This is a genomic window from uncultured Alteromonas sp. (assembly GCF_963976965.1).
GTDB lineage: Bacteria > Pseudomonadota > Gammaproteobacteria > Enterobacterales > Alteromonadaceae > Alteromonas > Alteromonas naphthalenivorans.
This window is the reverse complement of record NZ_CAXBMP010000033.1, coordinates 1-44,497: the sequence shown is the minus strand read 5'-3', so window position 1 is coordinate 44,497 and position 44,497 is coordinate 1. Positions and strand designations below refer to the sequence as shown.

Below are 44,497 nucleotides of genomic sequence, written 5' to 3'. Positions count from 1 at the left end.
GCCTTAATCCTAATACTCGCATCCTAGGCTATACGGGCAGCCCGTACCGTGGCACCGATACGATTATCGGTAAATTCTGGACTAATTTAATTGGAAATATCTCAACAGACTGGCTGATTGATCAAGGCTGGTTGGTGCCGCCGTTATTTGGCTGGCCTGATGGCGATGATTTAGAGTTTGATTTTAAGGATATTCAGCCAAAGTATGGCTCATGGGAATTTGATCAAGAGCAATTAGACAATATTGTTTTCGGCGATCCTACCAAAACTCAACGAATTATGGCTGAGGTTGTCCATAGAACACAGGAGCGCCAAGGTGTGTTGATTTTCTGCACCAGCATTAAACACACAGAAGAAGTGGCCAAGGCTTTGCCCGCTGGAAGTTACTGTATCATTACTGGCTCGACTGGCTCAAAAGAACGCATGGATTTATTAGCCAAGGTAAAATCTGGTGAAATCAAATATTGCATTAATGTGTCAGTGCTCACTACTGGGATTAATATTCCCCGGTGGGACACGGTTGTATTTTTGCGCCCTATTGGTTCACTTGTTTTACTGACTCAAGCCATTGGCCGAGGTCTTAGGTTGTTTGAAGGAAAAACAGATTGTTTGGTATTGGATTTCGCGGGAGTAATGGAGCGTATAGGCCACCTGTATAATTCACCAATGCTTGATGAGGCGGAATATGAACGCGCCAAGAAAGAGGAAAAAGAACTAATCGAGTGTCCAAGCTGCGCCACCGAGAACAGTTCTCATGCCCGCCGATGCCGTGGTGAAGATGGTAGTAGTAGTGATGGCCGTTGTGAATTCTTCTGGACAAGCAAAGAGTGTATGAAGTGCCACACGTTAAATGATCCGACGGCACAGCAGTGTAGAAAATGCGGCAATGAAATGCGCGACCCAAACGAGAAGCTGCTTCACAAAGCGTATGATGAGCAAGAATGGGAGCCAGTCACTGGCTGGAATATCCGACCGTGCAAGAACGGCACATTAGAGGTTGAGTATCTCTTAGAATACGAAAGAGAGGGCGGTAACCCTAAATTGTACGTGAATCCAGGTAGTAAAAGCCATGGCGCTAAGCAGGCATTTAAACAGTGGTTAAGCGTTAATAAAGAAAATGGCGGACAAGGCTTCGGCCTGCATGTTTTATCTAAACAATCGCCAGAGGCAGCGGCTAAGTTCGTTATTAAATACTGGTTAGACCCGATGTCACAGCCCACACATATCAAGTTCAGAATAAATGAGAAGGGAAAGTTTGTGGTAGGTCGAGTAAAGCGCGAAAAAAGTAGTGACAAATAGAATAAAGTGCGTAAGATGTGAAACACAATTAACACTAGGAGAGTAGAAAATGGCTCATTCAGTATCAGGATTAATCCGCCGAGCACCACACATTGCAGAAGGTCAAAACAGTAATGGAAATTACACTATGTTTTGCTTTGAGCTATCGGAGCTAAACAAAGGCTTTAATGGAACTGAGGATTCTTACACTAATTACAGTGTGGCATTATTTGCTAAGACTCAAGCGGCTATCGATTTTCACAATATGGCAATTGCAGAAGGATCGTTTGTTGTTGCTGCGTGTGATAAATTAATGATTGATAAGCAAACCGCTGATGATGGCCGAGAGTTTATCAAGCTTAAGATGATGAACGCTCGATTAGATGGTTTTAATAATCCTAATCAGCAGCAAGGACAGCCACAGCAAAATATGCAGCAACCAGCGCAAGGCTACGCTCAGCAGCCACAACAGCGAGCGCAACAACCTAATCAAGGTTATGCTCAGCAATCAGGTGGTGCGCCTCAGCAAATGCAGCAGCCTAATCAGCCGCAACAAATGGCGCAACAGCCGCAAAATCAGTTTGCACAAGAAGGCGATATTCCTTTTTAGCAATTAACTAATCAGTAAGCCGCGCCGCTTCCATAGGGCGCACTAAAGGAACCCCAATGAACGCAAGATTCTACAAAACAAAACGCAATCACCACGAGCACCAATTGCAAATTGCTCGAAAGGCTTTAGATTTAGCCAGCACAGAAGATAAGCCAGAATATCAAAAACAGGTCGATCATCATGAGCGAGAATACGCCAATTACGCAAAAGCCTACCAAGGCTGCATACTGGGACAAAAAACATAAAATACGCGGGCTGCATGAGTCAGTCCGTGTTTACCGCAATACCGAAAACCGCAAATATAAAGAAGATATTGAGCAAATAAATTTCATTAGCTGGCTTCGCCTTAATCATCCCGAACTTACTGATAGATGCTTTCATGTACCTAATGAGACTCAATCAGCTATCCAGTACCAGTCAAAACTAACAAAGATGGGCCGCAACAAGGGAATACCTGATTTAATGTTCTACGGCCTCCCTATCGCTATTGAAATGAAGAAAACGATTAACGCAAGCGTCAAGCCTGAGCAGAAGGCGCACCTAAATCGAATGGCTGAGGATGGCTTATTTGCCTGTGTTTGTTTTGGTGATAATGCCGCAAAATTAGCTATTGCAGACTTTTTAAATCAGTGATACTGTGCAGATTCAATAACAGGAGAGAGAAAAATGAGTGCTGAAGATAAGTTTAATAATATTGTTGAGCAGTTCAAAAAAGAAGTTGCCCAAGCTTCAAAAAACGCCATTGAGGATATTCATTCTGAGATGTTGCCGTATGTTAATGATGATACTGAATTCAATGCTATACAACGGGCTAATGACATCGTATCAAAACTACTGACAAGCAACTTTACACTAGAGGATGATAGAATTATTTGTGATGGATGGAGTACTAAGCTAACCACCCACGACCACGACCGTCTTGTCAATAAGCTTGCAGATAGGTGTTCTGACATGGCTGCAAAAAAGAAGATTGAGCGACTAGAGCGACAGCTTAAAGAGTCGTTTAATCGACAGTATTAAGGAGAGAGAAATGAACCTACTACCAGCCCAGCAAAACGCTGTAAATATCGTAATGCAGCAAGAGCACAGCTTTAATGCCGTTGCGGTCAGTGACGAGCTAAACTTTGCACGAGAGGCCCAGTTTGCTTGTCAGGCATTATCAAATAACAGCTATTTAGCAACAATGGCAATGAATAATCAGCAGTCGCTAGTCGATGCTGTAACTAACATTGCAGCCATTGGCATTACGCTAAACCCAGCCGCTAAACACGCCTATCTAGTGCCTCGTGATAAAAAAGTATGTCTTGATATTAGCTATATGGGCTTATTACATATCGCAACCGATTCTGGCTCTATTTTGTGGGGTCAGTGCAAGATTGTTTACGCTAATGACGATTACAAAAATACAGGCATTAATACAAAGCCTACTCACGAATATAGCGCATTCGGTAATCGTGGCGAATACGTTGGCGCATATTGCACAGTAAAAACAGTTGACGGCGATTTCTTAACACACGAAATGAGCAAAGCCGACATTGAATCCATCGCCAAGCGCAGCCCGTCATTTAAGAAAGGCTCAGGCCCGTGGAAAACTGATTACTTTGAAATGGCTAAAAAGACAGTGGTTAAACAGGCGTACAAGTATTGGCCTAAGTCCGACCGCATCAATACTGCCATTGATTATCAAAACAATAGCGGAGAGGGCGTTGAATTAAGCCATGACACGTCAAAAGAAATAAACCTGAGCACTGAGCAGATGGTAAAGATTAACGACCTTACAGCGCAAATAGGGCGCACCGCTGAGCAGTTAATATTATTCTTACCGAACTTAATTGGCAGAGATTGCCAGTCATTTGACGAGCTGACCAAGCAAGAAGCAGAACAAGTTATTTCATTCTTACAACAAAAAGCAGGTAGTCAATCATGAGTATTTTTGATGATTTACAAGCACTCCTAGCAAGAGCTCAATCGTTTCTAGGATTCAATCCGTGTGACGTTGAGCAGCAAAGTGAAGATTGGTTTAAAATGCGCCTCGGCTTGATCACAGCCTCTAAAGCTAATGTTATTCTAGGCAAAGGCCAAACACGATTAACATACATGAATGAGCTAATCGGTGAAATCTGCACAGGCATAAAATCTGAGCCAGTTAGCGCAAAAACACTTGACTGGGGAAATTCCAACGAGCCAGCCGCTCGCATGGCGTATGAGTTTCTAACCGACCAGCCTGTTATGTCGCTTGGCTTTGCGTATGGTGCTAACAATCGCGCAGGTTGTAGCCCTGATGGAATTGTGCCAAGCACCAACAAAGGCTTAGAAATTAAATGCCCATTCACCACAAAGATGCACATCGACTATCTAATCAATGGTGCGGTAAAAAAGGATTACATCGCGCAGATGCAGTTCTCAATGTGGGTAACTGGCCTAGACCTTTGGGACTTCTGCTCGTTTGATCCGCGAATGAAGCGCAACCAGATTCGCCCGATGTCGTTCGAACGAAATGATACATGGATGAAACAATTTGATGATGCCGTGCCGCAATTTTGCTTAGAAATGGATAGGGCTTTAGATTCACTAGGCTTCAAGTTTGGTGAGCAATGGATTATCGATGAGGCTGAAAAAATGGATGATAAGCCTGAAATTATTGCAGACTCAGCTTTCAATTAACCAAAAAGGCGGGTATAGTGCTCGCCTAACCTTTTCTGGAGAGAGATTAAATGAATATTGAAACTATTTATGATGACGAAACAGCACTCATGCTTAAAAAAGCAAATGACCATCTTGATGATTACTCAAATAGACTATTATCTAAAATTGAGAATAAAATAATATCGGGGGAGATTGACGAGCATGACGCTAAAATGCTTTTTATGTACGATGAAGTAAGGGTTAAAATAATAAGAAATATAACCGATATTTACCTAATGTCATTTCCTATAAAAATTATAGTAAAAGGAGTTTAACATGTGGACACAAGAAACAACAAAAAGCGGGCACGTTGCCAGCTTTCAAAGCGACTCAGGTATTGCATACGTCTGGGCTAATCAGTTTGATTTTGATGCGGGCATCGATACTGCACAATTCACAATCACGCCAGTAAATTACCATTATTCACAGATTGATATTTTCTTTACTGGCGGGGATGATAGTTTCGAATGCACTAAGCAGTACGCGCAGAGCTTGATAGACCCAGAAAGCGATATTGCTGACTGGGCTGAAATGGCGTTTCATTTTTAATCAAGAGTGGCGCTAGCCGTGAGACTAGCGTTATGGGTGCTTAGATAGAGAAATCACTAGAAATTATTGCTCTTCTTTGCAGCAATAATTTCAATACAAATATCTAACCCCGTATTTAGGTTTGACTGTGTAATTCGGCTTGATGGAAGCATAAAAGAAAACTGACCATTTATTAATGTGCCTGATGAATCATACATTCTAACCTGCGTTGCAGTGTTTGAAGTTGTTTTCGCTGAAATCAATCTAGGGTTGCTTTCATAAACGCAAGCGTTAGCAACACCTCTGATCTCGGGATGTGATATATTTACCACCCCTGTTGCAGCATTTGTTATAGTAATCGCATCATCTAATAACGAATCCTGTAACCCAGTAGTAACTGCACCCGTTGCCATATCAGTGCAAACTGCGTTAATATCACAGCTAATCCCTAACGTAGCAACACTACGGCCATTTACAACATTGGTATGAATGTCATCATCAATTTTTAAAACAAGGCTTTCACCCGCGTTATTCTGAGACATAACTGTTGCGGTTGCGCTTAAAATATAATCAACCTCACTGCATAGTGTAATTTCTAGCTCGTCACTTCCATTGATTGCAACTGAAAACAACCCGCTTGCTGCTCTGTGTGAGTTTGCAGTAATTTGCCAGTCATCAACAGCCGCTTTAAATATTCTCCCCCCGAACAACTCCCAGTCCTGTGAGCCGTCTAAGTTTAGCTTTCCAAACCTATCTATATAAGCTGACGATTCCTGGCTATTGTTTGATAGTAGCGTTTCAACATAATTACGCGCTGCTAGTGTCCCTATAGTGTTGTACCCCTGCTGATTCAAGTGAACAGTGTCAACCTTCATCCCCACACTACCCAGCGCCTGCGCTCTATCGTAGATTATTTTTACATCATCTAGGTCTCTTGCCATCAGTCGCTGCGCGTTTTGAATCGGTATGGACTGCCTGACCGTAGTAAGTGAATAAGAGCCGACTGTAATAATATTAAAATCTGACGCACCCGTATCTAATTTTAGATCGGCCCATAATGTCTCTAGAGTCGTTTTGTATGTCGCTGGGTTTGTCTCTAACTGAGCGTCCTGCTCACCCTGCCAATAAATTACAGATATATTACCTACTGATAATCCTAATGTAGCTATATATGTTTTTATGTCCGATACCCAGTCGACTAGCCCGCTGTAGTTTGTATTGGCCGCGCCTTTGCTCAGATCCGCTACAGATTGAGAACCTTTTGCACAATTAGCCAGTAATGCCCTACGATCTGTTTGTTTTGCATACTCATTACAGAAGGACGGCCACATTGAACCGGTAGATACCCCATCATTTTGTGTGGGAGTGTAGCTTGTGAGAGGCTCAACAGTCGTGCCATTCCAAACCACTACATTTTCAGTATTGTACTCTGGAACCCCTGTAGTGCTTCCCGCATACCCTCGCGCATTAGACTGCCCATACACTACCAATATATCTATCTCGTGCGGGGTGCCGTCTGAAAAACCTGTATTGAACTCATTGCTTTCTTGTTTTATCCAGCAACCCAACCCTGTCGGGTCCGTCTCACCAATACCGTCAAGATAATCGCTAGTAGTTGCGCTATACGGTACAGTAGGGCTAAACACCGTACCACCATTGTGCTCTGATTTAGGCCTTGCAGCGTCCCAATACAGTACACCACCACCCACTCCGCTGTCTGCATACCAACCCTTCAAGTTGATTTGTTGATCATCCTGAGTTCCGACTAATCCAGCCAATCCTTGCACCGAATCAACAGGATAAACAATATCAGCATTAAGCGGGACTTGGTCAAAGCCTGTGCCTGCGTCCTTTGTTGCAGCGCTTCCAAAATTACCGTTTAGCACAGCAATATTAGGGCCAGCAATATCAGCCGCAGCACTTGCGCCAGAAGTGTAAGCACTCAAGACCACATACCAAACGCCGCCATCTTCCCATATATCATTGACGGCGTAAGCGGTTGCAGTTACCCATGCGCCACGGTTATTCCACGCGGCGTGACTCTGTGTTATTTGCTCCCAGCTAGCCAATGGAGTGCCGAGGCGATTGGTAACAGGGCCGCTAGCATTTAATAATTTATCAGCATCTTCAGCATTCCGCTTAAACACGTCCGTTGCGCTCGATGGTACTGCATCATTTAAAGCCATTTTTAGTCCTCACTAAACATTAATTCGTTATACTCGATCATTTCAATCTGCACAGTCCCGTCAGTATTTGGTGTTTTACTGGTCACTGTGAAGTCATAATAATCAAGGTTTTCAGTAGTTCCAATAATAACACGACTACCGAGTTGTGCTGGCATATTATTTGCTACAAACAAATGCGATTCAATATCGGTGGGCTTGGTCACACGAACATCGAATTCGTTTTGTGGATCTAATGTCGCAACGTAAGGGCCGTGAACGTCGCCATTGATATCCGTAACGTGCATATATTTTGTGACGTTATCAGGTAATCTTGGTTTTTCAGATAATGTTAAACTGACAGTGAAGTCATCAGACGTAAAACCCAGTACTTCGGCATCAACAATGTCGTTATCATAAATGCAAGCCCAGCGCACACGGTCGCCAATATCAACCAGTAGGCCATCACTTAACACGCGCTCAGACACGGTACGACGCTGATAGACCAAACGCCTAACTTCAAGCTCGGCTCGATTCACGGCTTGTGTAGTGTTGCGACAGCCAGCCAAATCAATCTCTAATGGACGCTCACCAATACCAGTCTCAAACGTGCCTAATCCAACATTAATCTTGCGCTCAATATGGCGCTCTTTGTTGTCGTCAGGGTCAATATAACTAAGGCGCACTGAGTCATGATCATTTGGCTTTTGAAACCTGAATGACATTTGAGATTCTGCATTACCTGCGATATTGCGGCGGTCAAAGTGGAAAGTCACCGGCTTTGATTCCTCACGATAGAAGCGCCACACTTGGCCATCACGATACGCGCCAACTCTTGCAGTATTGCAGGCCGTTGCTATGCGCTGACCAAGGCTAATATCTGCATCGTCGTATGAGTAGTGAAATTGTTTTAGCGTGCTAGGTACGCTATCTAATGCAGTATAAAGTGACTCGTAATCTAGCAGTTTTGCTGCTTTCACATTACCAAATATATTAATGAAATCTGAAAGTATCGCGTCAGAAAACCAGTTGTATGACGTGCTTTCAAACTCAAACCAAAAACCGTTAGGTGCCTTTTCTGCTCGCCATTGCTTTCTTGCGGCTAGGCAATTAATCTCACGACTAGAGGTTGAGCTGTTTGTAAAGTCGGACTTAGTGCCAACTTCCAGCAGCGTCAAGCCGCTACCAATATCGCTAGGCGAATACGCATGCATTGAAAAAACAGTTTCCAGTTTCGAGCTGCTTGGTACTCCAACCTGAGAATTTGTTATTCTCTTAATGCGAATCTTAAAGTCTTCACTTGCTGGATTTACGACAATAAACTTATTTGAAAACGATAATGCAGACCTTGTGTTTCCACGTAAATTAAATGTAATCTTTGCCGCAGCGGTTACTGGGTCTGCGCCGTCAACGTAAGAGTTTAGTGGCGACGAGTCAGATACTTTAATTGCTTCAAACTCTACCGATACTGTTTTTGCGTCGCCATTCGTATCACTTAACCCAGATGGGAATACAGTATTAATAATAATCATCGGGTCTATGCCGCCAGCCCCAATAAAACGAACAGGAACCCACGGTTCTTCCGTTTCGCCGCTGTCTGTTATTGATGCTACGCCGTTTTGGGTGCCGGGAGGCGCACCTCCTCCAGGGAAGTTAGGGCCAAGAAATTGATCGTAATTACTGCCTGACAATGGAAAGAAATCCGTGGAAACAATAACAGGAACAAAGGAATCGATAATATCCTTAGACCTGTCAATTAAATACTTGCCGTTTCTGGCAGTACTCCCTTGCGTTCTATGCATGTTTTCAGTATTAAAAACACTAACGTAATCCTCAGATGCTAAGTTCAGCAGGTAGATGGCTTCAGCGCCAGAGTCATCCTCAACGCCTATTCTAATGTAGTTTGTAAAATAGCTAGTTCCTGCAAGCTTAGCATTCGAGAATTCGAAAAAATAAACATCATCAAGAACCTGCTGATTCGGTGCAAGCAGCAAGCTATCCTGAATTGACGCGACATTAAGCGGGAATTTGTCATCGTTTGACATAACCCCATCTCGAACCAAGGAAGATGTGTTTTTAATGTCTGAGATCAGCGTGTCATTATCACGAATACCTGTTACTGAAAACTCACCAACACCCACGCAAAATCGCTCACTAACAACTCTTGCGCTGCCTGAGTATTCATAGTGAGCGCTCTGAATCAAATCAGGATAAGCACGAATAGTTCCCTTAATGTCAGGGATGCCCTCGCCAGTACGCGCAATGTTTGTCTGACCGCTAACCTGATTATTTGGCGATGTGCTCTTAGTGCCTTGAGTATTTGGCTTTTCAGGCTTTGGAAGTGTCGCAATTGTTATTATCGCAACAATTAATGCCACAGCAATATAAGTCTCAACACCAGCAGGTCGATGGATAGCGTTAATCATATCGCCATCCTGCAACACATAATCACGCTCGACTTTTACAGTATGCCCATTAATGTAAATATCATATTCTGAGTCGTCAGAAAGAAACTCATCAACAGAATCGCCAGCCTTTGAAAGATAGCCGACTTTGTCAGCACCGGTACGGCTGCAAACGTAAACTTTAGGGTCTAATAACATTACACTCTCTCGATATAATCAAAATATTTAACATTTCCGCGATAAATGCGGTTAAATTGTGACAGCGTATGATTAAATACTTGGCCATCACGCTTTACGCCACCGAACGCATGAATCACACGACTACCAATACGAACACCAACATGGTTAGCATTATCGCCATCAAAGCAGACAGCAACATAGCCAAGCTCAGACGGCTGCCAGCCCTCGCCACGCTCTTTAAAGCCTTGATTGATTCCAGTCTCGCCGTTTACATATCCAGCGATATTTTCAATCTCAAAGCCCTTTACTCGACGATAGAAATCAACAACTAAGCCCCAACAATCATAAGTATCAGGGCCAACCGCTCTATCTTCCCAACTCTTGCCGCTGACTTCTTCAATCCAGTCTTTCTCATTCATACCGTTTCTAGTCCAGGGAATTGCCCAATCGTGTAAACTTTAGACACTCGATAATTAATCGGATTATCATCACTAGCTATAATATTAACAGATTGGGTAGATATTCTCACGTCAGAAATTGAGAATTCAAACTCTTTAACTTCGCCAGTCGGGTAGATTTCACGATAGATCAATTCGCCTTGCTGCATCCATCCGAAAGCGGTTATTTTCTTAATCTCTGCTAAGAATTCAGAACCAAGTCTGCCAAGTTTAACAGTAATTGAGCTTTGTTCTTGCTCACGCTGGCTAGGTCTTGGCACTTCAAAATTAAGCGGCTCGAATGTCATTTGGCCGCCGTCAATAGTAAAGGTTTTGGCCGTCACTTGATCACGAACAAATCTGCGCGTGGTTATATCAGGATGGTTAATTTCGATTGTTATATATCGAATTTCATTGCGTTTTGTTGCGTGAAATTGTCGGATGTCATTATTAACTTCTGCCATTATGCCTCCGGCCAGCCTTCGTTAATTGCTTGATCGATTAGCGACATATCAAGCTCAGTGTATCCAGCGATAGCTAAGTCAGAAAGAACTTCAACATCTTCAGGGCGAACAATTGCAGCGGCCTGCACTGAGCATGAATAGCGCCAAGTGTCGCCAACTTCGCGAGGTTGCGGAATATCAATAAAACGCACTTCATGAATAACGATACCCTGCTCAGTTTTAATCGGCATATTTACAGCCTCATTGCCTGAGTCGGTATCATTAAGAAGCCAGTCGCTAAAATCAGCAGCGTCAGCAGAATTAAAAATAAGATTAAAGTCCCAAATTACAGGGGCTTGATCTGTTAGTCGCTGAGAATACATCAAGCCATCTAATGGGCTGGTATTCATAAATGTTTTTGATATTGTTCGCTTCTTGCCTTGCTGTATTGCAAGCCTTAAGTGCGCTGGATAATCGACCGCCATGTTAATTCCTAAATAGATGAGGCTTGAACGGCACAGGAATAGCGCCATGTTTCGCCTTCTTCTCGTGCTTGTGGAATCTCAAAGAATCTTACCGTGTGAGTAACTAGGCCGCTTTCTGTTTTAATCGGCATATTAACTTCTTCATTGCCCTCATCAGCAGTGACTTTAAACCACGCATCAAATAGCTTGGCCTGAAACCTTGGAAAAATTAAATCAAAATCCCAAATGACGGGCGATTCATCAGTAAAACGCTCGGTATACATTTTACCCACTAACGGCTCGACATTTTTAAACTGCTTTGCCACCTCGCGCTTTTTGCCTTGTTGAATAGCCAGTCTAAACTGGCTAGGGTAATCGACTGCCATTATGTTGTTTTCCTTTTTGTGCTATAGCTATTTGACATGGCGCGTGATACTGGGCCGCCTTCTGCGAAATCAGCAACTAGCATTTGAATGGTTACATTGTTTCCGTCTTGCTCTTGAGAGACGCTGACATTTGAAGCTGTGTTGTTCACCACGTTGACATTAACTTGAGGCGCTGACATTCCGCCGCCCAATTGATTGTTTGGCGTTACATTGCCTTTCTCGCCACCGATTAGGAATTGACGACCGCCGCTAGTGAATAATTCAGGGCCAGATTCACCAACTCTATACGGCGTTCCAGCTTCTGTAGGCCCGCCCGTTTGACGACCTGAGAATGTTTGACCAACTGCAATGCCTGCTGTTACCGCTGCTGTTGCATAACCAGCCGATGTAATAGCCGCGCCAACTGGGCCAGCAACACCGCCGGGGGCCGCTGCCGCGTTTGCGTTAGTGCTAACGATAATATTAGCCACTGCAAGCGCTTGGTTTGCTAGAAATAACGCTTTGCCAATAGCTGTGTTTTCAGCACCAGCCGCAGCCACCGCATCAGCTAAAGCTCCGCCCAGTTGAGTATAGGCAGCCAGTTGCATGCGCTGAACCTGTATGCGCTTCATCGCCTCAGATTTTTCGTTAGCTGTCTGTTTTGCGTCAATATCTGCAAGTTTTTGAACGTGCAAAGCCTTGGCTTCTTCTATTGCCTGATTCTTTTCAGCAATAGAAATCTGAGCGTCATCAATGGCAGTAAGGCGCATTTCTAACTGCTCATCAGCTAGTGTTTGCTCGTCTTGAAATTGTTTTCTTGTTTGCTCGATTATTCTGGCTGCGGCTTTTTGGCGGTCTTCTATTTCTAGCTTTAACGCCTCTTTTACTTTTGACTCAGTCTCTTGTTCAGGAGTCTTTTCACCTTCAATTTTCGAGCGTTGTCTTTTTAAATCTATCAGAGCCTCTTCATTAACTATAAGCTCTTTGTTTAATTTTTTTTGCTCTTTAGCAAGTCTAAATTGATTAGCCTGCTGTATCGCTGTATCGTCGCCAAAAATTCCATTGTTTTTTGATGCTACTATAGGTTCTGATAGGGATTTTTTTAACTCTTCATTTCTATTGGTAGCCTTTTCTATTTGTCTATCTAGCTCTTCAATAGCACCCTGAACGGCCTCAAGTCGTACTGATTTTAGACCTGCGATAGTGTCTTGAATTGTTTTGTTGTATTCTTTAGTTCTCTCATCAACTCCGACAATTGCATTATAAAGTGGAATTGCAAGCGAGCCAGCCAACGCACCCGCAATAATACCAATAGTGCCAAAACCTAACGCTAGATCGGGAAGCTGAATAGCTAACGCTTGCAGGTAATTACCCGTGACCGATCCTTGCTGCGCTACTTGCGAGAGCTGCATGGATGCTTGGCGAATACTGTTAGACATTTTATTAGTCTTAACAGTAGTGGTATCTAATCCTTTTTGTAGCGGGGTTGTAGATTTTGCAGTAACGCCAAGTTTTCCAGTCAGCGCATCAATAGTTTTTCTATACTGCTCACCACTGATTCGGCCCTCGTTGAATTCAGTGGTGATAACGGAAATTTCTTTTTCCATTTTCACAAGAGAAGCGAACGCGGGGTCAGTAGCAGCTTTAACGCGCTTGAACTCTGCGCTCATGCCCTTAGTTGAGGTTTCAACAAGCCCCAAGGAATTCGCTATTTTCTTTGTAATATTACCAGCGTCTTGCTGAGCCTTTAACAGCCCGTCAGTCTTCGCGTCTACCTCGTAATAAATACTACCGACATTTTCACTCATGCTTTACCCGTTCTTTTTAGTAGCGCTTCAACTTTTGCATCTTCTTCATCGTAATCAACAAACGAATCAGGATGATGATTTTTCATACCGCTCATGAATTCGTGCATAGTCAATGACCACGCCTCATCCAGTGACAAATTCAAATTCTTTTGAGCAGACCAGACGTAATCCATAACATTAAACAGCTCAATCTCTGCGCCGTGGTTTTCTTCTGACTTTTTAGCAGCTTTTACCGATGCTTTGCCTTGAATGGCGTTCTTCAATAATGAAAATGCAATGATAGTTTGATCAGCCTGTGGCATCGTGCCATCTTGCCAGATTAGTTCTATCTCGCCCTCATCATCTTCTAGTTGAGTGTATGCGCCCATAAGTGGCGTTAATTCGTCAACGTGCCGATCAATCAGAAAGTATTCAAAGATTGTCTGTGCACAGAATAATTGACGCTCTTTGTTTTCGTGTTGTAAATCATTCCACAACTCGAAAACATTATGGTCATTGTGTAATAAATCCAGCGAACGAAACGAGGGGCGAAACGTAAAACGCTTGCCCTCGTCAATAATCGCTATCTCTCCACTAGCGAGTCTGGCCATTATTAAACGATAACCGTATCTGTGATTACTACAGCAGAGGTGGTGTTGCCATCAATAGTGATGGTTACAGCGCCATCAGACGGCATGTCAATATTCCAGCTAGACGGCAAAACGTCCATAACATACTCGCGATTAGTTGGCACAGCGGCGGATACTGGGCGAGTAAGTCGAACAGTCAGTGTACGGTCTGCTTTTGTTTGTGTGCTTGGGTCATTCAAGAACAACTCAAGCGCATCAATATTAGCAGCGCGCGCAACATCTTTACCTGTATATACAGCAAAGTTGATTGTTTGACCAATAAACGTCTCTAGGAATTCGCGCATATTGTTTGGGGAGTCATCAGCAGTAACGTCGATGCTATCCATAGTTGTATTCAGTGCTTTAGACGTACAGCGCCCAGCGACTAAAAAAGTACTAGCGGCAGCGCCATAGCCAAACTCTAATACCGTGTCTTTACCAGCGAAAGTATCACTCATTTTAAACTACCTCATTTCTATCAGTTTCGGCGATGGCATTGAGTATGCACATAGGTCGCCCGTCTTTAGTTTGTGTCGTCATTATACCGCCCATCAAATCGAAATGATATATTGGCACGTTAATTGCTGTATTTTTCGGGTAGGCGATTAGCAGAGACTTTAGCTCTTGAATTAGCCCCATTGGTTTAGCCACGTTATCAGTGCTATTACCGATTGCCATTATCTCAACTGGCTGTCCTTCAACGTAGATGGAGTTGCTACCTCCGCCTGTGCCTCGAATAAATAACACGCGGCTAGAGCCATCGTCTTTCCATAAATCCAATTGATATTTCCAGCCAGTCGTATCAATACTAGAGTCATCAATAATCATCCGAACCTGTCTAGATACTGCGATTTGTGTCATATTTTGTACCCGTCAATAATTATTTGTCTTAGTTCTGGCATGTTTTCTTCGAAGCCTTTGTATAAGAATTGATCTTCTGCGCCTATTTTCTGCCAGTTTTTAGGGCCACCATCGTGTACGAACTTTGCATAGTTTGCGGTATAGCCAGCTTGACCAGTAAATCCATACCCTACATTTTTTATTTGCAGAAAGCGGCTATTAATCAGGTTTGATGTATCAACAGGAGTTAGTATTACAGCGTGATTTTGACCAGTCATTAAAACTTCGGTTATCACCTTTCGAGTCACTACGCTGTCAATATTTTCAAGTGTAGACTTAATACGCCTATTAACCTGATCAATCCCTTTAACTGGCATTACACAAGCACCGTAATATCATCACCACCTAGTCGGCCAATGTTTTGCTGTGCACGAACGGCTCGAATTCGTTTAGCGCTGGCAGTTGGTGTTAAGTCAGTAAAAGAACCCAGCACACAAAACCAATCTCGCTCAATTTGCCCAAGCGTGGCCGTCACATAATAGGTGAATTCAGGTACAAACTCATTACCACTATCGTCCTTCATTACTTTAGGCTTCTGGTCATACTCACAACCGACAGTGAAGGGTGCGCCATAGGTAGTCTCAGAATAGCCGTCAGACTCAGCAGTAACAGGCCAGACCGTCAGCGTATTTGTTTGAAATCGACTCGATACGCGACTCATTATTGACCACCTGCGCCGAAGTAAATATCAGGCTCATTTGATTTAATAACAGAAGTTAGGCAGCCGTAAGTATCGATAGCTTTTAATTGTGACAGCAACCCTTGTGAGCCGTCTTTATAGCTCACACTAGAGCCGTTGGCGGATGTTTCGCTTGATACAGTGCCATAGGTCGACTCTATAATGACGCCAACACCTAGCAGCTTGAGAGCGGTTTGTACGGCATCAGAAACGCCATTAGCATCAAGGCAAGAATCGGCGGTGTCAACAGTTGCAATAAATGCGGTAAGCATCACATCGCTTGCTTGCGTATTGGGATATTCAGCGCGAACGTCTGAGAGGGTGATTGTAACAGCCATTATTTAAGTCCTAGATAAATTAGTGTTCCAGCCAGAGCAACACCGCCAGCAACTTTTAAAGCAATAGACCAGATACTGTCGATTTTCAGCGAGTTGGTATTCTGGTTTAGCTCGATTGAGTGAATTTGTTTGTCATGCTGATCAAGGCGCTTATCTTGTCGCGCATCGATTTTTTCTTGGTTTGTATGTCGTTCTTGAGCAAGAATCATGTGCTGAATTAATGAGTCGATCTTCTCACCGAGACCAGTGAAAACACTTATTGCCGATTTCATTTCTGTCATGTCTTCCTCAAGCTTTCTGATAGGGTCTGTCACGAATACTCCATGTGGCACGATTATTGCTGTAAATTAAATCTATTCTAAATGCTTTGGTGGGTATTGACAATGTAAAAGAATCGCGTATTGTGGTTTGAAATTGATTAGGAGATGAAATAATGAGTAATTGGATTAGTGTTGAGGGTGAGCTTCCAGAAGAAGGAAGGTATATATTTAATACGAAAAGAGATGGGGTGATTATTAGCTTTCTTTCTGGTTATTGTTCAAAGTATAAAAAACCAGAAGTTTCACTAAATGGAAAGGGTTGTCAAATAACCCACTGGATGCCACTACCTGAGCCGCCAAAAGATAAGGACAGTAAATGAACCACTTCTCAGAAGAAATGCCCTATGCGATTTATTCAGAAGCCGAACTTAAGCAAAAACGCGAAGTAGCGGAATCTTTGCCTGATAAAATGGCTGAGTATCTTGCGAAAGGTGGCGGCATCTATACAGCTGTACACGGTGAAACCCACGACAAGTATGTGATGAGTCACTGCGCAACACCAAACAATAAAAAATCAGATAAGAAGGTTCGCGTTGAAATATCAATTAATGCTGAATCATCAGAACGATTTGCACGACTAAGGGAGATGAAGAAATGACATACAAAGACCAATTCACACCGCAAACAGAGGATTTTCTAGGGCCGATATTTTTAGAAGGTATTTGCGACAATCCGCAGTGCATTGAGGATATAGAGGCCATTGGCAATACTGCCGCACTGTATGACCTCTATTTTGCAAAGGATGGCGTTATTTGCGGTGCTCCGAAGAATTCGCCCAGTTAAAAGAACCCGTCACAACTCCAACGGCCACAGATAGGGCGCTAAATACTGTAGCGTCCAAGTCTAAGCCGCAAGCGGTGCCTGAGGCATACATCAAACCAATGCCCATCAAGCAGCTCAACGACTGCTTAAGCGCCTTTACTTTTCTATCCCCAATCATTCAACTTCCCATTCGTATTTTAAAATGCCTTTCGGCGGATTATTGCCACCCGGTATCTGATCAATAACAACATAAGCCACAGTTGGCGGGAATCCCCGAACGCTGGAAACTTCACCTGACACTGTAGAAGACTGATTACTTGAGCCAATCGTTTTTAGATAAATAATATCGGTCAGTGTAGCACCAGTTAAATCAAGCGTACCGCCAGCCGATACAGTCATGCCACTATCAATGCCAGTCGGTATGCCGATTTTATTATTAACTCTAGACTGAGCAATAGGCGTAAAAGTGCCGCCCTCAGTGCCGCCAATGAATACACGATAGCGCAACCAGCCCTCGTATACTGTTTGGCTAGCCATGGTTAAGTCAAGGTTTTTAGTTATTGCAAATTTCAACACAACTGGAAGCGTAGACACAGAGAAATCGTAAAATACACGAAAGCGCCGCCCATCATTGTACGCTGTCGAGTCGCCCTTGAATGGCCTGTGTGCTAGCGGGAAAGTTGCCATATTAATCCTTAATTCATTATATAAAGGAAAGTTCCTTTGTATTCATCTTGTGCTACTGGGCGCTTAAATAGGCTGTCGTAGACCATTTTATTCTTTACTAGCGCAGCGTGGGCGGTTCCATCATGCAATAAAACATACCAGACATCGCCGCCTATTTGCTTCTGCAGACTTAGGCTGAAATCTTCACAATCGCCAGAAAACGGTTGGTCAATTCGGTCGTACACCTTCCACTCGTCAGCTATGTCTGCCTGATAACTAAAATTCCATAAAGCCAATCGGTGCGCCTCCTCATCAAGCGACAAAGAGACGCACCCAGTAAGGCTAAATATCAGTATCAGCAGGCGCATTAGCTGCCAAGCACTCTCTGACTTCATCTAGCGATAGACTCAGCAGGTTATGCTCACACGCTGTTATGTAGCGTATTAGATAGCCTGTAACGCCTTTATACGTCACTGGCATTCCAATGTGATGCGGTCTTAGTTCGCACGCTTCTGATACGATTGAATGTGTTTTTATCATGCTGTCACCAATATTTGATCAACTGAATCCCAAGGCGGAACCGACAATCCATTGCCTTTCCAGTCCCCATTAGCCTGCTTATCAAACAATCCCCAGTCTGAAGCGTTGCCGTTTATTATTGTGCCGTTTTGACCATTAGCTTTGTCGCGGATTGTGTCCGAATTATCATCAAGCGGATAGTCTCGAACCAGTGTGCCGTTGTCGTAGATTTTTAGGTTTGCTAGGATGCCTGAAAACTCTCTACCTAGAGACGCTCTTTTTTGTAGGGTGTTAACCTTTGCCCCGTTATATGTAGTCCATTGTGACCCTGTTGTTACAGCGCCATCAATAGATATGGAGGGGATTCCGCCGACAAGAGATATTAATACTTTATGCAACTTCCCATCATTCCATCCCGCAGAAGACACGAGTGTGGGCTGTAAGTCACCTGTTGCATTAAAGTTAAATACCCTTATAGAGCCGTTAGATTGAATGTCACAACCTAGCTCATTTGGCTGGGAAGAGTTACTGAATACTGTCTGAAAGTCCACTGTCGAACTTGTTAGGATATCAAACTCAATAACAAAATCCCCAGTAAGTGTAACCTCTGGAATAGTCGCGTAATCAGTCGTGCCTTCGTTTCGGCGGAAGTAGCGCTTAGTAGGCCATAAAATAGGAGGCCCGCTTTTTAAGGGCGGGTATCTCCTGAATTTCATCTGCTCAATAGTGGGTAATTTAGCCATAATTAAAAGCTCGTGATTTTAACGATTGCAGTAGTAGCGCCAACAACGCTGTCTAGTGTCACTTTAAACGCTCGAAGAGGGCCGCCAACGGTGGGGCGAACTCTTGAAGAATCATTCACATCAGCAGCATTAAAAAAGCCGTCTTGAACTTCGTCATAATATGGGTCGCGGAATTGTGACGCTTGAAAACGAACAGTACCAGCAGTTGGCTGCACGTCATCACCTGAGCCATCTTTAAATCGAATAGCAATGTGATGCTCTTTAACTTCCCCAGACATATTCAACAGTTCGGCAGTATCAACGCCACCAGTAATTGTGATGAACTTATTGTCACCTTCGAATACAAATCTTTCTATAGACATTTTAAAACCTCGTTAATTTCCTACATTATAGCCATAAAAAAAGGCGCTATAAAGCACCTTTTAATAAGTTGGCACGATTAATGCTATGCCTTTTTCGAAGGGGTTGAGCCTTCTAGTTTCTTTTCGCTTAACTCAGGCTCTTTCTTTTCAGAATCATCTGATTCTTCAGATTTAGGTTCTGGCTTTGTTTTAGGTTCTGGCTTATTAGCAACCTTCAGAATCTCAACAAGATTTACATACTTTGCCGGAATTTGATCGCCGTTATCACCAACTCCGTCAACCTTAATTACATCGCCAGCTTTCTTGCCTTCGATTTTTTTACTTTTAACTAATAATGAAAGTTTCATTTTCTTCTCCAGATTATAATTGGGGCGCTATGTAAGCCGCCCCGCTTGGTTAGATAGAGCTAACTGCAATACCACACTCATCGTTAGCAGTGAACTTAATTTCTAAGCTCGCAGCTGCCAATGTGCGGAAATTGTAGTCGTCTTCAGGGTTAGCACGGAACTGAGAACGAGTAGTGATCGGCATACCAGACAATACCTGAACGGTACGCTTGTCCTTGATCACAGCGATTAACTGAGAGGCCAATACCTTAGACGCGCCTTCTACTTCACGAACGCCAGCCATGCCCAAAACTACATCAGCAATGGTTTTGCCGTCTGAGTTGGTAGGTGATGCTAAGGTGTTAGACGCGTAGAACCAATCATCATCATTCACAAAGATAGTTGCAGGAGCCTTGAAGTTGTCACCGCGCAATAGCTGAACAGTCGCTTTAACTTCTGCCTGCCATTGTGAAGCAGTAGCGCCAGAAAGAGCTTGACCAGTCGTACGAGTGTTGCGCTTAGGGTGGGTACGCAAACCGTACAATGGAGAACCATTCACTACAATGCGAGTATCACCATCTAGTGCCAAGTCTTCTAAAGCGTTAGCCACTTTATCAACCGCGTTCATAGATGCAGCAGAGTCAAGCTGTACGCCTTCAGTCTGAGCAGCCATCACTTCACGCCAGCCAAAACCGAACGAGCTGTCGATGATTGGAACCGGTGTGCCGTGGTAATCCATTACAGGTTGGTCAAGTTTCGCAGATGATTTACCATCAAGCGAAATGTTTACCGAGCCAGAATCTGAAACAGTCTGGAAGTGGTGCATGATCTTGCCAATCGGCAGCGGCATGGTATTTTGTGCAAGAGTGCTAAATACTGTTAGCACTTCACGGCCAACTTCTAGCGCGTCTTTATCCCAAACACCCCAGGCATCACGAGGAATCGGAGTAGCATTGCCCTCCATGACTTCGCCGCCATGATTAGCCAGCATAATTTCATGCTGCTTTGCGTGAGCGTTGCGCAGTTTTACTACGTGCTCTTTTTGGGCCTTAGAACCCATTTTATTTACTGTAAAAGTCATTTCTAATTCCTTTAAACGGTGTAAGGTGCAGCGATAACCACATCAGCCAAATCACCAGCTGATAATGTAGCGCCTGCTTGATCGAAGTAAGCAACAACTAAATCACCACTTGCAGCAGCAGCTAAACGACCAGCAGCGCCAGCGGTTAGTTTTTGTCCGAACGTGTAAGTTCCAGCGGCTAATTCAACCTGATATTCCTGTTCTGGCTGAATGCGATAGCCTTGAGCAGTATCACCTGAAGCAATAGCGGTATCAATATCACCACCAAGAAAGCCAAGGTTATCCAGAATGAACAAACGAGCGCCAGTTGCAGGGGTAGCAGCAACATTCGTCGCAGCCGTAAAAGTAGTGCCGTCATAAGTCACCAACGTTGCAGGCTGGTATGCTCCAGCTGTTACGCCTGTTACTGTTTTTGGTTGGTCATCAATCTGACCGCGATATACTTTAGACATTATTTATCACCTTCTAGGTCGTCAACTGAGAAATAAGCATCAGAAGCAGGTTCGCCGCCTGAGTTAACCTGGGCAATTGTTTTGCCTTTAGCTAATAGGGATTTAAGACCTTCAACTTCCATGCCTTGCAACATGTTAGCTTCCATGCCTAACTTTTCGGTAACGTCAGCGACTAGCTTAGACTTTTCAGCTTCAGCGTTAGCAGTCACGCCTTTTTTTAGCTCGGCAATTTCTGCTTTGGCGTCGGCAAGTTCTTTTTCAAGAGGGCTTAACTTGTCTTTCATCTTGCCCTCCATTTCATCCGCATTGGCAGCAATCAGCGCCTTTACTTCTTCTTCATTCATTTCTAAAACCTCATGAGATTTAAAATTTGGCACGTTTTGTGCTTGTGGGTTATTGTAACCTACTGGGATGCTGTTTGCCAATAAGTCAAGAATCTTTTTACCCCAAGTTGGGATTTCCTCTTTTTCTGGCTCGTTGTGATTAACCACAAACTGAGTTTTCTCAGCATTAGTCCACATGCCAACGCCTTGGTCGGGGGTCGCTGCGCCGCAGTTTTGGAGAAGAATTGCGCAATGATCAAACGTCATATTGCGTGCAATCCATGTGTAATCCTTTCCCTTGCTATTCCCTACGGCCTGCTCTTTTTGCAGCATCAAGCCAGTTGAAATATGAATAGGATCTTTACTTTGTAAGCGGTCGATAAATTCTTGGCCGCGTGGATGCGCTAATGCTTGAGCCTTATTAACAACAACATCGGATTCAACAACACCGTTTTTATAAGAAACATTCTTATTTATAGCGCCGACATAGAACTTCTGTAAGCCGTCGCCGTTGGATGCGCTGATAAAATTACCGTCAGCATCAACAGGATGATCAAGTGGTGCTGGAGTTCCTTCTAGGCTGGCGTAAGACTTGGCGATTTCGTCAGCAGGATATAGGCCGCCATTCATAACAACGTCATCAACTACGGGCGTAGTGCTGCGGATAGTGATAGTTTCACCATCGTCTTGTATGCGGTCAGAATTGACCTGTGTGACGAAAGATAAGTTTTGTGTTTTCATTCTATTGCTCTAATGTGGCATGATAATTGCTATTATAGAGCTAGTGTGATTGATAGGCAAATTGTAGGCATAAAAAAACCGCTAAGCAGTTGTTAAACTGATAGCGGCCGTGTTAAGAACTACTCCGTACAAAATGAAGAGGGCGTAGCCGTGTTGGATTAGATTGTACTATTCATTAGGCTCAAACTCCACATGAATATGTGTCTTGTGTTGGATTACTTCAAACTTGCCAGAATCTAAATACGAGCTAGTATGATTTAAGTGGAACTCAAGCTTATCAGCAGCCTCATCCCCCCCGTCATCAAAATAACGAGTACGAAAGTCTAGCGCCAATCCCATGGGATGCAGCGAGCCAGCAGAGTGTATTAATTGAAAAGCCTTTGGGTGTCCTTCGCCATTTGGTAAGAACTCAGGGTAAACCGATTCGGCACCAGCGGTAATAACGCACTCTTGCCCCAAGTCTTTCCATACCCAATCAGCCCAGCGCATCGCATGACGCATAATTGGCTGTAGGCCGTCTAGTTTTACTGTTTCGTCTTTAACTATCATACAAACAACACCTCAAATTTCTTACCGTAAAAATATAAATCACCGTTCACTGACCACTCAAACGGCGCATGTATTGCCATGTGTGCGGCTTGCTCAACTATCACAAGCGCATCATCCGTTATCTCATCACCGACTACACGCTCGCATTCGTCTATTAATTCACGCGCGGCGGTGGTTTCCATGATGAATAGTTCTTCGTCTGTCATTTCCTCATCCTTATACAAAGCAAGCCAGACAACCTTCGTCCGACATCCAATTTAACTTAGCGAGCATTAGTGCATCATCGCTTGTTAATCCTGAACTTATTATATCCTCAACAGATACTGAATATATAACATCATGGCCAGCTCCTGTAATACCTTTGCTTGGGATGTATTTATTTATTATTTTAAGACCTTCAAAGACCTCGCATCCAACATCGCCAATAAGCGAACCTGCTATATCGTCATCCTCAAAAAGGCTCTCTAGTTCTTCTTCTGTCATCGGTAAATCCTTATCCTGCTAAGTTTAACGTAATCAATCTTACCTACATTCATCGCAACAACTCCTTTAATGCATCATTCTGCGTCTTGTGAAATATCATCCAGCTTTGCAGGTTGCGTATCTGCTCATCATCAAAGCAGACCGCGCCTGTTACGCCAGCCATCGGCATATCACCTTCATAGTCGTCTAGCAGGGCGCCAGGGACGTTTGGCAGCGTAATCACTGGAACATTAATAGTCTTATATCTAATGCGCTCAGAGCAGCCAGCAATGCCGACCAGTAATGCGAGCGCTATTAATACAAAGACCATTTCTAGTTTTAGGCGGACCATAATGTCTTATTCGTGCTCTTCTCAAGCTCTTCATTCCATGAGTAGGCAAAAAGAACCAGATCACGCTCACATAGAACCTCTTTTAGGTTCATGACCAAAGACATTGAAGTTACCCATTTTGCCTTCTTAATGTCATGCTTGTCATCAAAGTATCCTAACTCCCCGCCACATAGCTTTTCTTTATCACAAAGTAGATCGCTAACTTCCTTATTTGTGTCATATAAGAACATGCAAAAAGTACCAAGCCTTTTTGCTAAGCCAATCGATCTTAAGAAGTAGTAGAAATCAATGGTAATCTTATTTCTAAAGCTTTTCTTTAGTTCAATCTCTCGCTCTTTGATGCTTTTCTCGTAAGCGTAATAGTTACTTATAGCCTTTCTAAGAACCAGTATATCAACGTTTGCACTAATCATTTTAACTCTCCTTCAACCCACAAATTAAACTCACCAGCGCTCTTTGCTGGCTTGTCAATGTATTTAATAATCGGCTTAACTTTCGCCAGTGCCGATTCGACTTCTACTTTACAGTCTTTTGCGATTAATGCAACGGTATCGCTGCATTCTTTGGCCGCTGGAATTGCTGTTTTGGCATCGGATAGCTTTTGCTTCAATTCAGAATTCTCAGTCGTCACAATTAACAGCGACATCATGCTAGTGAATAGCAGGACTGTTAATAGCGTTACCAGCGGGAATTGCTGTAGTAGCTTTAGAATTCTAGTCATTTTTTACCACCTTCAATACAAATCAGAACTGGAGAGTTAGCAATGTCGCCCTCCTCAATCATTATTGACGTGCGGGCATCTTCCTGCTTGTTGTAGATGCTTTCTAATGTGTCACGGTTAAGCAGTTTATTGAACGCATCATAGCGCCCAGTGCGTACCGTATGACCATTATCAGCATCAACGTAGTGAATAGTAGCAATCATTATGCAATCGCCTTGCTGTAATTAAAATAAAACATCTGAGCCTTTCTTGCCAGAATGTCGACAATTTCAACGAACGGTAAAGCCTGCATTGCCTCTAGATCAACATCACCCACCCAAGTTCCATTCATTTGGATTTCAGCCTGCTTGAATGTGCCATTGTCGGTGGAATCAACAAGATTAGCGCACGCCGCCATATTGTGATTTTGATTTAAGATCGTCTCAATTGTTTGAATTAGTACTTTGTTCATGATCTCTCTCCTTTAATTTAAGCGCTGATAAATATGAAATACAAGCTCACTATTGCTTAGCATCACTGAATACAAGTACTTTCTATTAATCCCCATATCAACTTTTATTTCTTGACCTGTGCAAAATATTTCGAACTGGTAATCTGCCATTTCATTATCTGTATCAACCTCAGCCCATATACATATATTTTCATTCTGATTTCCAGCATGAAAAAACTTTGCTCCTTTTGGTGCTGAAATAGCGCAAACATTTGAAAAGTTCTTATTTGCTAAATTGTACTTATATACCGTTTTCATTTTCTCTCTCCTCATTGGTTTAACTTAACAATAGACTAATCAAATCTACTGTCAATGATTCGTGTGTAATTAACACGATTATTTTTTTTGGTGCGGCGCTTGTGGTCTTCGTTGACCAGTGCGCCACCGACCATAATTATGCAGGCTAAGATTAGGAATAGTTTGTTATTCATTGTCTGCCACCTTTGGTGCGGCACACCCTGCATCAAACATATTCTTGATAAACATTAATACTTCTGGGTCATCTTTTTCCAGTAGCGTACCTTCTGTATACCAGGATACTGTTTCAATAAACTCCTCAAGGTCTTTCTCTTGCTGGGTTTTCAGGGGGCGGAATAACACTCTATTTAGAATAAATGCCGCCTCTCTGCCGTCACGAAAAGTAATGATGCATTTTTCTTTCCCGTAAAAATCCACAGCGCCTTTATTCCAACACAGCGCATCGCATACCTTCGCAATCTCGCACTCAACCCCAACAGGCGGCAACCCTTCGCCATTCCACTCTTGCTGTGCTTCTGGTAGTTCGAATAGATTTCTGACCGACAATGGCCACACATCAGATATTTCATACCATTCAGGATTCTCAGCATCAACACTGAAAACGTATTCTAATCCATCGACTACTTTGCAAAAATGATTCATATAAGATGATGACTTTTCAACAAAATGCGTTGCACCTTCTGGAACCTTATAACCTTTGTATTCTTTAACGTATTTTTTCATTTCTCTCTCCTTAATTAATTTACTTAGCCACCTTACTACCTTTAGCAACCAAAGCAAGGTATTTATCTTTATTTTCTATCATCTTTTTGGCAAGTTTTTTGCTTAGGATATTGCCTTGATCGTCTACTATTGCAGAAGTCTGACTACACAAACAATTTATCGAATTCCCATCAATCTGATACCAGTCTTGCAACGCCTTACGAGTAGGCCACAAATAGCCATGCTTAGCCGCGTGCGTTGCTCTGGTGCGCCCGACAATCAAAGCCGACACATGAAGCAACTTAGTTTTAATGCCCTCGTCATTTGCTCGCTGGTCTTCGTCCCATAATGCCCTACGATGCGCCCCAGTGATTTCAGTTCGTGCTATTCGTTTAGCCCTAACCACTGCGCCTTTTCTATCTGAATCGCCCAATACTTGCGCCCGAATCTTTCGCGCAATCACGTTCGGATTATCACCGTTAGCCATGCCGTCAACCAGTAAGCGTCTAAGGTCGGTAGTCATTGAATCAGTGAATCCTTTGAAGTCCTCAAGCGCTCTGGATTTGACGTAAGCAATGCGGTCTAAGTAGGGTTGCGATCTAAGCACAAATTCAACCTGTCGAGGATATGCGCCGTCAGTCATGCCTTCAAAGTTTAGTAGTGCTTCAACCTCGCCAGACTCATAACCCATTGCAGCGGCTTGCTCAATAAAGTGCTGTTTAGTGCGTGGATTGGGCGACAATAGATAACGGTCAAGTAAGCGCTTAAGCTCATCATCTAATTCCTCTAGACTTAGCTCATCCAGTTGATAAGCATAGAATTGAGCATTGACGCTAAGATGATTAACCTCAAGCACTCGAAACTTTTGCTTATTGATCAGCTTGCTAAGTGCTTTCCAATACTGTTCAAACCGCGACTGAATCACCGCATTAGTGCGGCGCTCAATCTTAGTGGTCTGGGTTGGGTTTATTTTAGACTTTGGTAGGGTTGGGTTGGTCATTAACTATTAAGCCTTCTTTGTGTATTCAGTTTTGTCATACTGCACCGCTTCCACCACCATAGAGACTTTCGTGAAATCTCAAGGCTATTCAAGAAGCTAAGAATAAACTCGCCTCGCTTCTTGCTGATTTTTTCACATCGTCGAAATCCGACAACTCTAAACTGCTCACCGTTAGTCTTCTTTACATAGTGCCGCCTTCCATCAGATGACAACCCATCATAAATACCGATACACCATTGATCAAAAGGGCTTCCGTCATTCCATTTTGTCGCTAAAACGTAGTCGCCTTTTTTAAGCTCGCTCATAATCTCTCTCCTTTAATTGAAGCCCGACAATATCACGGAGTAATATCATCGTCAACGTCTTCTCCCTCAATATCCATTTCCTCAAACGCCTCAGTCTCAAGTCCGACCAGCTTAGCCAGCTTAACAGCATCAGCCTCACCACCGATAGCGCGTACAGAGTCAGCCAATACTTTAAACATATCAATCTTACCGCTCAGGCTAGGCTCAAACATTGAGGGCCAAACGACATCGAATTCTGACTTAGGCAATGCACCAACAGCGATTAGCTTATCAATCACCTTGCGAATCATTGGAGTGGCGAAATTATCACGGCGGCCCGTAGTGGTCTTTGCTGCTTGCTCCTGGTCGCTAGTCGATGCGCGTTCACCAGTTTGATGACCCCGAATAATCGTTTCAGGATAGCGTGTGCCGGCGGCTAGGTTATCCCAACATACTCGAGCGAATGGCTCGGGGTTGTCTAATGCAATGGCGATTGTCTCACGCTTGGCATTCATTAGAGCAAGTACAGCTTCAAAGTCAGCACCGATTCCTTTTACAGCTTCGCTTAGCTTCTCAGGTATTTCTGCAGGAGTTTTAGCGCCTAGCATTTGCTGAACTACTTGAATACTATTGCCCTCAAAAGTAATCGCCTGAGCGCCGCGAGCATTACGCCAGAACCCAGTACCACCAGCACCCTCTAATTTATCCAATGTGATAATAGTGTTATAGATAGGCTCTAGGCAAGACTTGCCGTAAATTGTGCCATCGTCCGAACCCTCAGCCCACATGATCAAACGGCTGTGGTGAATCGTTGGCTGGCGCGATGGCTGACCTTCAACAGGCTTTTCATTCAATTCATATAAAACAGGCTGGCCGAAATCAACGCTATTGGCGTCTAAGTTCCACTTAATCGGCTTTAATTGATCTTCAAAGAATGGTTTTAGCTCGACTACTTCACCAGTGCCAATTTCAGACTCCAGAGGCTTGCCGTCTGCAATAACTACCAACAACCCAGAGTAGCGCCCGACACGTTGACGTTCATCAGCACCCCTCATTGCGCGGAATAGTCCAGACCTCAATGTCCTGTCTAGTTTCTTTACAGCAAGCTCGAACTCGGTTTCATCGTCATTATCTGAATCGTTTGTAATACGCGGCTTTTGTGACCACGTTTCCTCGACTGGCATTACACAGATTCCATGGGCTACACCAATCCTATCGTACGCAAGCTTGAAGTGCTCAAAGGTTAGCTTTACGGGAAACCCATAAGCATTCCACGCTTTAGGCTGGGCAGTAGTTGAACCGATCATATAGTCGGCTGAGAAGGGGTCAGCTCTATTTAGGATAAGCTGCCGTGGTGAATTATCAGGCATAAAAAAGGCTCTGTTGTGAGTATTAGAGCCATTATAAGGTTTATGCAGGTTTTATGCCATAGTCCTAGTGAAAGGGCTGGGTGGGTTAGCTAAATAAATCGCAACTATCTGAGCACCCGTTTGATTGGTCGCTATGCTGCTCATAATATCTATCATGAAATTTATTAAAGTCTAAAATGGATTCGCCTATCATTTCTTTCGTGCTTCTGTTCTTTCTAAAGAAGTTTCCCTTATTGTTATCGGCATTACTACCGCTATCTCTAGCTATTATTTCCATATTGTCAAAATGGGTGAATAGCTCAGGTGCTTCGTGGGCGATCGTAAGCAGCTTTCTGTCTGATTTTTTCCAGCATGTTACGCAGTTCCCGTAATGTTCCGGCACTTCTAAATCAAACGACTGGCGCGACCACCAACCAAGCACGTCACCTTTACGGCTAGGATTCCATTTAATTAATGGGTAGATAATTTTCATCTCATCCATATTTGCCGCCATGCGATCAATCTCATCTATACGAATACCAATAGCGCGATAGGCATCGCTCAAGCCGTTATCTTTCATCCATCCGTTGAATGGGGCTAGTTTTAGCTCTCGATTGCAGTGTGGGTACGACTGATTAGGAATGCCGTATTTTTTAACCATTTCATAAAATGGCTCTGAATTGCGAGCAGCGGTTTCAAAGTTTACGACTTTGTACTTTGTGCCTGTTCGTTCTCCGTGAATAATGTCAGCCTCAAGCCAAGCAAGATTTAGATTAAATTCCTTGTCACATCGATTAACAAACTCTAGCGTTCTTTCATCCTCGGCACCGGTATTCATAAATACAAATCTTAGATTGTATTCAGTTGATTTATTTAATTGTAGCCACCTTGCCATGTACGCCGATGTTCTGCCACCTGAAAAACTAACGATTAAATCTCTCATATCAATTTAACGCCTCAAACGCAGCCCTAATGTTTGAGATAGTAAAATCAGCTATTTGATAATTGGCTACGATCTCATCCATGATATCTTGCTCTGAAACTCCATATGGCCGAGGAGAATTCATAGCACTGCAATAATCATCATAAGAGAGTTCGGCGTCAATTATTGAGACTTCATCAAATAGGCCGAAGGTTATCATTTGCATATAATTCATTTATAATCCCCATTAATCTCGCTTAACTTGCCCTGGTAGTGCTCAGAAAGCCCGTCAATACGACTCCTAAGCTCTTTTAGTTCTTTGTTGAATGATTCTTCAAGCTCAGTATTGCGAACGTCTACAATCCACATTGATATGTTACGAAGGCCCGCATCTCGTTTGCGGTCATTCATGACGGCCGTACTGGATTTAACCGCTGTTCTTACCGACCTGATTACGTTTGATTCTGTTTTCATTTTTGCCCCTCGGCCCCGAAGGGCTTTTATTAGTTTGTATATTCAGCCCTGTATGATTCGCCGCCATCAATTTTACTTGAATTGGCATTCCTTATCATTGACGTAGCCATTGCCATCTCTCTAGAGTCTCCCATCTTTACTAGCATTTTAAAAAATGACATTATTTCCGAGTCATTATTCCATGAGTTAAGAACATTCTGAATTTACTTTTCATTTAAACTCTTTGCTAAATCATATTCATTCATAGCGTTACTCTCTCTGCGTTGTTTGTTTCGATGAATAGATAATAGTACCTTATTTAAATAATGTAAATGGTTTATGTGTAAATAAATCAAATTAATCCAACTGTCTGGGATTTCCGGATAGTTCAAATTTGTGTATAATGACTGTGCAGTAAGAATTACCCGACTGTAGTTAGAGCCCGCCAAGGTTAATGGACGTGGAGTTTCCAAGTCGCCCTCAAATTGCGCGGGCCGTTTTATTATTAAAAGGCCGCTAATGCGACCTAATAAACCCTGAATTTTTCTTGTTCCTCAGCACTCATGCTTTCCCATCTCGCCAGTGCTTTGTAATCTCGCATTGGCCTGAATTGCTGAGATTTTGGCACATCATCTTTGCGGCGCAAAAAACACGGGCCGCTATAGTTGTACCACTCAAAATAGATATGCTCAAACCGATAGCCTCTGCATATATTCATGTGAATTATTTTAGTCATTACTTTCTCCGTTTATCTATGTTTACAATCATCTAAAATAGCATAAGCCTTTTTATAGCACCAGTTTACAGACTCAAACGCGGCTATAACATCACGATAATGATAGCCGTATTTTTTTGCAACGCCTTGGCTGCCATTGCCGCGAACGGGTGTTCCGTCCTTAAACACATACTTCTGACTGTAATCACCATACCTATCTAAATTCATTTGATAAACAAGCAATTGAAACGCTTCAATATGATCATAGTTCGCGTACTTGAAAAGTCGTCTAATTCTAGTAACGGGGAATCCGTACTTACTGGATAATTCCTCAGCCGTCATTAGTTCGCCATTCATATCACGAAACACTGTGCCGCGACTTTTTACCTCGGTGCTATTCAGAATATTAAACGCTTCAGCATAGTCATAATTAGCACGACTAAATACATTACTGATATGAGACTGCGAGTATCCGTATTTCTCGCCCAATTCTACACATGTCGATGGGGTTCCATTAATGTCATGGAATTTGACAGCTTTACCTGGCGCTGACTTGTTTAATTTTCTGAGTAGTTCTGAGGCTATGCTTGTCATTTACTTTCTCCGTTTATCCCTGCTAGAACTAACAAGCGGTTGCCTATCGCTATCCAAAGGCCAAGGTATAGTTTGGCAACAATCAGCACAGATTTGCTTTTGTATACTGCTTAGTTTAATTGTCGTCTTATGATCGCAAAAGCTCGGCATAATCATATATAAAGCTATTAATATCACCGAGATAATGATCATCATCGCTATTAATGCTGTAACGTGTATTACTATCATTTATTAAAACTCATCAAAATATAGACTTCGCATATAGCGCGCAGTGGGTTTTTATATCCTCTTACAAAATTAGACCAGCCAAACGTCATTTCAGGATTTGATGGTAAACGGCCAGATTTCCAACTGCCATCGCTATCTGGCATGATGGCAATACCATTAGCAAAAGCAATCGGCATAATGTCGTTAGGGTTGGCGCATGGATTAAAATTACTTGCTAGGCCATAGCTTACTGACAATGATGTGAATTTTAATAGCTGATCTCGACGCTGAGAAAATGCCTTAACTCCTTCCTTAGACTCAACCCAAGCAACCCCTTTATTAATCTGCTCTTCACTGCACTGTGATAGGAATTCTTGCGTAATCATTATTGTTCGCCCCTTAGTTTGTTTGCGTAGTTTCTGGCATCATCAAGGTAAACAAAAGGTTTGTAAGATTGTCCTTTTACGTAATTTGCACCACCCTTTAATACTGATTCAATAAAGCGATCAACAGCATCAGCCTTAATATTGTTATCGTGCTCTACGCATTCTGGGCAATCTGTACCATCATCAATACTTATTAATACAGTGCCAGCACCTCGACATGTTCCGCACAATACACTTTCGTATTTTTCAATCTGATACCTCAACTCTGCATTTTCTTTAAGTAGTTCTTGCACCTTAGCGCGCTCATCGTAGTGCTCAACTCTTAACTCATCATAGTCAGTCTTTTGCACATAAGCGCCGCTAACGTCATCCCGCTTAGCTTCAATGGTTGAATACTGGCCGTTAGATTCGCGGTATAATTTAATTTCTTTCATTTCTCTCTCCTTGCGCTGTTACTTATTCTTTTCTATTTCAATAGCTCGATTAAGCGAATCGCGTGCTTCTGTTAGGTCTTGGATAACTCCCTTAGCGCCTCGCTTGCCTGGCATCAACTCTTTCTTTACCGCGTGAGCCGTTGCAGGATTGATAACATTAAATGCCGTAAGCACATCGTAAACATCGACATAAATGTCATGGTCAATGCCATCAACAACAATAGTTTTAATTTTTCGGCTGTACTTGTTGTTGTTGTCGTGCTCGATTACGTCAGACTTGTAATGCTCGCCGTCGTTGCCATTTTGCGGAATAACATTCATTCTTTCTTCGCCTTCTTTCCATGCGTCAGGGCGGGTTTCTATTAGTTTAAAAGAGCCAATACTGTATGCAATATCGCTTTCATTATCACTCAATAACCGAACGTATGAACTGCCCTCTCCGTCAGCCAGAAGATACATTTTATCATTACACCAAAACATGTCTCCATCCTGCGACTTCATTAACCGATCAGCCCACTCAGGCGCTCTACTCCAATCTACATCACTCATCTTCCCACTCCTCAATCAATTTAACGCAATTCTTAACCGATCGATATTGAGCGGCCTCTAGGTTTAATTCTTTACTGATAATTCCGCAATGTAGCTCAGTGCCATTGATTGTGACTACCTCACCATTATTGCATTGCGTGAGTATTTCCAGTGATCGCGATTCTTTGCCGATGTCGTAACCCATGCTAGCTATTGAAAAGTAGAATCCACACATTAGGATCAGACCGAATGCGTAGATTGCTGATAGTGTTTTATAGTTCATTCTCCTTTCTCCTCCAGTTGGGCCAGTAATGCGTCTGCACACTCAACAGCCCACTAAGCCATCTTATTAGTTTCTTCTGTGCAAAATCTGCCTTGAGTTACTAGGCCAGTCATAGCCATTGCTGCGAACTGTTCGCGCTTTGTTAGTCCAGAAGCGTCAAGAGTTGATTGTGTACTGCTATCTCGTACCTGACATGGCTTAGCCTCACTACTAAACATTGGCATAGCTGGCATATCGCCGTTTTTAATACTCATAAATCTCTCCAATTAAGTTGGCGGCCGTTCGCATCATGCTTGGGCCGCCGTTCGCCAGGGTGCGAATTAGTTTTTTAGGTTAGCTACAATTTCTTCTAACTCAACAGCCGCCTCTAAATATTCTGCCGCTTTTCTTGATCTTGGATTAGCTGCTTTAATTCTTAGATCACTTGCTTTGTTGCTGTAGTCGCTAATAAAGAAATCTTTTACGTCTTGGCTAAGTTCTGAGTAATCCATAATCTTTCTCTCTGTTTTGTGTTTCGATGAGTTCACTATACGCGGATGATTTACCGCGTCAATACTTTTTAGTGATTATTTTATTGCAGACATAAAAAAGCCCTCACTAGGAGGGCTAGTCTTCTATGTTTGGCAACCCACGTAGGAATCGAACCCACGTCTTCGGTGTTGGAGACCGCTGCTCTACCATTTGAGCTAGTGAGTTATAAAAAAACCCTCACGAGGAGGGCTTAGCATCGACTAGGAGAGAGTAATTAGGCGACAACTAAATACTAATTCAATTATCGTGCCAATGCAACTACATTAGACGATTGGGCAATAGCATTCCTACCATTGGGCCGGTATCTAGCAGCGCAATCGTTACGGCATCGATAGTATTGTCCACCATATCATCATGCTTGTGCGTATCATCAACAGTAAAGCCGCTATGCTCTGCAATGAACTCAGGCAGCCACTTTTTACCGCTTGGCAGAGATACTTTGCCAAGCTTTACTTGTGGCGTTACATCATACGCCCGCTGAACCTTATCTATATTTCGCTGCAATGCGGTGACAGGTAAAGGAAGCTCGTTTTGCAGTTCTTGAATTAATCCAGTGCCACTAGATTTATCTTCTACGTTAATAGATCGTAATATGCCATAACTAGTGTCTTCGTTGCGACCCCAGGCAGTTAGGCAGAAAGCTCTAAACGATTCGCGCAACTCGGGCGCGGTATATTTAGCGCGGTGCATGTCGATTAGATAAACACAGCCATCATATACTCCCCACTCACAAAACACCGTGAAATCGTTATGCTTGCCTTTTTTCTGTGCAGTATCGGCGGTGATGAAACGGTATTCATAAAGATGCGGCTTGTCATCATAGAACTGCCACCACTCAGGATTGAATATTTGACCACCTAGCGCGATAGGGTTCTGCATATACTGAGACATAAACGTGTATTCGTTCATTTCCCATAAATCCATCAACTGCCCTATATCCTCGTTAGCGGGCCAGAACGACCAGTAGCCATTAATCTGCTCAGTATGGCAAACATCGTTAATACAGTTGGTGCGGTGTGGTTCGGGCAGCGAGTCTATATAGTCTTGGTTAATCAGGGCGGGAATTTCCACGAACTCAAACGGCAAGCCCATGCCACCGCTTTTAATGAATCCAGACGTGTCCATTAGGTGCGTTCGCTGCTGAATGACTCCCACTGGTGTTGGATGATCTTTTGATTTATCGCCACGGCGAGAGCGGATTGTGTCAACTGTTAGCGTATGATTCTTTGCCCTTTTAACTTCTGAAAACATATCACTAGGCTTATCAGGATCATCCATCCAAACCATTCCTGAGAAGTAATCAGAAGGATAGCCGCCACGACCGCCAGTAACTTGTCCTCCAGTAGACTTACTAATTAATTCAAAGTTTACCTTCCCATCATTACCAAGCTGCCACTCTTCGGCCTGATCTGATAAAAACTCAGACGGCCAAAGCTCCTGCCACTCCTTAGACTTTATCATATCGCGCACACGGCGTGAGTTGCGTTTAACCAAGGTGTCAGCATAGGAAAGGTTTAAATAGCGCTGTCGATCAGATTTAGCAATATTCTGAATGTGCGTCCAAGCTGGAAAGAAGATTGACCAGATTTCGGTTTTTGTGCCACCAGGGGGGATGTTGATTATCGTATTGCCCCGCTCCCTTTTTACCAGCTGCTCTGCAATGTCGGCCATTAGAAGGTGATGCCAATTACAGATAAACTTCTGGCCCTGTGTCAACTGGAACCAGATCTGCACAAACTTAATAAATGATTTCTCAGATATTAGTTTAATGGCTTGCTTCTGCCCAGCCGTTAAATCTTCCCATTCAAGCATTAAAGGTTATCCAGAATGTCTTGAACATCTTTGCCGATTACAACGGCGTCTTTCGGCGTCATAGAACCATCTGTAGAGCTGTGATCAACAGCGTGTCTGTCAGAATACTTTTTAGGCTTCAGTTTAGACGCAGCCCATTTGCGGACATCAACACGAAGGCGAGAGCGCTGGACGTGTTCACCGTTGATCTTATAGCCCATATTCTCGCCATCTTGGCCGTGTGATTCCATCCAGTCGTTGGTTCCGTCATCAGCAATTTCAAGCATTTCTTCAACTAAAGCGTCTGCTGATTCTTCTTTAGCAATCTCGTACTGCTCCCTAAACTCAGGCTTTTCTCTCAACCATCTAAACATTGTCGCGCTTGCTGGCATGTCAGGATCGCGTGATACAGAACGCATTGATTCACCTAAAGACAGTCTCTCACAAATAATATCTGAAAGGTCTTGAGTGTATATAGTTGGTCTTCCTGTTTCTTTTTCCTCGCTCATTACAAACTCTCATTAATTAAAAACATGGTTCATTATACAGCTTTGGAATGTTTAAAGGTAGGTGGTGAATCTTTTAAAAGAAGGTATTATTCGAGGTTTTTTCTGTCTGGGTGCTTAATATTTTTTTCTGTTCTTGCGCAAGGAACTTGCTGTTCAAAGAACATATAAAAAATATCATATAAGCTCACCCTTGTCAAATAAATATTTTTTTCCTTGTAAATCAATGACTTACAGCTGTATGTTTTTTGATCTTTTCCTGTATTTGCGTGTTTTATCCGCTTTTTGTTGCTATTCGCAATACTTTTCACTGTTTTGCATTGCGCTTGTCAATATTTGGTGTGCTTTTGCAATTATTATATTTCTTATTTCAACATAAGTGTTGACGGTTGGTGCAAGGTATGTGAATATAAGCCTCACGATAAAGAAAAACACCAAGGATTCAAAATGACGCAGATTTCAGAGAACTTATTTATAGCCAGATATTTGGCTAATCCTATTAAGGATGAATCGCTAGGAGAGGTGGCTAGGTCGTCAAGAAAAACGCGGCAGGCGCTTAGTGCTAAAATAAAGAGAATTGAAGATAGGTTCTTGGTATTGGGTGACATGCTAACATTGTCGGGATTAAAGCTATCTGATGTGTCTGATGACAATCTAGAATTATTTGCAAGTAATTGCGCATACGAAGGACTGTATGAGAAAGCTGCCGAAACGATTGCCGCAAGCACTGCTGTTGAATTTTACGCTCGTGCAAAGGCATTCACCTCAACCTATTACCCAGATGGCAATGTACGTCCTCAAAAGGAGAAACGATAAATGAGTAACGCTATTAAACCGTCTTTTTCTATTGAGTGTGAAAAGTCTGTTCTTGGCGCAATACTCACAGACGGAAATGCATTGAATAACATCAAGCACAAACTTTCATCAAGTGACTTTTATCTGGCAAAGCATGTCCTGATATATAATGAGATGCTTAAAAAGAGTAGTGATGGCGAGCCATTTGATACAGCTCTACTGTTTTCCTCTATTGAAGAGGCTGGGCTATCGAATGAGATTGGCGGGATTGATTACCTTAGTGATCTAATGATGACTGTTGAGCAGCCTGGTTACGCAGAGTTATACGCAAAAAGAATATTAGAGTTGTCAAAAAAGAGAAAGATAGACGCTCTTTTTATTGAACTTACTGAATCAATGTCAGGATCAGTAAATCAGACTGAGGCAATAGCTGAATTTAATGAGTCTGTAAGCAAGATAGAAAGCAACAGCAATAATGACGGGCTTTTCTCAGAGATAGTGTTTGATTGCGAAAGCGCTTTAGATATGGATGAGCCTGATTTTTGGATTGATGGATACCTGCCTAAAGATTCTTTCTCTATGGTATTTGGGCCATCTGGTCAATTTAAGTCGTTTATAGCTATGGATATAGCCTGCACAATTGCATCTGGCATAAGTTACCACGGCAACGAAGTTGAGGCAGCTCCAGTTATTTACATGACAGGTGAAGGTCAGCGATCAATCAAGCTGAGAAAACTAGCTTGGCAAGTAAAGAATAAAGTGGTCGCCAAAAATATGGGGATATTGCCTCGCGCAATTGACATGACAAGCTCTTCAGCATCATTTCATCTTTCTGAAGCGGTCAAAGACTTTGAGAAAACAAAAGGCATTAAGCCTAAGTTGCTAGTTATCGATACACTAAACCGCTCATTCGGTGATGGTGACGAAAACAGTACTCAGGATATGACAAAGTTTGTTAAATCTTGCGATGAATTCAGGGCGACTACTGGTTGTGATATTTTAATTATTCACCACAGCGGAAAGGACGTTCTAAAAGGTGCTCGTGGCTCGTCAGTGCTCAAGGCTGCGCTAGACAATGAATTCAGTGTTGAGCGCGTCGGTGAAGATTTGCGAGGGCGCAATGTGACTCTTTCATGTAGTAAATGTAAGGACGGTCAAGAGCCACCTGATATGACGTTTTATATGAAGACGGTTCCGCTAGGAAAGAAAGATAAGAAGGGTCGAGAATTGGACTCTCTTGTCCCTGAGCTAACCGAAAGCCCGACAGAAAAATATGTTGATACTGGTAAGCAGGCTTTTATTGATATTGTTAAGAAATTGGATAATAAAGCAACAATGAGCGCTGTATTGAAGGAGTTTAAAAACAATATGCCGATTGGTGTCGATCAATCACAGGCCGCTGCTGTGTTAAGTTCCATAGCATCAAATTGTGGTGCTTACGTCTATGGTGGAAGATACCACCTTCCAGACTAATGAATCAAGGCCGTCAATACTGGCGGTTAAACTTAAAGATAGGATTAATATAATGAATATTAAATATGAAGATTTTTTAATTGATGGCAAAGTTTACACGAATGACGTGTCTATTGCGCTGGGAAAGAAAAGGGCTTTAATAGATAGTTTAGCCATCAAAATTGTTAGTTTGTTTTGTGTTAGCTTTAAATTAAAAGACTGGACTGGAAAGAGGATTATTGACGGGAAAGAGGGGTGTGCCGAGATGGTAATAACTGAAGATATTTTTTACATTATATTAAATGCCCTACCAGCTTATGAGAAGCATGTAGAAGAGCGAAGACTTGAGTTTTATAAAAAACTTAAGGAAGAACACAAAAGACTAAAAGATGCTGGATTAATTTAATTAACCCTTGCCACCATAACCCAGCCTTGCTATTGTGAGTTTCCCTTACAGGAGGTGGTTATATCTCAACGGGCTGTGGATCAGCTTCACCGATATGCTGTCGTTAGACATGAATCGGTTTTATTAATTTGGAGAGAGTCATGAATAAATTTAAGTTTTGGAATACCATATCAAATAGATTTGAATCATCAGATAATTATGTTATGGATAGTGCCGGAGTTGTGTTTAGTACAAATGATCCAGACTTCGCGCTTTGGCATGAGGAAAATATTATCGCAGTCGCATCAACTGGCCTGCTCGATAAGAACGGAGCTGAGATTTATGAGGGGGATATTATAAAGACCACCGCTTTATTCAATAATTGCAATCAAAAAGGCGCTATTGATTATTTTACCGTGATTAGTTTTATGGGTAATTATTGTTTAGCTAAATATGGTCATGATGCAGGCACTCCAATTTATCCCACTTGTCTAAAATCATCAATCGAAGTTATCGGCAACACTCGCGAAAATCCAGAGCTACCAAAATGAGCAGAATAATGAACAACATCACCGAGAAAAACGTAAAAGTAGGCGAAATTACTCTATTGTTTGTCGGAATGACTGACGACAAAGACGAACGCAATCAACAGCCGATCTTTGCAGTACCTGGTCGCGGCAAAATCGTAGGGCGAACTAACGCAATTCGAGCCGCTAAGAACATAATTAACTGTAACTCTAAGCTGCGATTGAATAAGTATAAAGGTGTTAAGTAATGATTAAATTATTCGCATTAATATTTTTAATACTGGCCTGCGCTTCGTTTTTTGTTAATGGAGCCAGCGGAAATGTATCAGGCTGGGGGCTTCTAATTCTTGCTAATATTTATTCATTGGCGAATATAATGGGGGCCAAGTGATGAAGAAACGCAAACAATACGTAGCGCACATTAGTAAGGCTCGATCAGCTAGAGCGGCCATGAAATACCTTGCTGTCGGTTTTTGTGCTAATAATGACCACTTGCACCTAATCAATACTAAGCATAAGCGATTCGAGCGCGCAGGGGCTTCAATCAATAACGCACTAGAGAAGATTCGTTATAAGTGGGTAATTCATATTGCGGTAATGACTCGCAGTAACGACGGTCAGCAGGATTTACACTTAGCAGACGCATCGCCAGACTTTGAGTGCTTTAAAGAACAGATAAACAATAGTGTCACAGCTGGGCACAAGAAGTTTATTAGTGAGGTTAATGCTGAATACCCTGACATGGTGTGTAATATTGGCTGGCTTGCCTTGCCAGTTTATCAAGATGTTAGCGAAGCTGAATTAGAAGAATATTTTAATATGATGGGCTGCTGGGAATTGTTAGCGCCTTGGCAGGCTGAATTGTTTGGATAGGATTAGAGTGCCGCCTCAATTTGAGCATAATATAGAGGCTTGGGCGGCTTATGTCGGGTAATACCGAAGCACAACACATTATAAACAAAAGGAGACAAAATGAACACAGTAGAAAAACACTGTAAAAAATACGCGGCCAAAAACTGCACTGGCTGTCCGTTCGCTGGGAGTGAGTGCGTTGCGCCCGTCGGTGATAGTCGCTTTTCAGAATGGTTTAAATCTATGAAAAAGCGAATAGAGGCGCTATATTAGCCGTAACATGGCCGCTATCAGAAATGCTTAGCGGTTTTTTTATGTTTATTTAAAATTAATTACTTTTAGGTGTTGCATTAATACTGATTGGTGTTAATATAACTACATCGAAAGACAACAACGAAAGAGAGAAGAAAATGAAAAACTTCACAACTAAGCAAATCAAAGACGCACTAATCGAGCTTTACAGTATGAAAACAGAAGAAGCAATGAAGGCTTACCAAATGGCTTTTGAAGAGTTAAACGAACGATTGGGTGATGATGCTTTTGATGCTTTCTTGGATGCTTACGGACTTTAACCAACACGCCCCGAAAGGGGCTTTAAAGGAGAGAAGATTATGAACGCTAAAACGAAATTCGATGAGATAGTGAACGAATTTAAAAAGGAAGTTGAAAAGTCAGTTAAATACGCTATTGATGACATTCATTCAGAGCTAGTGCCATGTGTTAATGACGACACTGAGTTTAATGCAATTCAGCGAGCACATCGTCTTGTATCAAGCATACTGACAAGTAATTTTACACTAGAAGGAGATGAAATTATCTGCAATGGCTGGAATACTAAACTAACCAATAACGACCACGACCGACTAGTTAATAAACTGGCAGAAAAATGTAGTGATAAGGCAGCGCAGTTAAAAATAGAACGTCTAGAACGACAGTTAAAAGAAGCGTACTCAAGAAATTATTAAGAGGTGAACAATGAAACCAATAACAGAAGTATTAAGCCGCTACAAAACAATAGCCGCAGCATCAAGAGCAACGGGTGTTGCGCCTAAGCTGCTGCATGAAAACATCGCCCGTGGCGCGCTGGTAGAGCCAGACGGTACGATATGGATCAGATCAAAGACTAAGTTGAAGATGGAGAGTAAATAATGAGCGAGTGGATTAGTGTTAACGAGAGACTGCCAAGTATAAATACGGATATTAAATACTCTTTATACTTAGCTATTCATAAAGATTGGGATCACCAATGCAGGATACTCATGTTTGATAATGAAGAATCAGCATTTACAAGAGATGGTGGTGACGTGCAGAAAATAACACACTGGATGCCACTACCAGAGGCGCCAAAATGACACTACCAGAAGCAATGCAAGTACTAAAAACATACAACGAATGGCGGCGCGGTGCTGAGATAGATATGCTAGAGCCGCGTTTAATTGGAATTGCAATTGATGTGATTCTTGAGCACTTAAAAAAGAGAGAGAGCAATAATGACAACACTAACAAGCCTTAACGACATCCTGTTCGACCAGCTAAACCGCTTAAATAAAGACGACTGCGACATCAAGCAGGAAACCGAACGCGCCAAAGCAATGGCATCATTAGCCAAGGAAGCGGTCGGCAATGCTCGACTAGCATTTGAAGCAAGCAAGCACTACCACGGCGAGGCTGGATTAATTGAGCGAAACCAAAAACCAGCGATGCTTGGCAATGATTAAAAGTAAGCTATTCACTCAAGATCAAATCAAGTGGATTCAGAGAGCGTATAAAAAATACGCTCGCGCTGAAATGACGAAGCGATTTAACAATAAATTTAACACTAATGTAAAAGTCACTCAGATGGCTACATTCGTGCAAACGAAAGGCATTAAATCAGGTCGTACTGGGCAGTTTAATAGCGGTCATAAAACGTGGAATAAAGGCACGAAAGGCGTAATGAAGGCCAGCTCAACGTCATTCAAGAAGGGTATTAGCGTTCACAATGTATTACCCGTTGGCAGTCACAGAATAAACAAAGACGATCATTCAGAATTCAAAGTCGCTGAACCTCGTCGCTGGCTAACTGAGCAGCGTTTAATCTGGGAGCATAATCACGGGCCGATAGCTGAAAAACACGTTGTGAGGTTTGTCGATGGCAACTATAGAAACTGTAATATTGACAACTTGTTTCTAGTGAGTTGTGCCGAGAATCTGCAATTAAACAAACTGCAATACTCAAAACAGCCCGAAGCATTAAAGGAATCGACGCTTTTAATTGCAAAAATCATTGCAAAAACTCATGCGCTTGGTAAGGTGTGAGTTCAATAATTAGGAGAGAGAAATGGAAATAACAGTAAAGGAAAGTAAAAAATTATTGCCTTGTCCATTTTGCGGTAGTGAGAATTTAACGACATTCCCATTTTATAATGAATGTGTTGTTCACTGCAGTAACTGTCAATGTGATGGCCCTGAGGGTGATATGCCGACATGTGAACGCTTATGGAATGAGAGGTCAGAGAAATGCAACCACTAACATTACACATTCAATTAATTGAATACAGAAAAGAATCACACGATTTTATAGCTAAGACGAAGATGGGAGAGAGTTTTATCTTTGATCCTTTCGTTGCTTGTTCACTATTGATGACTGATGATGAATACGAAGATGGCAAAGGATTTGATCTTGTTGGGCGTGAATTTTTAATGACTTATTACACGGCCACGAATCACAATGTTTATACTCACGAAGGCGGCTTAATTGACATAACTTGTGACAACTCGCTGGAGAATCTTAAATGAACAATCGACAAAGAAAAAAAGCAGAGGCCATTCTGCACAATGAAAACCTAGAGAAAAAGAAATCATTGGCGCTGGATAAAATAAACAATCCAGAAAAATACGCACGAAAAAAACCAACAAAAGCAGAGCGTCAAAAAATGGCTATTATTACTGGAATGTGTGGCGCTTTCGGGGTTCGGTTATGACCTCGATGCAACTAAGACCCTATCAAGCAGAAGTCCACAACGACTGCATGGAGTATTTAAAAGCGGCTAATTATCTCGGCCCTGCTGTTATCAATGCCTCAGTAGGCGCAGGTAAATCCGTACTCATTGCGGCAATAGCAAAGCACTGCCAAGATGCACCACCACTAAAAGACCGACCTGTTCGCGCAATTAGCATTCAGCGCTCAGGAGAATTATGCTCTCAGAATAGCGAGGCGGCCTTTGCTTACGGCGTGAATCGTCAAAGTATTTTCTCAGCTAGTCTTAATCGGAAATCAAATATGTATCCGATTATTTTTGCAACTGAAGGGACGCTATACCGAGCACTGAAAACCGAGTTTGTTAATCATCCTGTTGATATTCTAATGATCGACGAGTGCCACATGTGCCCATTTGATGAGCCAGATACGCAATTCATGCAGATTATAGGCCACTTTATGCGCCTTAATCCTAATACTCGCATCCTAGGCTATACGGGCAGCCCGTACCGTGGCACAGACACAATCATTGGTAAATTCTGGACGAATATGATTGGCAATATCTCAACAGATTGGCTAATTGATCAAGGCTGGTTAGTCCCGCCGAGCTTTGGGTGGCCAGACTCTCAAGACACTGAGTTTGATTTTAAGGAATTGCAGCCAAAGTACGGTAGCTGGGAATTTGACGAAAAGCAGTTGGACGAAATTATCATGGGCGACCCTACGCGAACTCAGCGAATTATGGCCGAGGTTCTGCACAAGACACAGGATAGAAACGGCGTGTTAATCTTCTGCTCAAGCGTTAAACACACGGAAGAAGTCGCTAAATCTTTGCCAATGGGTAGTTATTGCGTCATTACAGGCGCAACAGGTTCAGCTGAGAGGATGGATTTATTAGCAAAGGTTAAGTCAGGTGAGATTAAATACTGTATTAACGTGTCTGTATTAACCACAGGCGTTAATCTACCCATACTTGATACGATTGTATTTCTAAGACCTATTGGCTCGCTGGTGCTGCTTACACAATCCATTGGGCGCGGCTTACGACTGCATGAAGACAAGACAGATTGCTTGGTTTTAGATCACGGTGGAGTAATGGAGAGAATAGGCCATCTCTATAATTCACCAATGCTAGACGAAGCTGAGTATGAACGGGCCAAGAAAGAAGAAAAGGAGTTAATTACTTGCCCTAACTGCTCAACCGAAAACAGCCCTCATGCTAGGCGATGCCGTGGTGAAGATTCTAGTAGTGCTGATAATCGCTGTGAATTCTTTTGGTCGTTTAAAGAATGCCCACACTGCCAAGCTCAGAATGACCCGACAGCTCAGCAATGCAGAAAATGTAACGGTGAGTTGCGTGACCCTAATGAAAAATTATTAAACACACCCTACGCAGATCAAGACTACGAACCCGTAACAGGTTGGAATATCGCTCCACTGAAAAACGGCTCGATCAAGGTAGAATACCTGCTAGAAGCCGAGAGAAAAGACGGCAATCCGATTGTCTATCTTAACCCTGGCAGCAGCTCACACGGCGCAAAACAGGCGTTCAAACAATGGCTAAGCGTCAACAAAGAAAGCGGCGGTCAGGGTTATGGTTTGCACATTCTATCAAAACAATCGCCAGAATCAGCAGCAAAGTTTGTCGTTAAATACTGGCTAAATCCAATGAAGCCGCCGACGGGAATTAAGTTTCGAGTAAACGGCAAGGGTAAGTTTGTCATCGGTCGAGTAACTAGAGAATAATTCAATTAACTGTTTACAACGTGCAAAAAGTGCGTAAGATGTGAAACACAATTAACACTAGGAGAGTAGAAAATGGCTCA

77 protein-coding genes and 1 tRNA gene are annotated in these 44,497 nt (G+C 42.7%); 29 read left to right on the top strand and 49 right to left on the bottom strand.

Annotated features, from left to right (window positions below):
• From AAC006_RS18595 to AAC006_RS18555, 9 genes are all read left to right on the top strand, one after another.
• Window positions 1-1,298, top strand: a 1,298-nt coding sequence (locus tag AAC006_RS18595; RefSeq protein ID WP_339892217.1) for a helicase-related protein, incomplete at its 5' end; no start/stop codon positions are given.
• 49 nt (window positions 1,299-1,347) lie between these two features.
• Window positions 1,348-1,887, top strand: a complete 540-nt coding sequence (locus AAC006_RS18590; RefSeq protein WP_339892216.1) for a hypothetical protein — start codon at window positions 1,348-1,350, stop codon at window positions 1,885-1,887.
• A 56-nt stretch (window positions 1,888-1,943) separates the two neighbouring features.
• Entirely contained in the window at window positions 1,944-2,132 is a 189-nt protein-coding gene (locus tag AAC006_RS18585; RefSeq protein WP_339892215.1) for a hypothetical protein, read from the top strand.
• Window positions 2,068-2,520: a hypothetical protein gene (locus tag AAC006_RS18580; protein WP_339892213.1), complete on the top strand. Its 453-nt coding sequence runs from the start codon at window positions 2,068-2,070 to the stop codon at window positions 2,518-2,520. The genes AAC006_RS18585 and AAC006_RS18580 overlap by 65 nt, the downstream gene beginning before the upstream one ends.
• Before the next feature lie 33 nt (window positions 2,521-2,553).
• On the top strand, window positions 2,554-2,907 hold the full coding sequence (locus tag AAC006_RS18575) for a hypothetical protein (RefSeq protein ID WP_339892211.1): 354 nt from the start codon (window positions 2,554-2,556) through the stop codon (window positions 2,905-2,907).
• A 10-nt stretch (window positions 2,908-2,917) separates the two neighbouring features.
• Complete coding sequence (locus AAC006_RS18570) at window positions 2,918-3,814, top strand: recombinase RecT (RefSeq protein ID WP_339892210.1); 897 nt, start codon at window positions 2,918-2,920, stop codon at window positions 3,812-3,814.
• Window positions 3,811-4,551: a lambda exonuclease family protein gene (locus AAC006_RS18565; RefSeq protein WP_339892208.1), complete on the top strand. Its 741-nt coding sequence runs from the start codon at window positions 3,811-3,813 to the stop codon at window positions 4,549-4,551. Before AAC006_RS18570 ends, AAC006_RS18565 begins: the two co-directional genes overlap by 4 nt.
• A 50-nt stretch (window positions 4,552-4,601) precedes the next feature.
• The gene (locus AAC006_RS18560; RefSeq protein WP_339892206.1) at window positions 4,602-4,847 is read left to right on the top strand and encodes a hypothetical protein; all 246 of its coding nucleotides are present in this window, start codon (window positions 4,602-4,604) and stop codon (window positions 4,845-4,847) included.
• 1 nt (window position 4,848) lies between these two features.
• Window positions 4,849-5,121: a hypothetical protein gene (locus AAC006_RS18555; protein ID WP_339892204.1), complete on the top strand. Its 273-nt coding sequence runs from the start codon at window positions 4,849-4,851 to the stop codon at window positions 5,119-5,121.
• Window positions 5,122-5,177: 56 nt separating this feature from the next.
• Here AAC006_RS18555 and AAC006_RS18550 read toward each other — a convergent pair whose 3' ends face one another.
• Genes AAC006_RS18550 through AAC006_RS18485 form a run of 14 tightly spaced genes read right to left on the bottom strand, consistent with a single transcriptional unit; the run spans window position 5,178 to window position 16,203 of the window.
• Window positions 5,178-7,286 carry a sialate O-acetylesterase gene (locus tag AAC006_RS18550; protein WP_339892202.1) on the bottom strand — a complete coding sequence of 703 codons (2,109 nt, stop codon included), beginning with the start codon at window positions 7,284-7,286 and terminating at the stop codon, window positions 5,178-5,180.
• Between the two features lie 2 nt (window positions 7,287-7,288).
• Window positions 7,289-9,865, bottom strand: coding sequence for a host specificity factor TipJ family phage tail protein (locus tag AAC006_RS18545; protein WP_339892200.1), 2,577 nt, complete (start codon window positions 9,863-9,865; stop codon window positions 7,289-7,291).
• On the bottom strand, window positions 9,865-10,266 hold the full coding sequence (locus tag AAC006_RS18540) for an NlpC/P60 family protein (RefSeq protein ID WP_339892198.1): 402 nt from the start codon (window positions 10,264-10,266) through the stop codon (window positions 9,865-9,867). The genes AAC006_RS18545 and AAC006_RS18540 overlap by 1 nt, the downstream gene beginning before the upstream one ends.
• Window positions 10,263-10,748 (bottom strand): DUF1833 family protein, encoded by a 486-nt coding sequence (locus AAC006_RS18535; protein ID WP_339892196.1) that lies wholly within the window; start codon window positions 10,746-10,748, stop codon window positions 10,263-10,265. Before AAC006_RS18535 ends, AAC006_RS18540 begins: the two co-directional genes overlap by 4 nt.
• The gene (locus AAC006_RS18530; protein WP_339892194.1) at window positions 10,748-11,212 is read right to left on the bottom strand and encodes a hypothetical protein; all 465 of its coding nucleotides are present in this window, start codon (window positions 11,210-11,212) and stop codon (window positions 10,748-10,750) included. The genes AAC006_RS18535 and AAC006_RS18530 overlap by 1 nt, the downstream gene beginning before the upstream one ends.
• A gap of 8 nt (window positions 11,213-11,220) precedes the next feature.
• Window positions 11,221-11,577, bottom strand: a complete 357-nt coding sequence (locus AAC006_RS18525) for a hypothetical protein (protein WP_339892193.1) — start codon at window positions 11,575-11,577, stop codon at window positions 11,221-11,223.
• Window positions 11,577-13,364, bottom strand: coding sequence for a hypothetical protein (locus AAC006_RS18520; protein ID WP_339892191.1), 1,788 nt, complete (start codon window positions 13,362-13,364; stop codon window positions 11,577-11,579). Before AAC006_RS18520 ends, AAC006_RS18525 begins: the two co-directional genes overlap by 1 nt.
• The gene (locus AAC006_RS18515) at window positions 13,361-13,954 is read right to left on the bottom strand and encodes a DUF6246 family protein (protein ID WP_339892189.1); all 594 of its coding nucleotides are present in this window, start codon (window positions 13,952-13,954) and stop codon (window positions 13,361-13,363) included. The genes AAC006_RS18520 and AAC006_RS18515 overlap by 4 nt, the downstream gene beginning before the upstream one ends.
• A gap of 2 nt (window positions 13,955-13,956) precedes the next feature.
• The gene (locus AAC006_RS18510; RefSeq protein WP_339892188.1) at window positions 13,957-14,430 is read right to left on the bottom strand and encodes a hypothetical protein; all 474 of its coding nucleotides are present in this window, start codon (window positions 14,428-14,430) and stop codon (window positions 13,957-13,959) included.
• Window position 14,431: 1 nt separating this feature from the next.
• A complete protein-coding gene (locus AAC006_RS18505; RefSeq protein WP_339892186.1) occupies window positions 14,432-14,833 on the bottom strand; it encodes a hypothetical protein in 402 nt (133 codons plus the stop codon).
• The gene (locus AAC006_RS18500; protein WP_339892184.1) at window positions 14,830-15,189 is read right to left on the bottom strand and encodes a hypothetical protein; all 360 of its coding nucleotides are present in this window, start codon (window positions 15,187-15,189) and stop codon (window positions 14,830-14,832) included. Before AAC006_RS18500 ends, AAC006_RS18505 begins: the two co-directional genes overlap by 4 nt.
• Window positions 15,189-15,533: a hypothetical protein gene (locus AAC006_RS18495; RefSeq protein WP_339892183.1), complete on the bottom strand. Its 345-nt coding sequence runs from the start codon at window positions 15,531-15,533 to the stop codon at window positions 15,189-15,191. The genes AAC006_RS18500 and AAC006_RS18495 overlap by 1 nt, the downstream gene beginning before the upstream one ends.
• Entirely contained in the window at window positions 15,533-15,889 is a 357-nt protein-coding gene (locus AAC006_RS18490) for a hypothetical protein (protein WP_339892182.1), read from the bottom strand. Before AAC006_RS18490 ends, AAC006_RS18495 begins: the two co-directional genes overlap by 1 nt.
• Window positions 15,889-16,203 carry a hypothetical protein gene (locus tag AAC006_RS18485; RefSeq protein WP_339892180.1) on the bottom strand — a complete coding sequence of 105 codons (315 nt, stop codon included), beginning with the start codon at window positions 16,201-16,203 and terminating at the stop codon, window positions 15,889-15,891. Before AAC006_RS18485 ends, AAC006_RS18490 begins: the two co-directional genes overlap by 1 nt.
• 119 nt (window positions 16,204-16,322) lie before the next feature.
• On the opposite strand from AAC006_RS18485, the gene AAC006_RS18480 reads away from it, so the two are divergent.
• Genes AAC006_RS18480 through AAC006_RS18470 form a run of 3 tightly spaced genes read left to right on the top strand, consistent with a single transcriptional unit; the run spans window position 16,323 to window position 16,992 of the window.
• The gene (locus tag AAC006_RS18480; RefSeq protein WP_339892178.1) at window positions 16,323-16,529 is read left to right on the top strand and encodes a DUF551 domain-containing protein; all 207 of its coding nucleotides are present in this window, start codon (window positions 16,323-16,325) and stop codon (window positions 16,527-16,529) included.
• Window positions 16,526-16,807: a hypothetical protein gene (locus tag AAC006_RS18475; protein ID WP_339892176.1), complete on the top strand. Its 282-nt coding sequence runs from the start codon at window positions 16,526-16,528 to the stop codon at window positions 16,805-16,807. Before AAC006_RS18480 ends, AAC006_RS18475 begins: the two co-directional genes overlap by 4 nt.
• The gene (locus AAC006_RS18470; RefSeq protein ID WP_339892174.1) at window positions 16,804-16,992 is read left to right on the top strand and encodes a hypothetical protein; all 189 of its coding nucleotides are present in this window, start codon (window positions 16,804-16,806) and stop codon (window positions 16,990-16,992) included. Before AAC006_RS18475 ends, AAC006_RS18470 begins: the two co-directional genes overlap by 4 nt.
• Window positions 16,993-17,145: 153 nt before the next feature.
• Here AAC006_RS18470 and AAC006_RS18465 read toward each other — a convergent pair whose 3' ends face one another.
• The 35 genes from AAC006_RS18465 to AAC006_RS18295 form a co-directional block, all read right to left on the bottom strand.
• Complete coding sequence (locus AAC006_RS18465) at window positions 17,146-17,658, bottom strand: hypothetical protein (RefSeq protein ID WP_339892173.1); 513 nt, start codon at window positions 17,656-17,658, stop codon at window positions 17,146-17,148.
• 8 nt (window positions 17,659-17,666) lie between these two features.
• Window positions 17,667-17,933 (bottom strand): hypothetical protein, encoded by a 267-nt coding sequence (locus tag AAC006_RS18460; protein WP_339892171.1) that lies wholly within the window; start codon window positions 17,931-17,933, stop codon window positions 17,667-17,669.
• A 46-nt stretch (window positions 17,934-17,979) separates the two neighbouring features.
• Window positions 17,980-18,177, bottom strand: a complete 198-nt coding sequence (locus AAC006_RS18455; RefSeq protein ID WP_339892169.1) for a hypothetical protein — start codon at window positions 18,175-18,177, stop codon at window positions 17,980-17,982.
• A complete protein-coding gene (locus AAC006_RS18450) occupies window positions 18,174-18,899 on the bottom strand; it encodes a LamG-like jellyroll fold domain-containing protein (protein ID WP_339892167.1) in 726 nt (241 codons plus the stop codon). The genes AAC006_RS18455 and AAC006_RS18450 overlap by 4 nt, the downstream gene beginning before the upstream one ends.
• Before the next feature lie 2 nt (window positions 18,900-18,901).
• Entirely contained in the window at window positions 18,902-19,261 is a 360-nt protein-coding gene (locus tag AAC006_RS18445) for a hypothetical protein (protein WP_339892165.1), read from the bottom strand.
• Window positions 19,262-19,344: 83 nt separating this feature from the next.
• Complete coding sequence (locus tag AAC006_RS18440; protein WP_339892164.1) at window positions 19,345-19,608, bottom strand: hypothetical protein; 264 nt, start codon at window positions 19,606-19,608, stop codon at window positions 19,345-19,347.
• Between the two features lie 49 nt (window positions 19,609-19,657).
• Window positions 19,658-20,668, bottom strand: a complete 1,011-nt coding sequence (locus AAC006_RS18435) for a major capsid protein (RefSeq protein WP_339892162.1) — start codon at window positions 20,666-20,668, stop codon at window positions 19,658-19,660.
• 11 nt (window positions 20,669-20,679) lie between these two features.
• Window positions 20,680-21,120 carry a hypothetical protein gene (locus tag AAC006_RS18430; RefSeq protein WP_339892161.1) on the bottom strand — a complete coding sequence of 147 codons (441 nt, stop codon included), beginning with the start codon at window positions 21,118-21,120 and terminating at the stop codon, window positions 20,680-20,682.
• A complete protein-coding gene (locus tag AAC006_RS18425) occupies window positions 21,120-22,184 on the bottom strand; it encodes a DUF2213 domain-containing protein (protein ID WP_339892159.1) in 1,065 nt (354 codons plus the stop codon). The genes AAC006_RS18430 and AAC006_RS18425 overlap by 1 nt, the downstream gene beginning before the upstream one ends.
• Window positions 22,185-22,352: 168 nt before the next feature.
• A complete protein-coding gene (locus AAC006_RS18420) occupies window positions 22,353-22,733 on the bottom strand; it encodes a hypothetical protein (RefSeq protein WP_339892158.1) in 381 nt (126 codons plus the stop codon).
• Complete coding sequence (locus AAC006_RS18415; protein ID WP_339892157.1) at window positions 22,730-22,939, bottom strand: hypothetical protein; 210 nt, start codon at window positions 22,937-22,939, stop codon at window positions 22,730-22,732. The genes AAC006_RS18420 and AAC006_RS18415 overlap by 4 nt, the downstream gene beginning before the upstream one ends.
• Before the next feature lie 10 nt (window positions 22,940-22,949).
• Window positions 22,950-23,216, bottom strand: a complete 267-nt coding sequence (locus AAC006_RS18410) for a hypothetical protein (protein WP_339892155.1) — start codon at window positions 23,214-23,216, stop codon at window positions 22,950-22,952.
• 49 nt (window positions 23,217-23,265) lie between these two features.
• Window positions 23,266-23,547, bottom strand: coding sequence for a hypothetical protein (locus AAC006_RS18405; RefSeq protein ID WP_339892153.1), 282 nt, complete (start codon window positions 23,545-23,547; stop codon window positions 23,266-23,268).
• Window positions 23,535-23,960, bottom strand: coding sequence for a hypothetical protein (locus tag AAC006_RS18400; protein ID WP_339892151.1), 426 nt, complete (start codon window positions 23,958-23,960; stop codon window positions 23,535-23,537). Before AAC006_RS18400 ends, AAC006_RS18405 begins: the two co-directional genes overlap by 13 nt.
• Window positions 23,957-24,268, bottom strand: a complete 312-nt coding sequence (locus AAC006_RS18395; RefSeq protein ID WP_339892150.1) for a hypothetical protein — start codon at window positions 24,266-24,268, stop codon at window positions 23,957-23,959. The genes AAC006_RS18400 and AAC006_RS18395 overlap by 4 nt, the downstream gene beginning before the upstream one ends.
• Entirely contained in the window at window positions 24,265-24,471 is a 207-nt protein-coding gene (locus AAC006_RS18390; protein ID WP_339892149.1) for a hypothetical protein, read from the bottom strand. Before AAC006_RS18390 ends, AAC006_RS18395 begins: the two co-directional genes overlap by 4 nt.
• Complete coding sequence (locus tag AAC006_RS18385) at window positions 24,471-24,719, bottom strand: hypothetical protein (RefSeq protein WP_339892148.1); 249 nt, start codon at window positions 24,717-24,719, stop codon at window positions 24,471-24,473. Before AAC006_RS18385 ends, AAC006_RS18390 begins: the two co-directional genes overlap by 1 nt.
• A gap of 12 nt (window positions 24,720-24,731) precedes the next feature.
• Complete coding sequence (locus AAC006_RS18380; protein ID WP_339892146.1) at window positions 24,732-25,016, bottom strand: hypothetical protein; 285 nt, start codon at window positions 25,014-25,016, stop codon at window positions 24,732-24,734.
• 165 nt (window positions 25,017-25,181) lie between these two features.
• Window positions 25,182-25,739 carry a hypothetical protein gene (locus tag AAC006_RS18375; protein ID WP_339892144.1) on the bottom strand — a complete coding sequence of 186 codons (558 nt, stop codon included), beginning with the start codon at window positions 25,737-25,739 and terminating at the stop codon, window positions 25,182-25,184.
• Between the two features lie 19 nt (window positions 25,740-25,758).
• Window positions 25,759-26,718, bottom strand: coding sequence for a phage minor head protein (locus AAC006_RS18370; RefSeq protein ID WP_339892142.1), 960 nt, complete (start codon window positions 26,716-26,718; stop codon window positions 25,759-25,761).
• Window positions 26,718-27,023, bottom strand: coding sequence for a hypothetical protein (locus tag AAC006_RS18365; protein ID WP_339892140.1), 306 nt, complete (start codon window positions 27,021-27,023; stop codon window positions 26,718-26,720). Before AAC006_RS18365 ends, AAC006_RS18370 begins: the two co-directional genes overlap by 1 nt.
• 32 nt (window positions 27,024-27,055) lie before the next feature.
• Window positions 27,056-28,372: a phage portal protein gene (locus tag AAC006_RS18360; RefSeq protein WP_339892138.1), complete on the bottom strand. Its 1,317-nt coding sequence runs from the start codon at window positions 28,370-28,372 to the stop codon at window positions 27,056-27,058.
• A gap of 85 nt (window positions 28,373-28,457) precedes the next feature.
• The gene (locus AAC006_RS18355) at window positions 28,458-29,294 is read right to left on the bottom strand and encodes a hypothetical protein (RefSeq protein ID WP_339892136.1); all 837 of its coding nucleotides are present in this window, start codon (window positions 29,292-29,294) and stop codon (window positions 28,458-28,460) included.
• A gap of 1 nt (window position 29,295) precedes the next feature.
• Window positions 29,296-29,508 carry a hypothetical protein gene (locus tag AAC006_RS18350; protein WP_339892135.1) on the bottom strand — a complete coding sequence of 71 codons (213 nt, stop codon included), beginning with the start codon at window positions 29,506-29,508 and terminating at the stop codon, window positions 29,296-29,298.
• Complete coding sequence (locus tag AAC006_RS18345; protein ID WP_339892133.1) at window positions 29,505-29,747, bottom strand: hypothetical protein; 243 nt, start codon at window positions 29,745-29,747, stop codon at window positions 29,505-29,507. Before AAC006_RS18345 ends, AAC006_RS18350 begins: the two co-directional genes overlap by 4 nt.
• Before the next feature lie 505 nt (window positions 29,748-30,252).
• Complete coding sequence (locus AAC006_RS18340; RefSeq protein ID WP_339892131.1) at window positions 30,253-30,462, bottom strand: hypothetical protein; 210 nt, start codon at window positions 30,460-30,462, stop codon at window positions 30,253-30,255.
• Window positions 30,463-30,474: 12 nt separating this feature from the next.
• Window positions 30,475-31,035, bottom strand: coding sequence for a hypothetical protein (locus tag AAC006_RS18335; RefSeq protein WP_339892129.1), 561 nt, complete (start codon window positions 31,033-31,035; stop codon window positions 30,475-30,477).
• 224 nt (window positions 31,036-31,259) lie between these two features.
• Window positions 31,260-31,628 (bottom strand): hypothetical protein, encoded by a 369-nt coding sequence (locus AAC006_RS18330; RefSeq protein WP_339892127.1) that lies wholly within the window; start codon window positions 31,626-31,628, stop codon window positions 31,260-31,262.
• On the bottom strand, window positions 31,628-32,062 hold the full coding sequence (locus tag AAC006_RS18325) for a hypothetical protein (RefSeq protein ID WP_339892125.1): 435 nt from the start codon (window positions 32,060-32,062) through the stop codon (window positions 31,628-31,630). The genes AAC006_RS18330 and AAC006_RS18325 overlap by 1 nt, the downstream gene beginning before the upstream one ends.
• Before the next feature lie 18 nt (window positions 32,063-32,080).
• Window positions 32,081-32,611, bottom strand: coding sequence for a hypothetical protein (locus AAC006_RS18320; RefSeq protein ID WP_339892123.1), 531 nt, complete (start codon window positions 32,609-32,611; stop codon window positions 32,081-32,083).
• A gap of 315 nt (window positions 32,612-32,926) precedes the next feature.
• On the bottom strand, window positions 32,927-33,127 hold the full coding sequence (locus AAC006_RS18315; protein WP_339892121.1) for a hypothetical protein: 201 nt from the start codon (window positions 33,125-33,127) through the stop codon (window positions 32,927-32,929).
• A gap of 66 nt (window positions 33,128-33,193) precedes the next feature.
• The gene (locus AAC006_RS18310; protein ID WP_339892120.1) at window positions 33,194-33,364 is read right to left on the bottom strand and encodes a hypothetical protein; all 171 of its coding nucleotides are present in this window, start codon (window positions 33,362-33,364) and stop codon (window positions 33,194-33,196) included.
• 130 nt (window positions 33,365-33,494) lie between these two features.
• Window positions 33,495-33,569, bottom strand: a tRNA-Trp gene (locus AAC006_RS18305).
• A 93-nt stretch (window positions 33,570-33,662) separates the two neighbouring features.
• Window positions 33,663-35,216 (bottom strand): phage terminase large subunit, encoded by a 1,554-nt coding sequence (gene terL / locus AAC006_RS18300; RefSeq protein WP_339892118.1) that lies wholly within the window; start codon window positions 35,214-35,216, stop codon window positions 33,663-33,665.
• Entirely contained in the window at window positions 35,216-35,704 is a 489-nt protein-coding gene (locus AAC006_RS18295) for a hypothetical protein (RefSeq protein ID WP_339892116.1), read from the bottom strand. The genes terL and AAC006_RS18295 overlap by 1 nt, the downstream gene beginning before the upstream one ends.
• Window positions 35,705-36,148: 444 nt before the next feature.
• Here AAC006_RS18295 and AAC006_RS18290 point away from each other — a divergent pair, with 444 nt between their 5' ends.
• The 17 genes from AAC006_RS18290 to AAC006_RS18210 all read left to right on the top strand — a co-directional run bounded on the left by AAC006_RS18290 (window position 36,149) and on the right by AAC006_RS18210 (window position 44,417).
• Window positions 36,149-36,517: a hypothetical protein gene (locus AAC006_RS18290; RefSeq protein ID WP_339892112.1), complete on the top strand. Its 369-nt coding sequence runs from the start codon at window positions 36,149-36,151 to the stop codon at window positions 36,515-36,517.
• Complete coding sequence (locus AAC006_RS18285) at window positions 36,518-37,969, top strand: AAA family ATPase (RefSeq protein ID WP_339892111.1); 1,452 nt, start codon at window positions 36,518-36,520, stop codon at window positions 37,967-37,969. It begins immediately after the preceding gene.
• Between the two features lie 52 nt (window positions 37,970-38,021).
• Complete coding sequence (locus AAC006_RS18280; protein WP_339892109.1) at window positions 38,022-38,354, top strand: hypothetical protein; 333 nt, start codon at window positions 38,022-38,024, stop codon at window positions 38,352-38,354.
• Window positions 38,355-38,494: 140 nt separating this feature from the next.
• Window positions 38,495-38,884: a YopX family protein gene (locus tag AAC006_RS18275; protein WP_339892107.1), complete on the top strand. Its 390-nt coding sequence runs from the start codon at window positions 38,495-38,497 to the stop codon at window positions 38,882-38,884.
• 8 nt (window positions 38,885-38,892) lie between these two features.
• Window positions 38,893-39,108 carry a hypothetical protein gene (locus tag AAC006_RS18270; protein WP_339892105.1) on the top strand — a complete coding sequence of 72 codons (216 nt, stop codon included), beginning with the start codon at window positions 38,893-38,895 and terminating at the stop codon, window positions 39,106-39,108.
• A gap of 142 nt (window positions 39,109-39,250) precedes the next feature.
• Window positions 39,251-39,733 (top strand): hypothetical protein, encoded by a 483-nt coding sequence (locus tag AAC006_RS18265; protein ID WP_339892103.1) that lies wholly within the window; start codon window positions 39,251-39,253, stop codon window positions 39,731-39,733.
• Between the two features lie 99 nt (window positions 39,734-39,832).
• Window positions 39,833-39,985: a hypothetical protein gene (locus AAC006_RS18260; protein ID WP_339892101.1), complete on the top strand. Its 153-nt coding sequence runs from the start codon at window positions 39,833-39,835 to the stop codon at window positions 39,983-39,985.
• A gap of 137 nt (window positions 39,986-40,122) precedes the next feature.
• Window positions 40,123-40,284: a hypothetical protein gene (locus tag AAC006_RS18255; RefSeq protein ID WP_339892099.1), complete on the top strand. Its 162-nt coding sequence runs from the start codon at window positions 40,123-40,125 to the stop codon at window positions 40,282-40,284.
• 39 nt (window positions 40,285-40,323) lie between these two features.
• Window positions 40,324-40,677, top strand: coding sequence for a hypothetical protein (locus AAC006_RS18250; protein ID WP_339892098.1), 354 nt, complete (start codon window positions 40,324-40,326; stop codon window positions 40,675-40,677).
• A gap of 10 nt (window positions 40,678-40,687) precedes the next feature.
• On the top strand, window positions 40,688-40,861 hold the full coding sequence (locus AAC006_RS18245) for a hypothetical protein (protein ID WP_339892097.1): 174 nt from the start codon (window positions 40,688-40,690) through the stop codon (window positions 40,859-40,861).
• On the top strand, window positions 40,861-41,064 hold the full coding sequence (locus AAC006_RS18240; RefSeq protein ID WP_339892095.1) for a DUF551 domain-containing protein: 204 nt from the start codon (window positions 40,861-40,863) through the stop codon (window positions 41,062-41,064). The genes AAC006_RS18245 and AAC006_RS18240 overlap by 1 nt, the downstream gene beginning before the upstream one ends.
• Complete coding sequence (locus tag AAC006_RS18235; RefSeq protein ID WP_339892093.1) at window positions 41,061-41,225, top strand: hypothetical protein; 165 nt, start codon at window positions 41,061-41,063, stop codon at window positions 41,223-41,225. The genes AAC006_RS18240 and AAC006_RS18235 overlap by 4 nt, the downstream gene beginning before the upstream one ends.
• Entirely contained in the window at window positions 41,203-41,430 is a 228-nt protein-coding gene (locus AAC006_RS18230) for a hypothetical protein (protein WP_339892092.1), read from the top strand. The genes AAC006_RS18235 and AAC006_RS18230 overlap by 23 nt, the downstream gene beginning before the upstream one ends.
• Window positions 41,431-41,551: 121 nt before the next feature.
• Window positions 41,552-42,010 (top strand): HNH endonuclease signature motif containing protein, encoded by a 459-nt coding sequence (locus AAC006_RS18225; RefSeq protein ID WP_339892091.1) that lies wholly within the window; start codon window positions 41,552-41,554, stop codon window positions 42,008-42,010.
• Window positions 42,011-42,211: 201 nt separating this feature from the next.
• Entirely contained in the window at window positions 42,212-42,490 is a 279-nt protein-coding gene (locus AAC006_RS18220) for a hypothetical protein (RefSeq protein ID WP_339892089.1), read from the top strand.
• A complete protein-coding gene (locus tag AAC006_RS18215; RefSeq protein WP_339892087.1) occupies window positions 42,487-42,675 on the top strand; it encodes a hypothetical protein in 189 nt (62 codons plus the stop codon). The genes AAC006_RS18220 and AAC006_RS18215 overlap by 4 nt, the downstream gene beginning before the upstream one ends.
• A complete protein-coding gene (locus AAC006_RS18210; RefSeq protein WP_339892085.1) occupies window positions 42,672-44,417 on the top strand; it encodes a DEAD/DEAH box helicase in 1,746 nt (581 codons plus the stop codon). The genes AAC006_RS18215 and AAC006_RS18210 overlap by 4 nt, the downstream gene beginning before the upstream one ends.
• Window positions 44,418-44,497 lie beyond the last annotated feature (80 nt).

Coding starts and splice junctions, on each gene's coding strand:
- AAC006_RS18590 (WP_339892216.1), top strand. CDS start 1,348: ATGGCTCATTCAGTATCAGGATTAATCCGCCGAGCACCACACATTGCA.
- AAC006_RS18585 (WP_339892215.1), top strand. CDS start 1,944: ATGAACGCAAGATTCTACAAAACAAAACGCAATCACCACGAGCACCAA.
- AAC006_RS18580 (WP_339892213.1), top strand. CDS start 2,068: ATGAGCGAGAATACGCCAATTACGCAAAAGCCTACCAAGGCTGCATAC.
- AAC006_RS18575 (WP_339892211.1), top strand. CDS start 2,554: ATGAGTGCTGAAGATAAGTTTAATAATATTGTTGAGCAGTTCAAAAAA.
- AAC006_RS18570 (WP_339892210.1), top strand. CDS start 2,918: ATGAACCTACTACCAGCCCAGCAAAACGCTGTAAATATCGTAATGCAG.
- AAC006_RS18565 (WP_339892208.1), top strand. CDS start 3,811: ATGAGTATTTTTGATGATTTACAAGCACTCCTAGCAAGAGCTCAATCG.
- AAC006_RS18560 (WP_339892206.1), top strand. CDS start 4,602: ATGAATATTGAAACTATTTATGATGACGAAACAGCACTCATGCTTAAA.
- AAC006_RS18555 (WP_339892204.1), top strand. CDS start 4,849: ATGTGGACACAAGAAACAACAAAAAGCGGGCACGTTGCCAGCTTTCAA.
- AAC006_RS18550 (WP_339892202.1), bottom strand. CDS start 7,286: ATGGCTTTAAATGATGCAGTACCATCGAGCGCAACGGACGTGTTTAAG.
- AAC006_RS18545 (WP_339892200.1), bottom strand. CDS start 9,865: ATGTTATTAGACCCTAAAGTTTACGTTTGCAGCCGTACCGGTGCTGAC.
- AAC006_RS18540 (WP_339892198.1), bottom strand. CDS start 10,266: ATGAATGAGAAAGACTGGATTGAAGAAGTCAGCGGCAAGAGTTGGGAA.
- AAC006_RS18535 (WP_339892196.1), bottom strand. CDS start 10,748: ATGGCAGAAGTTAATAATGACATCCGACAATTTCACGCAACAAAACGC.
- AAC006_RS18530 (WP_339892194.1), bottom strand. CDS start 11,212: ATGGCGGTCGATTATCCAGCGCACTTAAGGCTTGCAATACAGCAAGGC.
- AAC006_RS18525 (WP_339892193.1), bottom strand. CDS start 11,577: ATGGCAGTCGATTACCCTAGCCAGTTTAGACTGGCTATTCAACAAGGC.
- AAC006_RS18520 (WP_339892191.1), bottom strand. CDS start 13,364: ATGAGTGAAAATGTCGGTAGTATTTATTACGAGGTAGACGCGAAGACT.
- AAC006_RS18515 (WP_339892189.1), bottom strand. CDS start 13,954: ATGGCCAGACTCGCTAGTGGAGAGATAGCGATTATTGACGAGGGCAAG.
- AAC006_RS18510 (WP_339892188.1), bottom strand. CDS start 14,430: ATGAGTGATACTTTCGCTGGTAAAGACACGGTATTAGAGTTTGGCTAT.
- AAC006_RS18505 (WP_339892186.1), bottom strand. CDS start 14,833: ATGACACAAATCGCAGTATCTAGACAGGTTCGGATGATTATTGATGAC.
- AAC006_RS18500 (WP_339892184.1), bottom strand. CDS start 15,189: ATGCCAGTTAAAGGGATTGATCAGGTTAATAGGCGTATTAAGTCTACA.
- AAC006_RS18495 (WP_339892183.1), bottom strand. CDS start 15,533: ATGAGTCGCGTATCGAGTCGATTTCAAACAAATACGCTGACGGTCTGG.
- AAC006_RS18490 (WP_339892182.1), bottom strand. CDS start 15,889: ATGGCTGTTACAATCACCCTCTCAGACGTTCGCGCTGAATATCCCAAT.
- AAC006_RS18480 (WP_339892178.1), top strand. CDS start 16,323: ATGAGTAATTGGATTAGTGTTGAGGGTGAGCTTCCAGAAGAAGGAAGG.
- AAC006_RS18475 (WP_339892176.1), top strand. CDS start 16,526: ATGAACCACTTCTCAGAAGAAATGCCCTATGCGATTTATTCAGAAGCC.
- AAC006_RS18470 (WP_339892174.1), top strand. CDS start 16,804: ATGACATACAAAGACCAATTCACACCGCAAACAGAGGATTTTCTAGGG.
- AAC006_RS18465 (WP_339892173.1), bottom strand. CDS start 17,658: ATGGCAACTTTCCCGCTAGCACACAGGCCATTCAAGGGCGACTCGACA.
- AAC006_RS18455 (WP_339892169.1), bottom strand. CDS start 18,177: ATGATAAAAACACATTCAATCGTATCAGAAGCGTGCGAACTAAGACCG.
- AAC006_RS18450 (WP_339892167.1), bottom strand. CDS start 18,899: ATGGCTAAATTACCCACTATTGAGCAGATGAAATTCAGGAGATACCCG.
- AAC006_RS18445 (WP_339892165.1), bottom strand. CDS start 19,261: ATGTCTATAGAAAGATTTGTATTCGAAGGTGACAATAAGTTCATCACA.
- AAC006_RS18440 (WP_339892164.1), bottom strand. CDS start 19,608: ATGAAACTTTCATTATTAGTTAAAAGTAAAAAAATCGAAGGCAAGAAA.
- AAC006_RS18435 (WP_339892162.1), bottom strand. CDS start 20,668: ATGACTTTTACAGTAAATAAAATGGGTTCTAAGGCCCAAAAAGAGCAC.
- AAC006_RS18430 (WP_339892161.1), bottom strand. CDS start 21,120: ATGTCTAAAGTATATCGCGGTCAGATTGATGACCAACCAAAAACAGTA.
- AAC006_RS18425 (WP_339892159.1), bottom strand. CDS start 22,184: ATGAAAACACAAAACTTATCTTTCGTCACACAGGTCAATTCTGACCGC.
- AAC006_RS18420 (WP_339892158.1), bottom strand. CDS start 22,733: ATGATAGTTAAAGACGAAACAGTAAAACTAGACGGCCTACAGCCAATT.
- AAC006_RS18415 (WP_339892157.1), bottom strand. CDS start 22,939: ATGACAGACGAAGAACTATTCATCATGGAAACCACCGCCGCGCGTGAA.
- AAC006_RS18410 (WP_339892155.1), bottom strand. CDS start 23,216: ATGACAGAAGAAGAACTAGAGAGCCTTTTTGAGGATGACGATATAGCA.
- AAC006_RS18405 (WP_339892153.1), bottom strand. CDS start 23,547: ATGGTCCGCCTAAAACTAGAAATGGTCTTTGTATTAATAGCGCTCGCA.
- AAC006_RS18400 (WP_339892151.1), bottom strand. CDS start 23,960: ATGATTAGTGCAAACGTTGATATACTGGTTCTTAGAAAGGCTATAAGT.
- AAC006_RS18395 (WP_339892150.1), bottom strand. CDS start 24,268: ATGACTAGAATTCTAAAGCTACTACAGCAATTCCCGCTGGTAACGCTA.
- AAC006_RS18390 (WP_339892149.1), bottom strand. CDS start 24,471: ATGATTGCTACTATTCACTACGTTGATGCTGATAATGGTCATACGGTA.
- AAC006_RS18385 (WP_339892148.1), bottom strand. CDS start 24,719: ATGAACAAAGTACTAATTCAAACAATTGAGACGATCTTAAATCAAAAT.
- AAC006_RS18380 (WP_339892146.1), bottom strand. CDS start 25,016: ATGAAAACGGTATATAAGTACAATTTAGCAAATAAGAACTTTTCAAAT.
- AAC006_RS18375 (WP_339892144.1), bottom strand. CDS start 25,739: ATGAAAAAATACGTTAAAGAATACAAAGGTTATAAGGTTCCAGAAGGT.
- AAC006_RS18370 (WP_339892142.1), bottom strand. CDS start 26,718: ATGACCAACCCAACCCTACCAAAGTCTAAAATAAACCCAACCCAGACC.
- AAC006_RS18365 (WP_339892140.1), bottom strand. CDS start 27,023: ATGAGCGAGCTTAAAAAAGGCGACTACGTTTTAGCGACAAAATGGAAT.
- AAC006_RS18360 (WP_339892138.1), bottom strand. CDS start 28,372: ATGCCTGATAATTCACCACGGCAGCTTATCCTAAATAGAGCTGACCCC.
- AAC006_RS18355 (WP_339892136.1), bottom strand. CDS start 29,294: ATGAGAGATTTAATCGTTAGTTTTTCAGGTGGCAGAACATCGGCGTAC.
- AAC006_RS18350 (WP_339892135.1), bottom strand. CDS start 29,508: ATGAATTATATGCAAATGATAACCTTCGGCCTATTTGATGAAGTCTCA.
- AAC006_RS18345 (WP_339892133.1), bottom strand. CDS start 29,747: ATGAAAACAGAATCAAACGTAATCAGGTCGGTAAGAACAGCGGTTAAA.
- AAC006_RS18340 (WP_339892131.1), bottom strand. CDS start 30,462: ATGACTAAAATAATTCACATGAATATATGCAGAGGCTATCGGTTTGAG.
- AAC006_RS18335 (WP_339892129.1), bottom strand. CDS start 31,035: ATGACAAGCATAGCCTCAGAACTACTCAGAAAATTAAACAAGTCAGCG.
- AAC006_RS18330 (WP_339892127.1), bottom strand. CDS start 31,628: ATGATTACGCAAGAATTCCTATCACAGTGCAGTGAAGAGCAGATTAAT.
- AAC006_RS18325 (WP_339892125.1), bottom strand. CDS start 32,062: ATGAAAGAAATTAAATTATACCGCGAATCTAACGGCCAGTATTCAACC.
- AAC006_RS18320 (WP_339892123.1), bottom strand. CDS start 32,611: ATGAGTGATGTAGATTGGAGTAGAGCGCCTGAGTGGGCTGATCGGTTA.
- AAC006_RS18315 (WP_339892121.1), bottom strand. CDS start 33,127: ATGAGTATTAAAAACGGCGATATGCCAGCTATGCCAATGTTTAGTAGT.
- AAC006_RS18310 (WP_339892120.1), bottom strand. CDS start 33,364: ATGGATTACTCAGAACTTAGCCAAGACGTAAAAGATTTCTTTATTAGC.
- terL (WP_339892118.1), bottom strand. CDS start 35,216: ATGCTTGAATGGGAAGATTTAACGGCTGGGCAGAAGCAAGCCATTAAA.
- AAC006_RS18295 (WP_339892116.1), bottom strand. CDS start 35,704: ATGAGCGAGGAAAAAGAAACAGGAAGACCAACTATATACACTCAAGAC.
- AAC006_RS18290 (WP_339892112.1), top strand. CDS start 36,149: ATGACGCAGATTTCAGAGAACTTATTTATAGCCAGATATTTGGCTAAT.
- AAC006_RS18285 (WP_339892111.1), top strand. CDS start 36,518: ATGAGTAACGCTATTAAACCGTCTTTTTCTATTGAGTGTGAAAAGTCT.
- AAC006_RS18280 (WP_339892109.1), top strand. CDS start 38,022: ATGAATATTAAATATGAAGATTTTTTAATTGATGGCAAAGTTTACACG.
- AAC006_RS18275 (WP_339892107.1), top strand. CDS start 38,495: ATGAATAAATTTAAGTTTTGGAATACCATATCAAATAGATTTGAATCA.
- AAC006_RS18270 (WP_339892105.1), top strand. CDS start 38,893: ATGAACAACATCACCGAGAAAAACGTAAAAGTAGGCGAAATTACTCTA.
- AAC006_RS18265 (WP_339892103.1), top strand. CDS start 39,251: ATGAAGAAACGCAAACAATACGTAGCGCACATTAGTAAGGCTCGATCA.
- AAC006_RS18260 (WP_339892101.1), top strand. CDS start 39,833: ATGAACACAGTAGAAAAACACTGTAAAAAATACGCGGCCAAAAACTGC.
- AAC006_RS18255 (WP_339892099.1), top strand. CDS start 40,123: ATGAAAAACTTCACAACTAAGCAAATCAAAGACGCACTAATCGAGCTT.
- AAC006_RS18250 (WP_339892098.1), top strand. CDS start 40,324: ATGAACGCTAAAACGAAATTCGATGAGATAGTGAACGAATTTAAAAAG.
- AAC006_RS18245 (WP_339892097.1), top strand. CDS start 40,688: ATGAAACCAATAACAGAAGTATTAAGCCGCTACAAAACAATAGCCGCA.
- AAC006_RS18240 (WP_339892095.1), top strand. CDS start 40,861: ATGAGCGAGTGGATTAGTGTTAACGAGAGACTGCCAAGTATAAATACG.
- AAC006_RS18235 (WP_339892093.1), top strand. CDS start 41,061: ATGACACTACCAGAAGCAATGCAAGTACTAAAAACATACAACGAATGG.
- AAC006_RS18230 (WP_339892092.1), top strand. CDS start 41,203: ATGACAACACTAACAAGCCTTAACGACATCCTGTTCGACCAGCTAAAC.
- AAC006_RS18225 (WP_339892091.1), top strand. CDS start 41,552: ATGGCTACATTCGTGCAAACGAAAGGCATTAAATCAGGTCGTACTGGG.
- AAC006_RS18220 (WP_339892089.1), top strand. CDS start 42,212: ATGCAACCACTAACATTACACATTCAATTAATTGAATACAGAAAAGAA.
- AAC006_RS18215 (WP_339892087.1), top strand. CDS start 42,487: ATGAACAATCGACAAAGAAAAAAAGCAGAGGCCATTCTGCACAATGAA.
- AAC006_RS18210 (WP_339892085.1), top strand. CDS start 42,672: ATGACCTCGATGCAACTAAGACCCTATCAAGCAGAAGTCCACAACGAC.